The organism is Vibrio sp. 1S139 (assembly GCF_041439475.1).
In the GTDB taxonomy this organism is placed as follows: Bacteria; Pseudomonadota; Gammaproteobacteria; order Enterobacterales; family Vibrionaceae; genus Vibrio; species Vibrio crassostreae_C.
In genome coordinates, this window is record NZ_JBGOOD010000039.1 from 1 (window position 1) to 48,576 (window position 48,576).

Consider the following 48,576-nt stretch of genomic DNA (forward strand, 5'->3'; position numbering starts at 1 on the left):
AAAGCGATTATTCAGAGACATATCGACCGTTAAACCTGGGTGCATATTACAAAACTCGGCCACAGCGTCTGCGAGAATCAAATCTCCGGAGATAGTAGGCACTGACATTTTGATATGACCACTGACATTTTCACCAAAGCCTGAAACTGCGTCCATAGCCTCTTGAGCCGCCTGCTTCACATTTTTGGCTCCGTGTAACATTGCCTTACCCGCCTCGGTAAGCGTCAATTTACGCGTGGTTCGATATAATAGCTGCACGCCAATCTCTTCTTCCAAACGCGCAATTCTCTTACTAACTACCGAATTTGTAAGGTTATTTTGTTCTGCCACCTTACTGAAGCTGCCTAGTTCTACCACCTGTGAAAACAGGATCAAATCGTCTGCTCGCATCTGATTATGCCAATTTTGGAATTAATTATTTTCATTATTTCCCTATATCAATAAAAAATAAAGGGGTAAATTCACGCCAAATTAACAAAACAATTACAAAAACAGTCATTCCAATTACAAGATTCGCCTAAAGAAGGTTCCCGTTTAGAGGCCAAAGCGATTCAAATAATGACAAACCATAACGTGATCTTTACTTCAAACATGAACGTTTGAAAACAGTACGAGGAAGTACCCATGAGTGAAACTCTACTAGCCCTATTGGCATTTTCACCAATAGTTGTTGCAGCGATTCTGCTGGTTGGCCTTAACTGGCCTGCAAAAAAAGCGATGCCTGTGGCATTTGCCTTAACCGTTGCTATCGCCCTACTTGCTTGGGACATGTCTGGCACTCGCGTGCTGGCTTCTGTATTCCAAGGCTTCGGCATTACAGTGTCGGTTCTCTGGATTGTGTTTGGCGCCATCTTCTTATTAAACACTTTGAAACACACCGGAGCTATCACCACCATCCGCAACGGATTTACTGACATATCAGCAGACCGTCGTGTACAAGCGATCATCATTGCTTGGTGTTTTGGTTCATTCATTGAGGGCGCATCTGGCTTCGGCACACCCGCTGCAATCGCTGCACCACTGCTGGTTGCTATCGGCTTCCCTGCGCTGGCTGCGGTACTGATGGGCATGATGATCCAATCTACGCCAGTATCATTCGGCGCGGTTGGTACACCTATCATCGTTGGTGTGAACAAAGGATTGGACACGCACAACATCGGTGAAAGCCTGATTGCTCATGGCTCAACATGGGATGCTTATCTACAACAAATCACGTCAAGCGTTGCGCTAATTCATGCTTCTGTTGGTGTGATGATGCCTGTATTGATGGCAATGATGCTGACTCGCTTCTTCGGTAAGAACAAAAGCTGGACTGAAGGTTTAGATATCCTGCCGTTCGCACTGTTCGCAGGTGCTGCTTTCACTATTCCTTACGCACTAACAGGTGTTTTCCTAGGCGCTGAATTCCCATCACTGATTGGTGGTTTGGTTGGCCTTGCGATTGTGGTTACTGCAGCAAAACGTGGCTTCCTCGTACCAAAATCAAAATGGGATTTTGAGAGCGAAGACAAGTGGCCTGCAGAATGGCTAGGTTCTCTGAAAATCGACCTTGACGACAACAATCAAGGCCATAAGAAGATGAGCATGGCGATGGCATGGGCACCATACGTGCTGCTAGCGGTGACCTTGGTTGCGAGCCGCGTGAGCCCTGAATTCAAAGGCCTACTGAAGAGCGTTAGCCTATCGTTCAGCAACATCCTTGGTGAAACCGGTGTGAGCACTGCGATTCAGCCTCTGTATCTACCGGGCGGTATCTTGGTCTTCGTCGCGCTGGTTGCTGTTCTGATGCAATCTCGCAGCGCAACGCCACTGGCTAAAGCCTTCGGTGAATCGAGCAAGACTCTGATTGGCGCAGGCTTTGTGTTGGTGTTCACCATCCCAATGGTTCGTATCTTCATTAACTCTGGTGTGAACGGCGCAGATTTAGCAAGTATGCCCGTAACCACGGCAAACTTCGCAGCTGACCTCGTTGGTAGCGCATTCCCAGCATTGAGTGCAACGGTTGGTGCGTTAGGTGCCTTCATTGCAGGTTCGAACACAGTTTCAAACATGATGTTCAGCCAGTTCCAATTCGAAGTAGCGCAGACTCTGACTATCTCTAGTGCGGTGGTTGTTGCTCTACAAGCCGTTGGTGCAGCAGCAGGTAACATGATTGCGATTCACAACGTGGTAGCGGCATCAGCAACTGTTGGCTTGCTAGGACGCGAAGGTGCAACCCTACGTAAGACAATCATTCCAACGTTCTACTACTTGGTGATGACAGGCATCATCGGCCTAGTGGTTATCTACGGATTCAAAATGACCGACGCACTTATGTAAACCATAAGTCGTTCAAAAGCACTTGGCGTTAATACTCAATTCCCCGACAGCGACACCGTCTAATAAGACAGTTGATGAGTTCCGGGATGGATACTAGAGCACATCAACACCCATGGGTATTAACGCCATTTTCCCGAATTAAAGCAGCCCAAACCAAGCTCTCAAAGAAGAGCAACATCCCAAGAATTTAGGACTGAAATTATGATCATATCCGCATCGACTGATTACCGCGCCGCAGCAAAAGCGAAATTACCACCGTTTCTTTTCCACTACATTGATGGTGGCTCTTACGGAGAACATACCCTACGTCGCAACACGGCTGACCTAGCTGAGATTGCGCTAAAACAACGCGTACTCAACGACATGTCGGACCTAAATTTGGAAACCGAACTATTTGGCGAGAAGCTAGCGATGCCAATCGCACTAGCGCCTGTTGGTTTAACGGGTATGTACGCAAGACGCGGTGAAGTACAAGCAGCAAAAGCCGCCGACAACAAAGGCATCCCTTTTACCATGTCGACCGTGTCGGTATGTCCGATTGAAGAAGTTGCACCTAAGATTGAACGCCCAATGTGGTTCCAACTTTACGTGTTAAAAGACCGTGGCTTCATGAAGAACGTTCTTGAACGCGCTAAAGCCGCTGGCGTCACAACACTGGTCTTCACCGTGGATATGCCCGTACCCGGCGCTCGCTACCGTGACATGCACTCAGGAATGAGTGGTCCAAATGCAGCAGTACGCCGCGTATTCCAATCTATGCGTCATCCTAGCTGGGCAGTTGATGTCGGCTTACTGGGTAAACCACACGACCTAGGCAACATATCTACTTATCGTGGTTCTCCTACCAAGCTGGAAGACTACATCGGTTGGTTAGGTGATAACTTCGACCCGTCGATTTCATGGAAAGATCTAGAGTGGATTCGTGATTTCTGGGACGGTCCAATGGTCATCAAGGGCATTCTTGATGAAGAAGATGCAAAGGATGCGGTGAGATTTGGCGCAGACGGCATTGTGGTTTCAAACCACGGCGGCCGCCAGCTTGACGGCGTTCTATCAAGTGCCAAAGCGCTGCCTTCGATTGCTGATGCAGTTAAAGGCGACACCAAAATTCTGGTCGACTCTGGCATTCGTACTGGCTTGGATGTGGTTCGAATGATGGCATTGGGCGCAGACTGCACCTTGCTTGGCCGTTCTTTCGTTTACGCATTAGCAGCGCAAGGACAAGCCGGCGTTGAGAATCTACTCGACCTTTACGACAAAGAGATGCGCGTTGCGATGACATTAACAGGCGCGAGGACAATCAAAGACTTAACTCGTGAATCTTTGGTGGGGCTAGATTAAACCTCAACGACTTAGGTTCGGATTCGGACTCATGCTTTGGTCTACTTAGGCTGAAGTTCAATCGGTGTCACAGCAATTCCACTACCGTTGTGACACCGTTTAAGCACTGGAAAATAATATAAAAAACGAGGGCGTGTTGATCTTTCGAGCTGATTTTTGCAGCGAGTTGCTGGGTATTTATACAAGGCAGAGGCGTCGATGTGTAGCTAGCCTACATGAGAAGCCGATAACGTAGTAGAAATGGCCAGCAAACGCTGCCCGAAGGGTTCGGCTAAAAGCGTTTTACTCTTTGTTGAGGGGGATTTGCTTAGAGTGACTAGGCTACTTCCCCTCGCCGCGATTAAAACGCTTTTATCTCGAACAAAATTTAACCACGAAAGGTCAACACGCCCTGAACAGTGCCAAATAAGAAGCACAAGGAAGCAAAGATGGAGACAAACACATCCCATGAGCGAGTAATAGACGCACAAGCTTATCAGCAGCTTGAAGCGATACTGGCTCAAAAAATAGAAACGGAACGCATTGTCACGCAAGAGGCAAAGCGATTGGCCTACGGCACCGATGCGAGTTTTTATCGCTTGGTGCCGAAAATGGTTCTAAGGCTTAAAAACTTAGACGAAGTGATATTCACCATTCAAAGCTGTCGCGAACTCGGCATTCACTTTACCTTCCGCGCCGCAGGCACCAGCCTGTCAGGACAAGCGGTTTCAGACTCGGTGCTCATCACCCTTACCGACGACTGGCGTGGTCATGAAATTGTCGATAACGGCAATCAGATCATTCTTCAGCCCGGTGTGATTGGTGCTGATGCCAACAAATACCTCGCCCCTTTCCAACGTAAAATCGGCCCAGACCCAGCCTCTATCAACACCTGTAAAATTGGCGGTATTGCCGCGAACAACGCCAGCGGTATGTGTTGTGGTACTGCGCAAAACTCCTATCGCACCGTCGAGAGCATGAAAATCGTATTGAGTGATGGTTCCCTGCTTGATACGGCAGATAACGCCAGCGTTGAAGCTTTCAAGCAATCACACAAAACGTTGTTTGAAGGCATTATTGATTTACACAGACAGACTAGCTCAAATCAAGAACTGGCAGACAGAATCCGCCACAAGTACCGTCTTAAAAACACCACCGGCTACGCGCTCAATGCATTGGTCGATTACCACGACCCAATTGAGATCATAAAACACCTGATGATTGGCTCAGAAGGCACACTAGGCTTCATAGCCGAGATCACTTACAACACGGTGATTGAACACCCGAACAAAGCTTCAGCGCTATTGGTGTTTGCCGACATCGAGCAAGCAAGTAAAGCCGTAACTACATTATCCAAAACTCCGGTTGCAGCCGTTGAGTTGATGGACGGCAGGGCGCTACGTTCTGTCGCGGATAAACCGGGTATGCCTGCGTTTATGCCAAACCTAGATTTAGAAGCGGCGGCTATTTTGGTGGAATCACACGCCAGCTCCCAGCAGGACTTAGATTTACAATGTAAATCAATTTTGGATGCATTGGCTGATTACACGATTGTTGAATCGGTCCCTTTTACGTCCGATCCAAAGACTGTTGCAACCCTGTGGGGCATTCGAAAAGGCATGTTCCCAGCAGTTGGGGCCGTTCGTGAAGTTGGCACAACCGTTATCATCGAAGACGTGGCTTTCCCTGTTGAAAACCTGGCTAACGGTATTCGAGAGCTGCAAGAGTTGTTCGATAAATACGACTACAGCGAAGCGATCATTTTCGGCCATGCACTCGAAGGCAACCTTCATTTTGTGTTTACCCAAGGCTTCGACAGCCAAGAAGAGATCGACCGTTACGGCGGTTTCATGGATGACGTTGCCGAGCTAGTTGCAGTGAAGTATCAAGGTTCACTGAAAGCGGAACACGGCACGGGCCGAAACATGGCACCTTATGTGGAATTGGAATGGGGCAAAGATGGCTATGCCTTGATGCAACAGATCAAAGCGCTGTTTGACCCAGAAAGGCTGCTCAACCCCGGCGTTATCATCAACGACAATCCAAATTCCCACATCACAGACCTGAAGCCAATGCCTGCTGCCGATGACCTTGTCGACCGCTGTATCGAGTGTGGCTTCTGTGAGCCTGTTTGCCCTTCTCGCACACTGACCTTGTCACCTCGCCAACGTATTGTGTTGTACCGAGAACTGCAACGCCGCCGAGAAGCAGGTGAAGAGATAGAAGCCAGTGAACTAGAGAAAACCTTCGAATACCAAGGCATTGATACCTGCGCGGCAACAGGCCTGTGTGCTGAGCGCTGTCCGGTAGGCATTAATACGGGTGACTTAGTGAAGAAGCTTCGTGTTGCCAAGTATGAGAAGTTCACACCAATCGCTAAGTGGACAGCGGATCATTTCTCGACCACCACGAAGCTGACCAAAGCAGGCCTCAAAACCAATCAAGTAGCGAGTAAGGTCTTGGGGGCAAACACGGTCGGTAAGCTTACCAATGGCCTGCGCTCAGTGACCAAAGGCGCAACGCCGGTTTGGATGCCAGAGATGCCGCAGTCCAACAGTCACTCGCTTGCCTCATCACCCGTGACGGCAGAATCTTCAAGCAATCATAAGAAGGTGGTTTACCTCCCTTCCTGTGCAAGTCGAACCATGGGGCAACAAAGCGATGCGGGCGACCAACGTCCTCTTACTGAAGTGACCATGTCTTTGCTCAACAAGGCAGGATTCGAGGTAATTCTACCGAAGAAGCTAGATGACCAATGCTGTGGTATGCCTTACGACAGCAAAGGAATGACCGACTTAGCACAGTCGAAGGCTCAGCAGTTGGAAGAAGTGCTATGGCAAGCCAGTCGTCAGGGTGAATACCCAATATTGATGGATACCAGCCCATGTGCTAAACGCAGTATTGAACAGTTCACCAAGCCATTAGAGGTGTTAGAGCCAACAGGGTTTGTGAATCAATATTTGCTTGAACATCTGACGCTTGAGCCGCTACAAGAAACCGTGATGCTGCATGTCACGTGTAGCTCTCGTCGAATGGGCTTAGAAGGCGCGATGTTAAACCTTGCTAAAGCGTGTACCGAAGAGGTGATTGTTCCAGAGCATATTCAATGTTGTGGTTGGGCAGGTGACAAAGGCTTCACTACACCAGAGCTGAATGAGGCGGCGGTACACCCACTCAAGGAACAAGTACCGAGCAACTGTACTCGTGGTTTCAGTAACAGCCGAACCTGTGAGATAGGTTTATCACACCACAGTGGCATTCCATATCAGTCAATCTTGTACTTGGTGGACGAAGTGGCGCAGTAGCTTTATTCAAAGTTCATAGCAACGTGCTCTAGCTTAAAACGAAAAATGGCAGCCCAATCAGGCTGCCATTTGTTTATTCGATTTAAAACGTATTACCGAGCTAGATATTGCTGAGCTAGCGGCTACTGAGCTAAGCGCACCAACTCTTCTGGCGAGTAGTGTTCTGCTTCTGCGCCTTTGGCGATTAAGTCGATCACTTGGAACTCGTTCATGTCACCAAACTCTTTGGTTAAGTAATCACGGAACGCTTTCTCGTTCGGCCATTTGCCTCGCACGATATAGCCATCTTCCTTATCGAAATCTTCCGTCTCAAAGAAAGAAAAGTCGGTCATACCAATATTGTGGCAATACAAAACGAGATACATGTTGAATCCTTTACACTTAACTAGGGCCTGTTTAACTTTCGAGCCGATCAAAAAGCGTCTCTAAAAAGCAGGGCTAAGGTTACAACATAAATGCTAAATCGAATACCCAATCGGATCGTCAATTTAGAAACCTCAGCGACCGGATCTTTACGTTAGTCATCAAACATCAAGTTAATGGCTGCACCCAACAAGATCAGCCCAACAATTGGCCCCATGACTGCTAATGGCGCGCGCTCAATGTATGGAAGGTTCTCTGCGATCATCAAACCCCATTCAGGTGTTGGTGGCTTTGCCCCTAATCCGATGAAGCTCAGCGAGGTCAGACTTAGAGTGATGACTGGTAGCCTCAACATCGCGTGTCTTAACAACGGTGGCAACACATACGGAAGCAAGTAGAAACGGAAGATTCTAAGCTTACTGGTGCCCCATAGTGGCGCGAGGTGTGTATAAGGTTGAGCCTTGGCTTCTACGATCAAGCTTGAGCAGTGTGCAGCTAGCGGCGCCCACGACACCAATACAATCGCGATTAATGCGCTGTTCGGATTCATACCCGTTAAGCCCGCAACTAGCAACCCTGCAATGATGTAAGGGATACCCTTAGTTATCTCGATAAGACCTTGGCTAAAGCGGGTATTGAAACCCATGATAATGCCTGTCACCAAACTCAAAAACGTCGCCAACATACCGGCTTGGAAGGTCGAAACCATACCTGAACCGATTCTCGCTAACAGATCTCGACCAATGCCATCCGCACCCAATGGAGCTTGCCAACTTGGATCCGCTAAGCGAGCAAATTGACTGGTATATGGGTCACGAAATGCTGCCCAAACTACGATAGTAATTAGGAACGAGAAGATCGCAAAAGCAGTAACACGTTTAGCTCGGCTCTGCGTAAAACGAAACGAAGAGTGACTACTGATGAGCTTACCGCTTTTCAGGCTGTGACCAAGAATCAACTGCTGAACAAACAAGCTCATGCTGCTCACGGCAATCGAAAACAGCAGCAATACTAATAAGCCGCCTTGCAGCATAGGTAGATCTTGCGCCTTAGCAGCACCAAGAATCATGCGTCCGATACCCGGAATCGAGAAGATAAGCTCAACCGCGACCGCACCCCCCGTTAAGCCAATAACGATCATTGCAATTTGTGGGATCAGGCTGCTTAGCGCTCTTTTCAGCGCAAAGCGAATAATTTGATTGGAATGAACGTTGGCACTGAGCCAAGTGATCACCCAAGGTTCATTGAGAACGCGTTGTAAACTGTCTCTGAGTAGACGACTAAACAAGCCACTTGCAGGCAGTGCGAGCGCTAAACTCGGTAGCCAGATATCTTGCCAACCTTGCCAACCATACGGTGGTAGCCAACCTAACCAGATAGAGAACACCAATATTAATACCGAGGCCACTACGTACTCTGGCAACGATATTAATACCGTACTTAAACTGCTGTAGCTCTGCCCCAGCTTGCCCTTCTTCCAACTGCGTAAGGTGGCAAGCAGGCCTGCACCACACAGTACGAAAGTCATCACCAGTGCGCTAGACATCAAAAACAGAGATGTAGACGCTGTTTTTTGAATACCTAGTGCAACCGAAGAACCATCAATCCATGATTCACCTAGATCACCTGAAAAAGCACTTCCTACCCAGTCGAGCAGGCGCTCAATAGCTGAACGGTCAAGCTGAAGATCAGCGCGTACCGCCGCTAAAGCTTCAGGCGTAAGCAGGTGTTGTTGCCCCGCCCTAGCCCGCAGAATAGATTGGCTTGGATCGATGCCTGCAATGTCAGGCATCAAACCAACAAGAATCACCACCACAATCAGTGAGGCGATTCTTGATAGCCAAGGCGTCAAGATAAATAGAGTTCGACGCAGAGTCTCAGCAGATAACATTTATTTAGTTAGCCTGTGTTGCCGGGTTAACTTGTGTCGCTTTTTTGACCTGTGTAGTTTGATCAACCAAGCGACGTTCACTTGGGTCACGAACGACATTGCTTACACGCTCACTTTCACCTTGAATCACACGTTCGTGAAGCAGCGGGATAGCCGCGAAATCGTTAAGGATTTTTTGTTCAGCTTCGATGATCGCTTGCTGACGCAGCGCACCTAGCGGTTGTAGGTCAGCGTGATTCAGTGCTTTATCTACCTCTTGAGAACAGAACTGGCCAAGGTTGAATGAACCCTGACAACCAAAGTCGCTCATCATGTAAGCCACTGGGTCACCCGAATCTAGAACCGTTGCACGAGAAAGGATAAACGCGTCGAACTTACCAGATAGCGCATCGTTCTCGATCTGAGCGTATTCACGAATATCCAGCTCAACCTTGAAACCAGCCGCTTCAAGTTGTTGCTTCAGTAGCGCTGCCACTTCTGGAAGCTCTGCACGGTCGGTAAAGGTACCGATAACAATACTTTCACCGTTTGCTTTTAGCGTTTTGTCGATTGCTTGACCTTCAGGTCGGATCGGCTCAGCCCAAGCAAGTGCAGGACCTAATAGGCCTTGTGCGATGTCCGCGTGGTTTTCATAAACAGTATTCACGATCTGCTCACGGTCTACTGCAGCTGCCGCTACCTTACGCAGTTCAATATCGCTAAATACGCCTGACTTGTTGTTCAGGTAAAGCGTATTAGTACGAGGCATTGCCACTTCATAAAGTAGGTTCGGATCAATGGTCGCGATTTGTGAAACGGGTACTGCTTCAACGATGTCTGCTGTACCTGTTCTTAGAGCTGCAGCGCGAGCAAAACCGTTAGGGACGTATTCTGCAATCACAGATTCAACTTGCGCTTTTTCACCCCAGTAGCCATCGAAACGTTTTAGCTTCGCGCTGGTTGTACCGTTAATTTCAGTCAACTCAAACGGGCCCGTACCAGCACCCATTGGGCTAACACGGCCATCTTCTTGGTAAGCACTTGCTGCAAGAATCGCTAATTGAGGGCTTGATAAACGGCTTGGTAAAAGAGGGTCATCAAAGCTGGTCTTGATCTCTACGCGGTAGTTGTCCATCGCTTTCACTTCGAGATCGACACCATCTAGAATGCGTGGCTTAGGTGCAGCCTCAAGCGCTTTCTGCAAAGAGTTCACTACGGATTCTGCTGTTAATGTAGAGCCATCGTGGAATTTAACGCCTTGGCGAATCGTGAACTGCCAAGTCAGAGGATCAAGATGTTTCCAATCAGTCGCTAGCATTGGTTCTGCTTCTGAGGTTGGGCTCAAGTTCACTAACGTTTCAGCCGTGCTCCAACGTGATAGTTTGAACGCGTCATCAGAAAGTGGCGATAGGCCCGTTCTTGGTGGTTGCATCATCGCAACTCGGATTTCAGATTTTACTGCGGCATCGCTAGACCCTGGTTGAGAGTCAAAACAGCCTGTCAAAGGCAGAGCCAACGCAAGCGTGCAAGCCAGTTTGATTGAATTAAAACGCATAATTATTTTTTCTCTGTAGCTGTATTTTTTTAATAAATAAGGTTGTGTTTAACAAGTAGATTTCGAAAGAGGCTGAGACTCGATCAGCATCTGAGTCGCAGGATGAGCAGGTTTACTCATCACTTGATTGATCGGTCCGTGCTCCACCATTTCACCATGGTCGAGTACCAGTATTTCTTCACAAAGGGCTTTTGCGGCACCTAAATCGTGAGTAACCAAAATAAGGCGCATATCGCGCTTCTTTTTTAATGAATTAACCAAGTCCAACAACCTTTGGCGATTCACTGGGTCAAGGCTGGCAGTAGGTTCATCGGCCACCAGCACTGCGGGTCTAACGACAAGAGCCCGAGCAATAGCCACACGTTGAGCTTGACCTGTAGAAAGCTGATTAGGTTTCAGTAAGAGCAAACTGGCAGGCAATCCAACGTCTGAAAGCGCCTCTTCAATGATGGCTTCATGATTACCCGAAACATCTAAGTTACTTAGAGGTTCGGCTAAGATCTGTCGAACGGTATAGTAAGGGTTGAGGCTAGTGTGGGGCTCTTGAGGCACCAATTGAATCAAGCGACACACCGTTGCTTGCGCTTTGCTATCGCGAATTGGGAGCGAATAACCGAACAAGTTTATTTGACCAACGGTTGGCGCTTTAAGGCCAAATAGCAGTTCAATTAACGTTGATTTACCGGCACCAGAACGCCCAACAATTGCTAGGCTTTTGTCTTCAACATTAAGGTCTATGTTCTGTAGCGCTTTGAACGCTTTACCACCCAACCAACTTGGTACGGAGTAGTAGTGAACACTCACATTGTCGAACGTAATCTCTGTCGATGCTTGTGTTTCTGAATCAGTCACTGGCATTAATGACGAGGCTTCTGAGTTTAGTGGTAAGGTCGGGCTCATTCGATTAAGTCTCTCAATGAACAGCAGAAAGCGTGAGAGCTCGATTCAAGTGCATGTTTTGGTGCGCCGTAAGCCACCACTCCACCATCATCGATGACCAACAACTTGTCACACGCTAATGCGCTGTGCAGGTCATGAGTAATCAACAAGCCACCGATTTGTCGCTGTTTAACATTGTCTCGAATCAACTTAAGTATCTCTTGCTCTGTCACCGGATCTAACGCGCTGGTTGGTTCATCGGCGATGATGAGATCGGCGTTACTCAGCAAGCCAATCGCAATACAAATCCGTTGACGTTGCCCTCCCGAAATTTGGCTCGGATATAACGGCAAGATGGTTTCAGGGTTAGGAAATCCAAGCTGCACTAACAATTCAGTGAGTTTGATCTTGTCTTGTGATTTAAGCTTAGTGCGCGTCCCCGTCAATGCCAAACTGAGTTGACCTTCAATGGAAACCAGAGGATTTAATGCTTGAAGCGCATCTTGAAAGATAACTGCGGGGCGCTGTGCTGCGGTTCTTTGCAACATAGGCAAGCCACACACGGCATCGCCAGAAAGAGAAATATAACCTTCAACCTCAACGGTTTCTGGCAGAAAACCCGCAATCGCGCGCGAAAGCATCGACTTACCAATGCCTGATGGACCCATGATCGCCAACAGCTCACCTCGATATACATCGAAATGAATATCTTGAAAAAGTGTTCTCGAAGAGGTTTTGATCGTTAATTGGTCAACAGACAGAAGTGGGGCGTTCACGCAGATACTCATAAATGGATGTTATAACATAACAACTCTATCATTAAGCCTACATGATGAAAAGCGAACATTGAACCGTATCGCATTTTATTGGCTGTTTGATTGACCATTTTTACTAGGTCATTAGATAAAAAAAGCGCCCTTAGCATAATGCTGTCTGGCGCTTTCAAAAGTACTGGCAATAACGATTGTGTTTCTAACCTAATGACACGCCGCGGATGCACCTTCTGTTGGAAGACACTTCTGCTTAACTTGTGCGATGAACGGATACAAGAATGCAATACGTCCAAGATAAAACAAGGTAAACGCCAACCACAAACCATGATTGCCCCACATATCGATTGATAATGCCTGTACCGCTAAGAAAACCAACAAAGTAGCGATGCTAGAGTCCCTAACCGGACGCGTGGTACCCGTTCCCGTAAAAATGCCGTAAACCGTTAAGCCAAAGCCAGACACCAGCGGGAACACAATCAACCACGGAGCCATCTCTTGATATAGAGCGACAAGCGTTGGGATATCGGTAAACAAGAAAACAATGCTGTCTTTGAATACCAAGGTGAGGAAGGTCAGTGCGGCAATAAAGCTCGCCGTCCATTGGAAGTTAAGTCTTAATACACGATCCAACATTGAAGGGTTCTTCTGTCCTACCGCCTTACCTGCAAACACACTCGATGCGTTGGCAATACCATCAAACATATAGCTGACAATGAAGGTCACCTGCATCAAGATCGCGTTAGCCGCTAGAACATCGGTACCCAGTTTAGAGCCAGTACGCGCCATCATGTTGAAGAACACCAAGATACAAATGGTGCGAAGCAATAGATCGGTATTCGAAGAGATGATTGTCGATAGGTCTTTCTTGGTCATCTTCGAGCCTTGCAAGAACTCAGAGATCGAAATATTGCTGGTCTTCATCACCAAGGTCACACCAATCGCAAAGGTGGTAACTTGTGCAATCAAACTTGCGTAAGCCACACCTGCGACACCCAAATCGAAATAAAGTACAAACACCGCATCCAAGACAATGTTCAACACATTACCAAACACTTGTGTATAAAGAACGTCTTTGGCTTTCGCCTGTCCCATTAACCAACCAATAATGGTGTAGTTAAGCAACACGAAAGGCGCGCCATAAATCAAAATACTGAAGTAGATATGCGCGTGCTCGGCTACATTGGCTTCAGGCTCTATCACCCACATTGCGCCTTGCCAGATGAGTGGTTGTATCAAGATAAAGATCAAACCCACTAAACCAGACAGCACAAACGGACGCATCAAGCTACCCGCCAAATCAGTGCGGTTTCCCTTACCCAGTGCCATCGCACTTTGGCCCGTGGTACTGACACGGAAAAAACCAAACAACCAATACATGGTGTTCATAATGATGGTGCCGATCGCCACGCCGCCAATCAGTTCAGCAATACCAAGTTGGCCGATAACAGCGGTATCCACAGCACCTAGTAGAGGCTGTGTCACCGTTGAGATGATGAAAGGGAAGGCAATTTTCAGATAATCTTTGTGGGTAATGGTCATATTCTACCGGGTGATATTAAGAACTATTTGCAATTAGAGCGGGATGCTATCGTTTAATCCGTACGTTGTCATCATTTACTTAGAGTCGTTTATCAACAAGCTTCTCTCCTATCGCACCATCAACATAAGAGGCCTTTCTGTCATTGAGCGAGCAAATTAGCCACAACAAATGAGTCAAATCACGCTCGACAAAACACAACAAAACCAATTACTGAGCCAACTCAATGGTTAACCTAGTAAAGGCTCAGTAAAAGCTCACGGGAAGGTAGAAATCGAGCTCGAATATTTCATCACTATTAAGGAAGTGATTCTGATGATAATGCACATACGCAGGAGTCGAGCGCTGTTTGAAACCAGATGTGGGTAGCCACTTTTCTAACACCATACTGATCTGTGGTAGCAGTTCTCCATAGCGGCCATTTAGTCGAAACACAGCGTGTAAGCCGCCCGGAATCACCATCTGATTAACTACGCTACGATACTTAATCGGCTCATCAATCGCGATACACGCGACATAACGACACTGATCCATTTCAACCCAAGCAGGGTTTGAGTGATGCAAACCAAATTGGCTCGAAAAATCACGCTGTTCGGAATTCGCCCACGCTTTCAATATCAACCACGCATTGCGAATAGAGCGGTTATAACCCGTATGTCGAACATAGGCCGCCATGCGTTCAGGCACTTCAACGATCTTGGGTTCGGGCAATACTCGCTGCGCCACATTCAAATAGCCCGCCGCCACTTCGGGATCTTTCAAATAGGGTTTTTCTGCTACTTGTAAATCGTGTTTACGCCACTCGCCCGGAGACATATTAAAGGTCGCTTTAAATGCTCGACTAAACGAAGACACCGAGCTAAAGCCACATTTATGGGCGATCTCGACCACTGACGAGCTGGTATCAAACATCAATTGGTTGGCTGCATACTCCATTCGAGTGCGTCGGATATATTGATGCAACGACTCCCCGACCACGCTTTTAAAGGTGCGATGAAAGTGCTGTTCTGAATAGGCCGCTATCTCAGATAACTCTTTGGCAGACAAAGGCTGACTGATGTCTTGGTGAATATGGAACAAGACATCATTGATTCGCGATATGTGTTGACGTGACATCGTTTAAATAGCATAAATGGACATGTTTAAGAGCATAAACGGACACGCTTGTTTTTACAATTGCCGTGTAATATCAAGCGATAGAATAAAAACGATAAACGACGAGACACAACACATGGAAATCGCACAGTCATTACAACAGATTCAATCTTCATACATTCGAGAGATCCTCGCAGCCGCAAGTGATCCAAATGTCATCTCATTGGCCGGTGGTTTACCGGACGAGAAAACATTCCCTATCGATTTAATGAAGCCAACGCTAGAAAACCTAGCGAACATGCCTGAAGTTTTCCAATACGGTTCTACTGCCGGTTACGGCCCGTTGCTTGACCACCTAACACAAAGCTACCAATTGCCAGAATCACACACGGCAATGATTTGTACTGGCTCTCAGCAAGGTTTGGATTTGATTGCACGTGCGTATGTTGACCCGGGTGATGTGGTTGTGATGGAAGCGCCAAGCTACTTAGGTGCGATGCAGGTGTTTGGCCTAGTTCAAGCAAACATTGCGACCGTGTCTCAAACTGAATTTGGCCCGAACCTAGACGAACTGGAAACGTGCTTTGCACAGCAATCACCGAAGATGTTCTATGCCGTGCCTGATTTCCACAACCCAACAGGTGTATGTTGGGCAACAGAAACTCGTCAAAAAGTGGCTGAGCTGTGTATCAAGTACAACGTAGCCTTCATTGAAGATGCGCCATACCGTGAGCTACGTTTCACAGGTACGGAACTGCCATTGGTTTCTTCGTTCTGCCCTGACAACTCTATCGTTCTTCGTTCATTCTCTAAGATTGCATCGCCAGGCTTACGCATTGGTGCGGTAACAGGTAAACGCAGCTACCTTGAGCCACTGATCAAAGTCAAACAAGGCGCGGATTTACACTCAAGTGTACCTATGCAAGCACTGCTTGTTGGTCTTCTAAAACATGAAGACTTCAACGTACACATGGAAAACATTCGCACACTGTACAAGTCTCGTTATGAAGTGTTGTTCTCAGAGCTAAAAAAACAACTGCCTGCAGATTGCGTGTTAAAAGCCGTAGATGGCGGGATGTTCATTTGGGTAGAAATCCCAGAGTGCGATACCTTCGAATTAGCTAAGACTTTGCTATCGAATGGTGTGGCGGTTGTACCAAGCCCAGTATTTTATCCAAAGGCCGATGAAGCAAAAGCCGCACTGCGCTTAAACTTCACTAACGCCAACCCAGAAGAATTAACAGAAGCGGTGAAACGCTTAGCGGAAGTACTTAACCAAGCGTAATCGCTGATTAAGTCAGACAGATTCAATACCAAGGCCCTGATGTATTTTTACAGCAGGGCCTTTTTGGTTTGGGAATACGTGTTGTAATTCGAACCAGATAAAACGGTTTCATTGCATTTCTTAGTCCAAAAGCCACACTAATAACAATGCTAAATAGCCCTACTTTTGGTTGGTTTTTGTCCTTCCTTGGCTTGGTTATACTGCGGCGGATTTTAATAAGCCAATATGGGCAAACCTGAGTAAATCAAACTCAGTATGTATCATAAAAGGCAACCGCTCTGGATTTACGTTCCAGCTCGCAGAAAGGAAAAACCATGTCTCAATATGTTGTATGTGCTCTGTATAAATTCGTAGCACTTGATGATTACCAAGAAATTCGCCAGCCACTCACTGACGTGTTAGAAGCCAACCAAATCCGCGGTACTTTGCTACTTGCGAGTGAAGGTATCAACGGCACCGTTGCAGGTAAGCGCGAATCTATCGACGCTCTTCTTCAATGGTTCAAACAAGATTCTCGTTTGGCTGATGTTGTTTACAAAGAGTCGTTCAACGAAGAACAACCATTCAACCGCACCAAGGTTAAGCTTAAGAAAGAGATCGTAACCATGGGCATTGAGGGTATCGACCCACGCCACGTTGTCGGCACTTACGTGAAACCAAACGAATGGAACGCTCTGATTTCTGATCCTGATGTAATTCTGGTTGATACTCGCAACGACTACGAAGTCGATATCGGTACATTCAAAAATGCTGTAAACCCAAACACAGAAACCTTCCGTGAATTCCCTCAATACGTTGAAGACAACCTTGATCCTAAGAAGCACAAGAAAGTTGCGATGTTCTGTACTGGCGGTATTCGTTGCGAAAAATCAACAGCCTACATGAAAGAGCAAGGCTTTGATGAGGTTTATCACCTTGAAGGCGGCATTCTTAAGTACCTAGAAGAGGTACCTGAAGAAGAGAGTATGTGGGAAGGCGACTGCTACGTATTTGATGGTCGAGTTGCAGTAAACCACCAGCTAGAAAAGAGCGGTTACGATGTGTGTAACGCGTGTCGCCTGCCAATCACTGACGAAGACAAAGCCTCTAAACACTTCGAGAAAGGCGTAAGCTGCCCTAAGTGTATTGATAAGCACAGCGACGAGCAGAAAGCCCGTTTCCGTGAACGTGAAAAGCAAGTTCAACTGTCGAATGCTCGTGGCGAAACCCACGTAGGCGGCGAAGCTGCTCACCTTATCAAGCAACGCAAAAAAGAGAAGCTTGCACACAAAGAGCAACAACGCTCTGGTAAGAAAGCAAAGTAAACTTTCTGCTTTAAACTCTTATAGTTCTAAACATATAACTATAAATAGTTAGCTATATACATACAAAAGGGCGCAAGTTCGAGGATAATCCTACGAGTTTACGCCCTTTTTTGATCGCTTTACGGCTTTGTGTTTTGAACCACATTTCTTTCGAAAAATTACTTCTATACTGTTAATAATTCGACTAGAGAGGAAGTGCCAATGCTCAATGAAAACCATGCCTTTATCTTAGATTTCCCAGATCTTAAATTAGACATTGTTCAGCTCAACCACGACGACGAAAAATTCAAAGCAGACATGCAGAAATACCACCAACTCGACTACGACATCCGTCAGCTAGAAATCTCTGGCAGCCCTATCGATGACGACAGCATGCACAACCTCAAAGTAGAACGCATGGCATTAAAAGACTCGCTACATAAGCAACTTACTCGACATCACGCGCTTAAGATCGTATAACAGAAAACACTTGTCCTCAAAAACCTTTTCATAAACAGCCCGTTGACGGGCTGTTTTCCACAAATTTACGCAGCTAATTTAGTGAAAATCTGAATGATGGCGGTCGGTAATTCAAAATCTTCAGATACTAAGAAGTCGAGAATTGCTAATACTCTCTCAGCTACGTCTAACAAAAGACTAATTTTGATCATCATGAACTGTACTCTCTATTTTATATAAATGGAGCACATTGTTTTTTGCGTGGACTTTGATATGATTCGCCTTGAAACAAGTAATCATAATTGTTGTCCAGAAGTTTTAAGACTTTGTAGGAGAAGACTCTAAACTTTGCTTATTACAACGTGCGTGATACAGATAAAAAAGCCTACCTTGTGTAGGCTTTTTTACATCTCAAATATTGTCATTTTCATCTCCTATTTAAATATCAAAAACACTATATGTTGTGCATTTACCTTAGAGATAGCACAATTTGATGTACTACATAACCTCTTCATTTTCCCGTATTTAACGAGAACCACCAACTTTGAGTATTGATTTGGATCAATAAAACTCTCACGCTGATAAAGATCAATCCAATATTCTTACGTTAGTTCTCCGTTTTAAAAAAAATCAAGAAAACCAACAATATAACCACTAATTAGTTGAATTTATTGGAAGCGTTGTAGGGTAAGGGCTAGGTCAATATCTAAGCATAAATAAAGAAGAAACTAAAAAAACACACCTCACCTACATTCTTCAAGCACAAAAAACCTCAACCTAAAGGGTTGAGGTTTTTTTGTCGTTTAAAACACGAAACTAAAGTGCCTTCGTATCAACAAATCAAAAGTGAACTGCCCGAATACAGCTACTTCGCTAATTAAACGCCCTAGCCACTCGCCCATTACTGCTCAGTACATAATGACCAATATAAGCTGGGATAAATACCGATTGCCCTTTGGTGAGTGTTAGGTGTTCACCTTTCTGACTCATTAACGTTAAATCATCATCTATCGCCATTAAAATTTCAGCACCGCTTGTGATGACTTCTTCTTGCTTTGGGCGATGAAAAATATTGAAATCAAAGTCACTAACTGGGATATCATAGCGATCACATTGACCTAACTTTGAAGGTGCTAACAACAAGCGTTCGAACGGGATTGGTGTAAACTCTGTGCAGGCAACCAACTCAGCGACATCAATGTGTTTTGGCGTTAAGCCAGCTCGCAGCACATTGTCTGAATTGGCCATAATCTCGAGCCCAGTCCCCTTGATGTATGCGTGCGGAGTGTTTGCATTCAAATACATCGCTTCACCCGGCCGTAGTGTGATCAAGTTGAGCAGCAGAACGCAAAACAAACCGATATCATTCGGGTACTGGTGGCTAAGCTCAGTAACCAAAGCAAACTCAGATTGACCTTGGTGAGCGGCTGCGTAAGCCAGAAGTTGCTCTAATGCTCGGTGTTTACGTTGGTCGTCCAGAGTTAATAAATCACGGAAAAACGCCTCTAAACCTAGAGAATCAAGGTGGTTGCCAAACTCTTCAACTAAACCAGCCAGCTCGCTCGAATTCAACTTTCTGAACAACCCTAATATTTCATCGAATTCTCGAAAGCCATTCATTGCTTGATATTCAGTGATCGCGTAAACCAATTCAGGTTTGTGGTTAGAGTCTTTGTAATTACGATGTCCTGCAGTCAGAGGGATTCCTGCTTGCTCCTCTCTTGCAAAGCCAACCTCTGCTTGGCGCTTGTTTGGGTGAACCTGAACAGACAACGCTTTTTCTGCTGCCAAGATCTTAAACAAGAACGGCAGCTCACCAAACTCCTGCGCAATATCGCTTGATAGATAGGCCGGTTTATTCTTGTTAATCAGCTCAGAGAGAGGCACCAAGTGCTGGTCAAGCTTAACCATTGAGCAACCTTTTGGATGCGCTCCCATCCAAACTTCCGCTTGCGGCTCTTGTGACTCATTCTGAAAGCCAAACAGTTCACGTATCGAAGAAATGCTCCCCCATGCATAATTTTGGATGGTGTTTTCCATTGGGAAAAATGAGTGTTCTGAGAGGTGGCTGAGTGACATGGCGTTTTCCGTAGTGAGCCCTTTGAACACAATTCAGAGAGCTGATTTCTAATAACGTAAATAATTAGAAAGACTACAGAGCTCGGCTAGAACCCACATGAGATGAGGTCTTAGACGCAATAGGAAAAATTCTTAGAAACAGGTGAGACCGATGAAAAGCGTGAAAATAGTCACATTTGAATATCACGAGTAGAAAGCGCTGAGAATAAGATAGCGGCTTGTATCGCACTGATTACAGCAGCGATACAAGCATCTGAATACAAACACTAGTGACTATCTTGTTATCGTTCCTTAAAAACCAGAGCGAGCTTCTGCACTTTTCTGAGGTGATTGAGCTTGTAGGAAAGGCAGTAACAGCAAGCCAATAACGGCCGCACAAGTAGAGATGGTAATGAAGAACCCACTCCAGCCGTAAGCTTCTAGAACGAGCGCTAATGGGTAACCAGAAAGTGCTGCTCCCATATAAGCAAACAAGCCAACAAAACCTGTCGCCGCCCCAGCAGAGTCTTTATGTGAACATTCCGCCGCCGCCATGCCAATAAGCATTTGAGGGCCAAAAACAAAAAAGCCAACGCAGAATAGCCCAGCCGCTTGAAACACAAAGTTGGTTAAAGGCATAAGCCATAAAGCCGAAACCGAAAGGAAGATGCCAATCGCAAACAAGATGTTCATCGGGCCTCGGTTGCCACCAAACAACCTATCCGATCCCCACCCAGCAACAAGTGAACCAACAAAACCTCCTATCTCGAACAGAGACAAGGCAGCGTTGGCGTTGATCAAACTGTAATCGTGTTCTTCGGTGAGGTATAAATTGCCCCAGTCGTTAACTGCCGTTCTTACGATGTAAACCAACACATAACTAAAGGCGAGCAACCAAATGTACTTATTGCTGAACACATAGGTTTTCAGGATCTCTCGATAGCTTAACCCTTGCCCATGGCTCTCTTGCGCTAATTCCAGGTGATCACTGCGCCACTTCCCTACCGTCGGAAGTCCCATGGTGGTGGGCTTGTCACGTAAGCGCCAGCAGACAATAAGACCGATAAAAACACCAATCACACCCGGCCAGATAAACCCAGCTCGCCAACTGAACTGCAGCGTTAGATAACCCACAAGAATAGGGATAAGCGCTCCACCAACGTTGTGCGCTGTATTCCAGATTGCCCAGCGAAAGCCTCTTTCGGAGCGAGAATACCAAGTCGTCAATAACTTGGAACACGATGGCCAGCCCCAACCTTGGAACCATGCATTCAATACCCATAGCGAGATAAAAGCCGCTAACGAACTCGAAAAGCCAAACGCGATGTTTATCAGACCAGTCGCGATTAGGCCAAGCCCCATGAAGTAACGAGGGTTCGACCGATCCGATATCGTGCCTGAGATAAATTTCGATAAGCCATAAGAAAGATAAAAGAGCGTGCCAATTAAGCCGATATCGCCTTTGTCCAAACCTAGATCGGTGATCATTGCAGGCGCGGCGTAATTAAAGGTTTTACGAGTGAAGTAAAAACCCGCATAGCCGACATACATTCCTATCATGATGTGAAGGCGCCAATAGCGATAACTCTGATTGACCTCATCATCAGTTAGAGCATCACTCTCTGACGTTGTTGAGCGCAGAAATCCAAACATATTCGTTCTCACACTTTAGGTAATGTAACGCTGATATTGGTACCCGAAGATGAGCCATTAGCGTTGATTGTCATCTTGCCGCCGAGCGCCTGAACACGCTCTTGCATACCGCGAACACCCATTCCTTTGAGAAGATCTTGCGCTGTAAAACCAATGCCATTATCTGATATCTGAAGATAAGCCTGGTCACCTAAAAGCAGTTCAATTCTGATTTCGCTCGCGTTGGCGTATTTAGAGGCATTGTTTAGAGATTCTTGGCACAGCCTGAAGATAGTGACCTTAAGCGTGTCACTCAAACACGAGTAATCACCTTGCCAATTTAACTGAATATCAACGCCGTGATCCGAAAACTCCATCTCTCGAATAAGCTGTTCCACGGAATCTTTTAGGTCCAGATCGTCCAGCATCTTAGGTCTTAATTTTGTAAGTAGACGTTTGGTGGTGTCATAAACATTCAAAGATAATGATTCAATGGTACCCGCACAGCGAACGCTCATCTCAGCCGCGTCGACACGTTTAATAATGCTTGCCTGAGTACGAATTGCCGTGATGTTTTGGCCGATTTCATCATGCAGTTCACGCGCAATATCACGACGAACCGACTCTTCAGCGGTAACTAACTGACGTGAAAGGTTTTGATTTCTGGAGAGTTCACTTCGCAATTTGGAGTTGAGATCTTTCTGCTTTTGAACCGCTAAACCAAGCAGTATACCTGTGATGGTTTGAGCAGATAGAGACAAGAGTAAGTCGGTAATTTCGAGTTTGGATGTTCCGCTGTGGGCTGCAATCAACGCGACACTATTTAACATTGTTGCAAGCAGAGCACCTTGCCATCCATAACGAACGGCGAGCAAGATAATAGGGATCGCCATACAGAACGGGGCAAAGCGCCTTAGCTCATCAGGCAAACTGGTTTGTATCAAAATACTGGCGACCAACAACACGCTATATAAAGCAATATGACGGATTTTGAACTCAACGACATTATTGATTAAGTAAGAGCTCAATGGTGCCCACTTGTTTTGGAATAGATAGTTCCAGACCAGATAACACATCGGCACCAGCATCAGTCCGCCAGTAATACTCACCAACCACACCATGTAAACAGCAGAAACATGAGAACCCACCACGGCAACGTTAATAAATGCTGTGACCATGATTAAGCTCGCCATCACTAACAAGTGACGATTCTGGTCACCAGAATAATAACGCTTGGCAATTAGCGTGGCAGGAATACTCAATCCACTGGCGATGAGTATCGTCAGCCATTGGGGTTCATCAAGCAGCAGAGCTAAAGCGATCGCAAGTCCCCACTCTGCAATATAGATGGCAGGCCAATAGTGGGTACGAGTGTGCAGCGTCATTCCCAGTCGAAGTGAAAACGGGAAAAGCAGAATGGCTAACTCAGGGTCATTAATGAAATAGAAGGCAATAACCCATAAACAGAACCATGCACAGCCAGCCATAAAAACCCCACACAGGGAGGTGGCTAGGTAAGAACGCATTAGTACTGGTCTTGTGTAAACAGTTTCGCTAACTCGACATTATTCTTAACATTGAGTTTGTCCATCGCATTGGCACGGTGTACATGCACCGTTTTATGGCTAACCCCTAGCTCTACGGCAATAGATTTTACATCGAGCCCTGTCGCCAATAACTGACACACTTCGCTTTCTCTGCGGGTGAGCTGATTTAAAGAGGCTTTATTCTTCATGGGCGTCGCAAGCTTTATGGCGATATCGGGCGTGAGATAACAGCCACCATTTGCGCTCGTGTGTACGGCTTGGATTAACTCATCAGGGCTACAGCGCTTGCTGAGATAACCTTTGGCTCCTAACTCTAATGACTTCTCAACCATCGCCGGAGAGTCATGTACGCTCAGCATGATACTGGCAATGCCTGATGGAATCTCTTCCAATAAGCTCAGGCCACTTTCGTCTTGCATTGAGATATCTAAGATCACGACATCAGGGTGACAACTTGGCAATCCTAGGCGCGCTTCTGCCGCAGAGTTGAATTCCCCCACGACCGTAATATCAGCTTCAAGACTGAGTAATTGAGCAAAGCCAGATCGAACAATGACGTGGTCATCAACAAGCGCAACATTAATCATGATATTAACCAAAATTAAGAGTAAGAAAGAAAAATAGCCCCAACAGGAGCTATCTAAAATTAAGTTTATTAATAGAGATGATACTGAATCGAACTAACGATTGGTATGTTCTCACGTGCTTTAAACCAATAAAGCACGTGAGATTCGCTACGCGTTTTGAGACGCTAAGTGTATTTTCTTAGCGTGGCGAATCTTCTTCTCTTCCGCAACCGCAACGAATAGCAGTAACACGATACAAATGGCAGCTGACGTATCAAGCGCTGCGAACGTGCCTTTCCAACCCGTTAAGCCAAAAATAGGTGTGCCGTCTGCAATCATACCTAGGCCAAGTTTGGCAAAGCTGTCACCAATTAAGTAAGCAAATGTACCTTTCACGCCATCCGCAACGCTGATTGCTTTCTTAGGCACGAAACCTACTGCAGCAACACCAATCAGCAACTGAGGACCAAATACTAGGAAACCAAGTACAAACAGTGATGCTAGGTACATGAACTCACTGGTTGCATGCTGGTAGAACTCTAGCGAAACGATAATCAGGCCAAGCGATACACAAGCAACCAAAGCACGGCGTCCGTTCGCAAGGTCTGACAGATAACCCCACATTAACGTACCGACCAGTGCACCAACCTCAAACAGAGTGAAGCCTGAAATCGCGGTTTCTTTTGATAGACCTAGCTCTTGATACGCATAAACGGTAGACCATTGATCGATACCGATACGAACAATGTATAAGAAGATATTCGCGAAGCAGAGCAACCAGATCACTTTGTTTTTCAGGATGTATTCAACAAAGATCTCTTTCTTAGTCATTTGATTTTCTTCAGCAGCCGTATCTTCTTCGCTGACTTCTTCATCAAACAACTCTTCAACCGTACCTAGACCATAGGCTTCTGGAGAGTCATTACCAAAGCGCATACCAATAAAGCCAACCACAATCGCAATGATTGATGGGAACACGAACATACCGATCACGTTGCCATCAAAAAGGTAGTTAGCACCGAACAGAGCAACACCAGCGGCACCTGCGCCACCCACGTTGTGCGACATATTCCAAAGGCCTAAATAAGAACCACGCTTGTTACGAGGCGTCCATTTAGTGATGGTCGAGTAGCTTGAAGGACCGCCGGTACTTTGGAAGAAACCACTCAACGCATAGAAGGCAACCATCAAGAATAAGCTAGCGCTGCCGCCGCCCATACTGAAGCTGAAGCCCAACATGGCAATACCAGAAAGGACAAGCATGAATGGCAGGAACTGCTTGGTGTTTTTACCATCGGCATAATAGGAAACGACGGTTTTACCGATACCGTAAGTGATAGAGAAACCCAGACCGATAAGACCTAGATCCGTCATCGATAATCCATAAGTAGAAATCATGTCGTTTTGCGCGACATTGAAGTTCTTACGGATCAAATACATGGTTAGATAACCAATGAACACGACGAGGTAAGATTGTAGGAATGGTTTAAACCACATTTTTCTTCTAGTTTCGACCGGAAGATCCAGCGTCGGTTTTCGAACCTGATCTAGGAACTTTAACATTGTGAACTCTCTTATTTTTTGTGAGGTCTGCACGGCATAATTGCGGCCATACATTGTTTGTTAGTTGACCGTGAAATAATAAGGAGTCTAAAAATCGACCGCATGAGAGAGGGTCTTAGAATAACTAGGAAAAATTCTTAGTTCAGAATTGGGAGTCAAGAAAGCGTGAACAGCATCACTTTGTTTACGGTCTGTTATGGATTGATATTACGATAACAAAAGTCACTCATTTCAGGGCTGACGAACCTTGTAAATAAACAGAAACGAGTGGATTACTTCACTAAAAAAACACCAGTATCGGTTCATCACCATAAAACTCCATGGTCATGGTGTGTCCGATACTGGTTCAGCATTCATTCTGATTAAAATAGATTCAATAGGCTTGTTACGTTTCGCGTGAATCGTACTACAGTCGCTTGCCGCTACCGTCTTCCCACATTACTTCACATTCATCTTTGATGGCAGCTTTTAATAATTCAACCAGTGGGAACGCTCGACTACCGATATTAACAGGCGCTTCAACCACCTCTTCTTCATTGTCGTCATCAGTATTTTCATGCTCTACGGACTTGCTCTGCTCTGCTGCAATAGCAGCACGTAGATTATCCAGAGCTTGAGGAACCTCTGAAGCATCCATAGCACCTGGGATGGAGCCGCTATGCCCAAGCATCTTGATGAACTGGAGGCCGACTTCACCAAACATCGTGACACTAGCATGAGCTTTACAACTAAAGGTAATTAACATAATGAGCCTTTCTTAATTTTGGTCGTTTACAAACTATGTGGAGTAACTCTCTGGAAAGCAAGTAGATAAACATCAAACAACGGTTACAAGTTTGATGCTTAAATCTAATCTTCTAGAGATGACCAGCACCATCGGTGATATACATCACTATTTGGAATTGATTGAACAGCCTTTCATATGAAACCTTGATAGTAGTCACACTAAATAGACATCTAAGCCTCTGCATAGCTTGTTATTTAATCTACTATTAACACCATTATCAAAAACTTTGGCACAGATCACATGAAAAGGCTCGTCGGCAGGCACCTAGAAGAAATGGCGGACATACGATCCACCCGCAAGCAAAAAATTGTCCACTCCTTTTCACTGACTGCCGCTGCGTTATTCATTTTCTATACTTGGGCTTACTTCGAAGGCGAGCATTACACGCTGTCAATATTCGAATTGTGCTTCGCCATCATTGCCATTTCTAACGCTTTATATGTAAGAAAAGTCATCAATCCTGAGTATTCCGAATTGATTCTGAGTGGTGTTCTTCTAGTTCAGGGCGTCATCCTATTCTTGTACAGTCACGCCATCCCAGATCGCATCCTCTGGCTCTACCCAATTCTGGCCGCGGTCATTTTCATTAATGATTTCAGAATTGGCATAATCTTCAGCACCTCGTTTTGCCTGTTCATCAGCACCTTGATTACAGCAATGCCCAACAATTTTTCTTTACCATTTAACAGCACACACAGATTTTTCCTTAGCTTATTTACCATGAGCTTGGTGTGCCACACATCCGCCTATTACTACACAAAAGCCGTCAGTTATATTCAACGCCTGTATAAAGAAGGCATTGAAGATCTCGCTTACAGAGATCAGTTAACCGGCTTGGCAAACCGTTGGAGCTTTGAACGCTGGGCGACAGAAAAACTAGCCACCGTGGATAGTGAGCGATCACTTACGGCATTGGTCTTTTTGGATATAGATGACTTTAAAGGCATTAACGACAGCTACGGGCACGATGTGGGAGACAGTGTCTTACAGCATTTTGCCAATCGCTTGAGCAACAACATTCGAACCAGAGACAGAAAAAGCCATGAATACGATTATTCCATCGCGCGCTTTGCTGGAGACGAGTTTGTTCTGATGCTCTACGATGTGCCAACTCGTAAAGATCTAGACGGCATTCTAGATAGGATCTGCGGGCTGTTCGAAAGCGGCTGCCAAACAAACGAGAGAATCAAGGAATTGACGTTAAGTGTTGGGGTTGCTTTGTATCCGCAAGATGCCCAAGAATTACATGAGCTGACGAGATGTGCTGATAAAGCGATGTATGTTGCCAAGCATTCAGGAAAAAACCGATATGCTTATTATCACGACAACCCAGTATCGACCCTGATAGAAGAACTACCAACGAGCCTTGTTAGCTCAGCACCGGATTCATCTGAACTTGAAGATTGCTTTGAAGCGAAGATCGAAGGGAACAATGTTACGCTATTAAAAACGCGCCAACGCTAGCCATTCCTATAACGGAGCGGCGCTGCTAACCTGCAAGGTACATAAGCCAAAGACTCACTAACCCGATCATAATAATCCATATGACTTGACGTGTTCGGTTTGGGTTATTCCCTTTAGGTCGCCTCACCACGGTTTTAAAAGCGGCTTGCTTAGCTGACTGAATAAACGGCGCTTCTATCTCACGTTTTTTCACGCGGCGTTTAACTGCGCTGTTTGCAACCTCTGTAAAGCGCTGGCTTTGCTCCGTTGTAAAGTCGTTATCAAAACCTATCCGACCATGCCTTTCGCCATGTTTTTGCTGAACTGCCATAGCGGCCTCCTTGGCGATATACTCTCTATTGAGTATAGACATAATTTCATATTGTTACCTGTTCAAGGTTTTCGAATAAGTCACTCAACGCTGTGCCATCTTCTTTTTAAATCAAATTACATAAACTACAGCTATTCAAGTTTATGAGGGTTTCAAAATGACGAATGTAAGAGCAGTAGATCATGTGATTACAGCACATGCCACCTCAGATGGTGATGGCGTCAAAATCCAACGACTCGCAGGTTTTAATAACGCACGTTTCTCTCCATTTTTAATGATTGATGAACTGAAGTCGGATGAAAGCAAAGACTATGTTGGCGGCTTTCCTCCACATCCTCACCGTGGGATAGAAACGCTCACTTACATGCTCCAAGGTCACTTCCAACACAAAGACCATATGGGGAATGTTGGAGAGCTACGCAGCGGTGGCGCTCAATGGATGGCCGTAGGCCGTGGTGTCATTCACAGCGAAATGCCAATGATGGAAGAAGGTGCGCTGCATGGTTTTCAGATTTGGATAAACCAACCTGCGACACACAAAATGCAGCCAGCTCAGTATCACGATTTCCAAAGTGAAAGCATCGCGGAGCATCAAAGTGAACAAAGTGGTTTGTTAAGAGTGATTGCCGGAGGGTTTGAACTGCACAACCAAACTGACAAGGATTCAGAGGCTTTACGAGCGCAGGGTCCATTACAGAAAACAGGTGTGCCATTAAGCGTTGCGGATTGGCGCTCTCATTCTGGGCAAAAAGTCACGTTAGGGACTAATGTTAATCACAATGCCATGACTTATGTGTACCGAGGCAGTATTAAGATCGGCGACAAAGTCATCAACCAAAGTCAACTTGCCCTGCTCACCAAAGCTGAATTGTTGTCTTTAGAAAGCCTAGAAGATTCAGGTGTACTGATTTTTTCTGGTCAGCCGATTAATGAACCTGTCGTGCACTATGGTCCGTTTGTCATGAACTCGATGGAAGAGATTGAACAGACAATTCAAGACTACAACAACGGTGTGTTTGAGACTTACTGATGTCTTGGCTTTGAGCTTTGAAGGTTGAAGAGATTTTGCAACGAACAACGATTTGGTCATCCATTTGATGACTACAAAAACAAGTGACACTATCCACTGCCGGTTACTATCACTTATTTAACCACGCTCCTAGAGCGTGGTTTTTTTCTATTCAATCAGAGACAAACGATGCCCTGATTGAACAAATTTAGATCTGATTACAAATACTCACATAGGTAAGCTGTCGCTTCTTTTACCTGTAGGTCGAATGAAGAGTCACCCGCAACGTCAAAAGACTCACCAGATTGGTATGTCGTCCAATCATCATCGCCAACACGCTTTACAATCAAAGCACCTTTAACAACGGTCATCTTTTCTGGAGCCGCAGTACCAAAAGTGTACTCACCAGCCGCCATTACACCAACACTCACATCAGCACCAGACTGGTTAAACGCTAACGACTTAACGCCACCTTCAAAGTATGTGTTTTCTTTAATCATTGTACTTCCTTGTTATCTTCAAATTGCAATTATTGAGCTCACCGAGTAAGCCTATGCGTAAATTTAGGTGATAATTGTTTTAACCAATTCGAGACTTTCCTACAAGAAATAAATACGCATAGCTTAAGCATTTCTGGAGTTCGCTTTCATTGATAGCGTAAATACTGAGGAGCAAGGCTAAAAACCACTAACGCAACCACATTTATTAGAACATTCGATCCTGCTTCTAACTCTTAGAACAATTTTTGCAAACTAAGGTTTTAATTAATAGAATCTAAAACAATATCAGTCGAAAAATGAAGAGATAATGGCAAAAAAGCCGACTAAAAGCAGAGATCTATTTGCCAACTCGTTACTCTACGGCTTCCTATTAGCTGGCTTTATGGTTGCCCTCACCGCCGGCTATTTTGCTTACCAAGCCCACCAGCAATCTGTCAGCCCAAGCAACGTCTATGGCACATGGATAGAGATTGCGGCGCCACCTTACAACACCGACATCCTGACACTTTCAGAAAACGGTGTGATGATGAATCATCGTCTTATCACTACCTCATTCGATTTTGACGGGAAGATCGTCACGATCAACACTGGCTCTGGAACCACCGTTTACACCATCAGTGGTACTTACGATTCGCCTCGCTTAAAGCGATTAGAGCCAAGCGTACCATCTCAGCAATTTATTAAAGAAGGCTACGAAGATACTGCGACTGGTGATACCCATAGTGTCATGCAACAACGACGCGCTTCCTTAGCTGAGCAATTCAAAAGATAACCCTCTTATCCATACTGCCATAAGCATTCGTCTTCAAGTTTACCCGTCGATCGACCCCGCTCGCTCAACATACTTCACTTTGTGATTCAGCTTCAATCCACAGTATTTTCTTATAGTTTGTCGCACCTTTTCATAACTTCATGTCGTGAATTTTCACTTGTGAGATTTTCCTACTGAAGGATGTTTTATTTTATAAAACATGGACTCAGCCTCTCATTCATTAAGCAACAGAATTGTAACAAAATACAATTTTTTAGTTGTCCATCGAAAACGGATTTATTTTCAGTTATGAAATTAAAACTCTCTCGAATACTGACTGGGAAGCTCCTTCAAAACTGATTGGAGCCGTTTATGGGGCCATTGGGTTCTCGTAATCTTCAAGGAATGAGAGAAATAGTATGATTCGTATAAATACCTGTGCTGCAAGCATTGCTCTAGCGCTATCTGGTACAGCATTAGCTGCTCCAACAGCACCTAGCATCGACATGTACGGTTCCAACAACCTGCAATTTTCTAAAATTGAACTCGCGATGGAAACCACCTCTGGCTACAACCAGATGGTGAAATATCACGACCAAGCGAAGGTCGACGTTAAGTTCAACCAATGGAGCGGAACGTCAGGAAACACGTACAACATCTACTTTGATGGCGTTAAAGTGGCCACCGGCCCAATCACTGGCAGCCAAACCACAGCTTCATTCGAATATGGCCAAGGCGGCTTATTTGAGATGGAAATCGAAGCGTGTGATGAAACAGGTTGTAGCAAGAGCGCACCTGCTCAAATCACGATCGCTGATACCGATGGCTCACACTTAGCGCCACTTGCGATGAATGTGGATCCGAACAACAAGTCATACAACACAGATCCAAATACGGTAGTCGGTACTTACTTTGTAGAGTGGAGTATTTATGGCCGTGATTACACCGTTGATAACCTACCCGCTGACAACTTAACCCATATCCTTTATGGCTTCATCCCAATTTGTGGTCCGAACGAATCAGTTAAATCAGTAGGCGGTAACAGCTACAACGCACTCATGACAGCTTGTCAGGGTGTTAACGATTACGAAGTGGTGATTCATGACCCTTGGGCGGCTTTCCAGAAAAGCTTCCCTCAAGCGGGACACGAATACAGCTCACCGATCAAGGGTAACTACGCAATGATGATGGCGCTCAAACAGCGTAATCCTGATTTGAAGATCATCCCATCGATTGGTGGCTGGACGCTGTCTGACCCGTTCTTTGATTTCACAACTAAAGCCAACCGTGACACCTTTGTAGCGTCTATTAAGAAATTCCTTAACACATGGAAATTCTACGACGGTGTGGATATCGATTGGGAATTCCCTGGTGGTGGCGGTGCTGCTCCAGACCTTGGTGATCCTGTAAATGACGGCCCAGCTTACATTGCACTGATGGCAGAACTTCGCGTGATGCTAGATGAGCTAGAAGCGGAAAACGGTCGTACTTACGAGCTCACTTCTGCGATCGGTGTTGGTCACGATAAGATTGAAGACGTGAACTACGGCGATGCTATCCAATACATGGATTACATCTTCGCAATGACTTACGACTTCTACGGCGGTTGGAACAACGTGTTAGGTCACCAAACAGCACTAAACTGCGGTAACTTCATGCGTCCTGGTCAATGTGATGGCACAGGCCTTGATGAAAATGGCGAACAGTACACAGGCCCAGCTTACACCACAGACAACGGCATCCAATTGCTACTTGAACAAGGCGTTCCAGCGAACAAACTTGTGGTTGGTACAGCGATGTACGGTCGTGGCTGGGAAGGCGTATTACCATCATCACTCACCGATCCTAGCGACCCTATGACAGGGGTGGGTAACGGCAAACTGAAAGGTAGCTCTGCGCAAGGCGTATGGGAAGATGGCGTTATTGATTACAAAGGCATTAAAGAAAACATGCTTGGCGCGAATAACCAAGGCATCAACGGCTTCGAATATGGCTATGACGAAATGGCAGAAGCGCCTTACGTTTGGAACCGCACTTCAGGTCAGCTAATCACATTTGATGATGATCGCTCTGTAAAAGCAAAAGGCGCGTACGTTCGTAGCCTTGGCCTTGCGGGTCTATTCTCTTGGGAAATTGATGCAGATAACGGCGACATCCTGAATGCAATGCATGAAGGCCTAGCGGGCGGTACAACTGATCCTGTCAACCGCAAACCAACGGCAGCTGCAGGTACAGACCAATCGGTTGAAGGCCCAGCTTCTGTTTCTCTAGATGGCAGCGCTTCAAAAGACAGCGACGGTACAATCGCGAGCTACGCTTGGTCTCAAGTCGGCGGTACAGCAGTAACACTGGCGAACGCTAATGCTGCGGTTGCGAGCTTCGATGTTGTTGAAGTCGCTCAGCAAGAAACACTAACCTTCAGCCTAACGGTAACGGACAACGAAGGTGCTACTTCTACTGACACCGTTGTTGTAACAGTAAGCCCTAAAGATACAGGCCCAGTCAATACAGCACCAGTTGCTGTGCTTACGGCTCCGGCTGAAGTGAATGCAGGTGATGTAGTCGTGGTTGATGCTTCGGCTTCAAGCGATTCAGACCAAGACACATTGACCTTCACGTGGGATGTACCTGCTGGTATTGATGCAACGGTTCAAGGTTCTTCAGTGAGCTTTGTCGCGGCGGAATACACGCAAGATACGACGCTGAACTTCTCTGTATCGGTCAGCGATGGCACTGATACATCGGTAGCGGCTACTTCAGTGAACGTTCTTAAGAAAACCACTGGCGGCGGTACATGTACTAACGCTTGGGATTCAAGTGCGGTCTACACTGGCGGCGACCAAGTAACTCAAGGCGGTAAGGTTTGGGAAGCGAAATGGTGGACAACAGGTGAAGATCCAACAACGACAGGCCAATGGGGCGTGTGGAAAGAGATCGGTCCTGCAAGCTGCTAACTAAAAATAGTGCTTAGTTAAATACTGACTAAGCATCAACTAAATCCCTAAAACAAAGGCCAACCAGATACTGTCTGGTTGGCCTTTTTATTTATGTTTTCTGAGCTTTGAGCTTACGATCTTTTTACTGGCGTCCTACTGACTTGCGCTCGTTGTGCTTAGCCAATTAAGTTATCAAAGCTCTCGAACACTTGTGGGCACTTCATTACTCGCCCGTGGCCCTGTCCTTGAGTCGCAATTAAAGTAACGCGACCCATTTCATTAGCCGCACGCTGAGACACATCAAACTTAGTAAACTTGTCTTGCTCATCATGAACGATGATCGTCTGAGACTCACGAAGCGCTAGCTTTCCATAGGGATCAACAGACTGAATCGGGTAGTTAAACTGCTCTTCGACTTCTCCAACTACCGCCTCGAACAGTTTCATTGAGTAGCCAGAACGCGCAACGCTGCCAAATAGGTTTTCTAGATAATCCAGTACAGGTGCAATCAGCAATAATGGCTTGTTTTCCAATTTAACGTGCTTACATTCCAACGCAGAAGCCGTGCCCATACTGTGACCGACCAAACCTGCTACCTCACCCACCGAATCGAGAATCGCTTCAAGGCCGTTCACAAACGCAGGAATATGACCATGTACACCATCACTGCCACCATGAGCAGGGTGATCATAAGCCAGAGCCGTAAAACCTTTAGCGGCGATATGTTCCATCAGAGGGAAAAACTGACTCGCGGTGCCAGACCAACCATGAGTCAGCACCCAAACAGGCCCCGTACCCAAAGAATAGGTTTTTAAAACGCCATCACGACCTTTGATTTCACTCTTGATAAGCCCTTGGGGATCAGCATTTTTCTGCTCAGTACGCATTGGAGTGAGCAGCAACTTACGTGCTGTTTTCTTCGCATGACTCGGCGCTAGGATGTAATGAAGATTGGTTGTTGCGCCAATTAAGCTGCGCTTGAAGCTGAATTTGTTCGATGTATTAAAGTAGATTTTGTCACTCATGACCGGTCCTTGTATCGCCATCATCATTGGCGGATCGAGCTCGGCCCTGAAAATCGAACGACCGTGCTATTTGTTAGTATAAAAAATGACGATAGCGCTGTTTATGATTGCTTGCCGCCACTTCTGTTAAAATCTTTTGCAAACCTTAGTTAAGCAAAGTCACATGATTTGCGAGTTAACCTGCTGTATGTATTAAACCGCTCTCCAACTGGCTACCAAGCGCTCGACACCACTCCAAAAATGGGTGTGGCTCGCTTGTTGGCCTCGTAACGAGTAGAACAAGTTCGCACTCAAATAAAGACCGTATAACTCGAAGGTTGCCTGTTTCGGGTCTAAATCGGCTCTGAACTGTTTGCTCTCAACCGCTTTTGCTACCTGAATCGTCAAGTAGTCAATCCACACTGAAATGGTTTTCTGCAGTGCTTTCTGAATCACAGACCTTTCACTGCCCGCATCTTTCCATGCATCAATAAACATGCAACTGCCTTGGAATGAATGGTTCCAGCCCAGCCAATTGTCGAGCAGCTGTTTCAATTTCGCTTCAATATCACCATCTCCCAGCTCTCTTGCGGGAATGATGACTCTTTCGGTGAATATGGCGTTGGAATACTCGAGTACAGAGAGTTGCAGGTTTTCTTTAGAGTTGAAGTGTGCAAACAAGCCACTCTTAGACATGCCACACTGCTTGGCTAACTCGCCAATCGTCAAACTCTCAAGCCCATTCTCACTTGCAAGCGCGAATGCATGGCTCAAAATATACTCTTTGGTTATCTTTCCCTTACTCATTATTCACCAATAATAAATCTGATACATTATTTTTAGCACGTTCGTTCTTTTTTTCAAGATTTTTTACTTAACCCTAGGTATTCATTTTGTCTTATCAAAGAACTGTGGAAAAATGCGACAGTATTCAAAGGAATTTGAGTTAACCGATTATTGAGTTTAATAACTAGGGAAAGAGAATGAACACACTTTGGGAACAGTTTGCGTTTTCGGCGTCAGTAACAGGCCCTATCTGTTTAATGCTGTTTCTTGGTGTGATGCTCAAGCGAATCGGCTTAATCAATGACAATTTCATTGATGTCGCATCTAAGGTGGTCTTTCAAGTCACCCTACCCGCGATGCTATTTCTGAGTATTGTTCAATCGAATCACAACTTTTCAGCCAGTAGCGCGTTAGTTGCGTTTGGCGTCATCGCTAACTTTGTCTTTTTCTTGTTCACGATTTTCTCAACCAAATTAGTATTTAAAGGTTCGAAAGATCAAGGTGTGATTGTCCAAGGTGGATTCCGCGCCAATACCGCGATCATCGGCCTCGCCTATGTGGCTAATATCTATGGCAACCAAGGCGTGGCATTGGCGGCTATCTATGTCGCATCTCTAACCGTGTTGTATAACATTCAAGCCGTGATTGCACTGACACCCAAAGGCGAAGACACTGGTGCGAAAGCGATTAAAGTGATCGCTAAGTCGATTACCAAGAACCCATTGATCATCGCTATTTTCTTAGCGGTCGTCTTCTATGCGCTTTCGATTCCTATCCCAAAAATGGTCACTGATGCTGGTCAGTACTTTGCCAACATGACGTTACCTTTGGCACTGCTGTGTACCGGTGGGTCGCTGGACATCAGCTCGCTCAAACAAGAAAAGTTATCGACGTGGTTCGCCTCTAGCTACAAGTTAATTGCCTCACCGTTACTGATTACACTGGCGGCTGGGTACTTAGGATTTGAAGGGCTCGATCTCGGGCTTATCTTCTTGATGAGCGCAGCACCAACAGCAGCGGCAAGCTACGTTATGGCTCGTGCGATGGGAGGAAACTCAACACTGGCGGCTAACATCATCGCGCTTACTACTGTTGTTTCTCTTATCACTTGTACTCTCGGTATTTTTGTACTTACTGCAATGGATTTAATATAGCTGCGACAGGCTTCAAATAATCAATACAAGCCTTAAAACAAAGGTCGCAACCCTTGATTTAGCGCTAACTGATTCAATAAAAAGGCTGTTAGATTCTACGAAAATTTTCTTAGAGATCTGATATGTCTTCCGTTCAACATACGCCTTCACAACACATCGCCAGTATTGAGTTGGGTCGAGTGATTGCTATCTTGGCGATCATTGGCTTACATGGCCAAGTGGCACTTACTTATTGGCAAATCGATGAAGTGCCTTGGATTGGCTATGTGCTTAACCAAGCCGCTCGCTTCGCTGTGCCTCTTTTCTTCCTTATCTCAGGTTATCTGATTCAACCTAAGCTCACTGCCTTACCTTGGACAACCGTGGTCAACTACTCGAAACCACTCCTCAAGGTTTGGGTGATTTGGAGCATCATTTGCCTAGTCATGCCATTCAACCTCGCGAAGGTGGAAGAGTTCGGTTACTTAGGCGAACGCCAAGACTATTGGGGCTTTTTAATGAACACCCCGCTCAACTCTTTCTTAGAGGGTGGATTGGTTCATTTATGGTTTATTCCCGCTCTGGTTTGTGCCGTTTTGATCATCGCTTTGATAGTCGAAATGAAACTCGAAAAACTGCTATTACCAACGGCAATTGCACTTTACGTCTATGGTGTTTTAGCGGGCAGCTACGCGAACTTGACCGAACTCTGCGCACCTTTCTTTACTCGTAACGGCCCGTTCTTTAGCACGTTAATGGTGACCTTAGGTTTCCTCATTCGTCAGAATCAATGGAAGGTGTCATCCGCTAAAGCGCTGGCGTTATTAGCGTTAGGCATGTTGATTCACTTTGCTGAGGCGGCGTGGCTCACCACGTTCGACGTCGGATTCAACATGAATGATTTCTTGTTTGGTACGGCACTATGGGGAATGGGCGTATTTATGTGGCTTTTGGCTAATCCAAACATCGGCGACTATGCGTGGGTTCGCGCGATCTCGAATCGTATGTTAGGCATCTACGTTTGCCATTTGCTGATCATTATCGTGCTGTTCAATGTCTGTGGAGTCTTAGGCATTACGGAATTGACAAAAGACGTTACGGTATTTTTTGGCACCGTATTGTTGAGCTTCGGGTTGGTTGTTGGAATCGAAAAAACACCACTGCGACGCGTGCTGCTTCGTTAGTGTTTGTGCCTAACATCATCAGCTAAATCAGTTTTAAAGAGTCACAAAAAATAAAGGCAAGATAACGGATTATCTTGCCTTTATTTCATCATGTCAGTAATGAGACTGTGTCACTCGTTGAAGTGTTATCGGAACGCCATTGCGCCCTTACCAACACCTTCATAAGCGACGATTTGTAGTGATTGGTTCTCTGCTAGGCTCGGTTCAACTTGATCCGCAATATAGCCAGCAAGTAATTCCACCGTGGTATCGGTCGGCAAAATTTCCGTCTCACTCTTAGCAATCGCTAGCTCAAATTCGCCTTGTGGCGCGGTGTAGCGGAAGCCATAGTGACTTTCATCATTCACACTGTTCGCATGTTCACTCAGGTTAAGTGATGAAACTGAAACTTGGTCTTCTTTAGAGCCTAAATAAATGTCTTCCCAACGCTGAGCAAATGCCTGCTCGCGTTGTTCGTCGCGTTGACCATCAACCAAAATTTCAACTGGAGAACGGTGACCATGCGCGATGCGCTGGCAGTTACCATCATGCTTTTTCAAACCGTGAGTATAGTGGTAGAACGCACCATTAATGTTTTCATGGCGAAGGGGAATCTCTAACCCTGTGACGTTACTTGGAAGGTTGTCGCGAAGAATATCATAAACATGAGCGGTCACACTCTCGATGGTGATCGCTTCAGCGTCAATCAGACAGTAAGCTTCATCAGGGCAGTGCAGGTGCAGGCTCTTGTCACCGCGCAACACATCTACCTTAGAGTAACCGGCTTTGCTTGCTTGATGCACGATTGCAGAGTTTTTCATTGGCAGCAGTAAGCGGTGGTCAACATGTTGATCAACCAACTGTTTGATCTGCTTTTTGACCTTACTAAAATCCAGCACCATGCTCATTTCATTAAGTTCACCAGACATGGTGACATCTAAAATCCAACTATCTCCTACGACCCCTCTGTGTTCACAGATGTATGAAGAATCGATAACGGTAAGGTCTCTTACAAATAGGTTCAAGTTGAACTCCTTAATACTTTAATGAGATACGGGAGGCTGAATAATGCTCAGCAGGCACTTCGTCTCATTGATGTCTGATAAAATAGGACGGGCAGGATGTTACAACGAGCTAATAAAGTCCACCTTTTTACACCGTCATTCGAGAAATGAACAAACTACGCTCAATTTCCGCTAAAACATAGGCCAGCCTGATGCCAATAGCCATATTGCAGGTAGGGATGGCCAGCGCTTCACGACGCATTTTGCTTTAGCCAAAGGCGCGGCGACACTCCGGCAACATGTTGAAAAGCACGTGAGAATCCTGAATAGCTATTGTAACCCACTTCATCAGCGACCCAATTGATCGGCTTATTTTGCAATAACAGAGATTGAGCAACAGAGACTCGCCACTTTTGCACATAATCTCCCGGCGTTTCACCCACTTCCCGTTTGAACGCTTCAATAAACTGAGTGCGAGACATCGCGGCCAGTGACGCCATTTCGGCAAATAAACAATGCAAGGCTGCGACAAATGCCTGTGTTCCGTGTGAGCGCTAGACAAGCTCAACTCCCCCGCGCTCAATACATGAAGGTGGCCCTCTTTACCTTGTTGCGCGTTAAATGACGATACTCCACACAGGTTTCCAGAATAGAAAACGCCAGTGCGTATCGAGAAGTGTTCCATTAGTTGTGAAAGCAGATCCATGCATCCTCCGAACGATTCGCTTAGTTTTTAGTTCTTTTGTCCCTCTATAGACCGGACGAGTGGGCTAAATTATTTCAAACAAGATAACCAACACTGACAAGGAACTTGATATGTCACACATGAAATCGACCAGTCAAAAAATCACTCTAATGGCCGCGTTACTAGGCACCAGCTTTTCGTTAATGGCAGCAGACCTTGATATGAGTGTCGACAGCAATAACCTCGCAATTAAAGGCTATGATCCTGTCGCTTACTTTGCCAATGAAGGTCCAGTAAAAGGCACATCTGAGTTCACAGCGACCTATAAGAATGCGATCTATAACTTTGCGAGCAGTGAAAACAGAGATGAATTTCGAGCCAATCCAGAAGCCTATGCCCCTCAATATGGCGGTTACTGCGCGTTTGGAGTAGCCATGGGTAAGAAGTTTGAAACCGACCCTCTCGCTTGGAAGGTGGAAGATGGAAAGTTGTATCTGAACTTAGACAAATCGGTTCAGAAACGCTGGCTGGAGAATACACAAGAGTTCATCCAAGACGCCAACAGCAACTGGACAACCATCAAAACCGTAGAAGCCTATAAGCTCTAGCCTACAGCGCTTATCCATTGCCCAAGAATAAAACGGAAGCGACCGAACGCTTCCGTTTTCATTGGGATTTTCCCCAAAGAGGCCAACCCAAAGCGATTGGCAACACCTACTAAGTCCATTTCTATTCTATACTCCTAGCAGATAAGCTTTTCTTTTTATGGAAGAATAATGACATTACCTAAGATTTTGGTACTCGGCCTTTGCGCCCTATCGACACTGACTTATGCCAACCCATGGCAGTTCGTCAAAAGTGAAGATGGCATCATGATTGATAAAAGGCCACACAGCGAAGGCTTGGTCGAAATACGAGCACAGATGCAAACGCCCACCACTTACTCCGGTTTTTTACTGTTATTGGAAGACAGTGAGAACGTGCCAAACTGGATAGATAATGTATCGCAAAGCCGTGTGTTGATGCAGATATCTGAAGATGAAAACATCGTCTATACCCAATTCAAAGCACCGTGGCCTGCCAGAGATCGAGACATGGTGACCTACTCAAAATACAGCATCGAGGGTGGGCAGTTTGTTTTGTCGATAAAGGATGCGTCGAACTATTTGGCGAAAGAGTCGGGGTACATTCGAATCTACGATGTGGACGCACTTTGGACACTGCAACCGCTGACTAATGGCAATACCTACATCACCTACACCGCGTATGCGAACGCAGGGGGCATCTTGCCAAATTGGTTGATGAACAAGTTATCGATAGGCAGTGCACTGAGCACGTTTAAGGGGCTAAAAGAACAGTTACCAAAGTACCAAGGGCAACAGCACCCTAACCTGCCAAATGAGTCTCGCTAACGATACAAGTCGATAAGTAAATGGAGGCATTAAGGTTAAAGATTAAGGTCTTCTAGCGAGGTCGCGAGCTAAGATAAGCGCCAAGCCAAATACTTGAAGAAACAGGGCGATGTTCTTATAGAAAGCCATTTTATCATCAAGCCTTTGGATTAACTCAACCAAGGTCAGGTTATCCAAATAGTAATCATCGATTCGAGTTCGTTGCGCTTCTTGTGCACTGTTTATCAGCATCATCAGTTTCGGTAAGTGAGCCAAAGAGATACTTGGCACTTCGCTACTCACCCAACGCCTAAGTTGCCCACGCAGTGCTTCGTCGAGAACCGTGGTCGGCTGCACCGTTTCTAGTTTATCAAGGTGAATCAAAATCGCTTCACGCTTGCGCTCTAGGGTTTCAATCGTATTCCAAGCAAGCTGTATTGAGTACACATTGCCGTATTTGCGATCGTTGTACTCCGCTTTCTCAGCTTCAATTTTATCGAGCACCAAGCTCGACATGACAATCGCCATGATGTTGAGTATCAAGCCTGCGAGGACAATCGCCCAAGCAGGAGGAAGACGCAACGCCATAATGCTCCCTAGAACATTTTATCAAAAGGTAGGTAAGCTAAGTTTAGGACAATCAAAGAGATCATGCAGATAAGCGTTAACACCATACCCACTTTTCGACCTTTGAAGTTCTTCGCTAAGATCCCTTTCGCATGAATCACACGCCCCAGAATAAACGCCACACCAATGACATGAATCAGCCACACACCGGCGCCATTCATCTCTAACAATCCCATCAAAATAACGGTGATTGGGATGTAATCCATAGCATTACTTTGTGCCGAACGTGCTATCTGTAACGACTCGACACCGCCATCAGCATGAGCAACAAGATTGATTCGCCTTTGCTTGATCACCTCTATTGCTAACCAAATCATTACGATCGTCAGCAAGGCTGCGTAAAGTGCTGTAACCATCATATTTCCCTATTATTTTGTGTTTACTCAGTGTTCTTTGTTATCTGTTCGACAACACCCGCCGAGATAAAATGAAAATCGCACCCGAGTACTTGTAAGAGATCTCTCACACCGAACGTAAGAGATCACAATCAAGCTTCGCAGAAAATTCCTAAAATACAAACCCAAGCCCTTGTTTTGTATGAATCCACGCATATTTCTTTCGATCAGTGGGTACATTTATTTCTTAGGGTGGATTGTGAGCAAAGCCTCTGCAGTGTTTAATACACATGTCGACAGGGAGTTGGCAGGAACAGGAAAAAGCCTAACGGATTAGGTATCTTCAGGATGAAGATTTGATGGCTTAGGATGAGTTATCAGCAAGGAAGTTATGCTCTAGGATAGAGTCGCTTATCAGGATGATGAGTTTGCAAGGACACCGCTAGGACGGCGATGAATTGGATAGGTTAAAGGATTTAGCCACGTCAAGGAACGATGCAGGGAGCACCAGTTACCTATTGAAAGATAAGTAACGCGCAGTAGCAGGATGGCTACGAAAAGAATAGACCCCGTTTGGTGAAAGCCAAACGGGGTTTCCTTTTTTGTAACGTCTGAAAGCTGTTCGCAGCTAACCGTTCAAAGTCACGTTACAAAATAATGTTCATCAAGAACATTGCACCAAACGCATTCAATACCGAAATCGCGATCATCACCGGGATGTAGCGACCTTCAGTACCAATTGGTCCCATAATACGGCCCATGTATTGCACCTGAGAGCCCATCAAGTAGATAGCTGGCGCCAAGATAGCTATATGGTTGCCGTTCAGAATACCTTGGTCAAACAGCGTGATAACCACGCCCACCGCGCCACCCATCGACATCCACGCACCGATCAATACCGCTGCCGCTTCGCCAGGTAAACCAAATACCGCCATAATTGGAGCAAATACACTGCCCATCAAATCCAGCGCACCCGTTATCTGCAATGCCTTAATGATCACAAACGCCATCAGAACATTCGGTACCGTAGAGGTAGTCGCAATAACCCAGCCTTTCTTAGCACCTTCAACGAAAATATCAGTAACCATTGGTTTCTTTGCTTTAACTTCGCTCATTATGCTACTTCCTCTTCTAGTTTTTGTTCTTTGTCTGATTTTGGTTTGTCTTCTTTGCCTTCAGTCATGTTGAGGTAAATACGGAACAGATTCGCGCCGACAAACTTAAAGATAAACATCACAGCGACAGCCAAACCAATTGACGATGTCACCGCTAAAGAGCCGTCCATCGCGGTTAGAGTGAACAGCACCGCACCTGAAGAGAAAAAGTTAACGATCGCCGCACCCGCCGTAAACTGGAACATGGTGAACACATCGGTTTCACGCTTAGTCAGATGTCCTTCGTCTTTCAGCTGACGTGTCATCGCTGCGCCAGCATCGGTACTTTGCAAAGAAGCGATCAGTGCCAAGCCTGAGTTACCCGGAATACCCATCAGAGGGCGAAGCAGAGGTGTCAGTAGTTTACGAGCCGCATCCAGTGCACCGTAGTGCTCAAGTACGTTAATCATACCCAGTGCAAACATCACGGTCGGAATAAGTGTCAAAGCAAAAATGAAACCGTCGCGAGCACCACTACCGCCTTTACCACGCAGTGACGTCGTTGCCGCTTGAATACCATCGGCCGTTTCACTCACATCGTAAGCGACCTTACCGAATGAACCGTTGAGCGTTGTAAAATCGAACACTCCATACCATTCATTGGACTGCATTAAGCCTGAAAAGAACACCATCGCGAACGCGAGTGCGATATAGCTGCCGATCGTGACTTTACGATCGGTTTTGGTTGGATTAGTCATAAGGACCTCTATACATCTCGTTTATGTGGAACAGAACACGTATAGATAGTGCAAACTAATGAGCGAAAGGTTAATGACCAAAATCAAATAGCGTATCGGTTTAAATAAAAGAAGCACAGCAACATATAAAACTGTGATTTGGATTTAAAAGCAGGACCATACGCTAAATAAAATAGAATATTTCACATACAAAACTAAAAAATCTTGCTTCAACAGCGCAACCAAAAACGCACACAATCGCCACACAAGTCTGGCTTCTAGTGAGAAGTTTTTACCTAGTGCGATCTCTGATAATGCTGTAAGAGATCTCTTACATTGTTTTTCTGGTCAATTTTAATTCGATTATAATACAGAGACTTAAAAAGTGATTTTGCTTCCAGAACGCAACCGTTTCCCTTAGTTGATTGAGTTTTGAGCCAAGCGCAAACAGTGAGCCATTTTATAAAGAATTTGAGCTTAATTCGAAATTTCAGCCCTCAGAGGTGCTATAGACTTCGCGCAGCCAATATAGAAGGAGAACGGTGATGACTATGGAAATGAGAACGCTTAAATATCAAGTAATGGGCAAAGGCATGTGGATCACTGCAACAGTATCTCGCGTAGTAGCGGACAAACTTGCGCTTGAATACCAATCCTATGGCTGGCCTGTTGAAGTATGTGCAGCAGAACAAACACTGACGTTTGATCTCAATGCTGCATAATATTGGCAATGGCGAATAAGCTCTATCGGTACTAAACCCGGTAGGGCTTTTTCCCTAACCTCTATAATCTCTATAATCTCTATAATCTCTATTTCTCTATTTCTCTATTTCTCTATTTCTCTATTTCTCTATGATTAACAAGTTGCCGATGATCGACCGTTTTCCTATGAACGACAGGGTTCCTATAATCAACGGCTTTCACTGTGACCTCACGTTTTCACCCAATCTACTGTTTTCTATATAATCTATTGAATTATTAAGATATCTATCACACTGCACATGGTTATTTAGGTCTACGCTTTTACCCGTGTTAATAACTTATTAACTTCGGAGCGTAATCCATGTTAGGTATCCAGCTTTCTGCTGTTCTCTCTTTATTATTTTTTTCTACGGTAGCAGGCGCTGCCACTTCTCAGTTGGGAGAGCCACTTAAGCTAACCAGTTCATTTGCTGGCTACCTATCGCTGACTATTTTCGTTGTCGCTTACATAGTTGTGATGATGGAAGAATACCTAAAACTCCGAAAATCCAAGCCGGTTCTACTTGCAGCGGGCCTGATCTGGATAATCATTGGTTTTACCTACCAAGAACACAACCTTGTTGAAGTCGCCAAACAAGCGCTCGAGCATAACCTTCTGGAATACGCCGAGCTATTACTCTTTCTGCTCGTCGCCATGACATACATTAGTGCTATGGAAGAGAGAAGACTGTTTGATGCGCTGCAAGCGTGGATGGTAGGCAAAGGCTTTAATTTCCGCTCTCTGTTCTGGATAACCGGTATTCTGGCCTTCTTTATCTCGCCTATTGCCGACAACCTCACGACAGCTCTATTGATGTGCGCCGTTGTTCTCAAGGTTGCTGGCTCTAATCCTAAATTCGTTAACCTAGCCTGTGTGAATATCGTGATAGCCGCTAACGCTGGCGGCGCGTTCAGCCCATTCGGTGACATCACAACGTTGATGGTGTGGCAGGCTGGTTATGTGAGCTTCAGTGAATTCATTCCCTTATTTATTCCTTCAGTGATGAATTACCTCGTCCCTGCAATGATCATGTCTTACTTTGTTCCCACAACCCAACCCGACACGGTGCATCAGCACGTTGAATTAAAACGCGGTGCAAGACGCATCGTGTTGTTGTTCATCATGACCATCGGCACTGCGGTTGCTTTCCATGCCGTACTCCACTTCCCTCCAGTAATGGGCATGATGATGGGGCTGGCGTATCTACAGTTCTTTGGTTATTTCTTGCGTAAGACCTTACCAAATTCACTGGCGAAGAAAAAAGCGGTGGCGATTGCCAACAATGATGGGGGGGCATTGAAGCGACTCGGTTCAGTCGTGCCCTTTGATGTATTTCGAAGAGTGTCCCATGCCGAATGGGACACTCTGCTGTTCTTCTACGGCGTGGTAATGTGTGTAGGTGGCTTGAGTCTACTGGGATACTTGGAGCTTGCCTCTGGCGTGATGTATAGCCAATGGGATCCAATTTGGGCCAACATCATGGTGGGGATCTTATCTGCGATTGTCGATAACATTCCGGTGATGTTTGCCGTGTTATCGATGGAACCTCAAATGTCGATGGGTAACTGGCTACTGATCACCTTAACCGCAGGCGTTGGCGGCAGCTTGTTATCTATTGGTAGTGCGGCAGGTGTGGCGTTAATGGGCGCGGCGCATGGCAAATACACCTTCTTTGGCCACTTGAAATGGATGCCAGTGATCATGATTGGCTATGCCGTCAGTATCGCTGCACACCTATGGCTTAATGGCGATCTTTTCTAATTCGGAGATCTTTTCTAGTTCGAACTGTCTTTCACAGGCTTATCTACAAGTGTCCAGACGTTACTCAATTGTATCGCTGGACATTGGTTGCAAGTTAGCATCTCGCCCTTCTGTTGAATGCGCATCACTAGTCTAGAGTCAGTTCGGCTGCTTCCAGAATTGAATTCAATGGTGATCAAGTCATCATCAACACGATAGGTTCGAGTCACGGAATTATCCGTTGTTTGATAAGTCACTTGCCCGGATTCAAAAAGTAGATAACTGTCATTATCTGCGTTCTCATACATACCTTTGAACAGAGCAAGCTGTGGAACCTCGAAAGGTCGGCTGGTATCAGTTAAACAACCTGTCAGCAATAATGCAGAGCTGCAGCCAGATATTAGTAAGGGGAATCTATTCATTTGGGCATCCTTGCCTAGAGAACATAGTCAAAGAATATGCAACCAAATCGATATTTCCCAGAAAGCGTTGATTTTAATTCAAAGTCATATTTTAAGAACCACTCGCCTTCACCATTAAGTAGTACGAGATATTCAGCCAGCATCTCGACAGGCTCATGGCTAAATCGCTTGCTAGTCTTGCTCTCTTCCCTCTATCACCAATAAGTGCTGTTTACGTTCTACGCCACCTGCATAACCCGTCAGTTTGCCGTTTTTACCAATCACACGGTGACACGGCACAATCACTGAAACCGGATTTTTGCCATTCGCCAAACCCACAGCACGAACGGCTTTCGGATTGCCTATCGCATCGGCCAGTTGTGCATAGCTCCAAGTCTCTCCATAAGGAATGGTCGTCAGCGCCTGCCAAACCGACTGCTGAAATGGCGTGCCCTTGGCTGCAATCGGCACAGAAAACTGAATAGCTTCGCCCGAGAAATAGCGATTAAGCTGCTCGATAGCCAATGCAAAGATCGGAAAGCTATCATCTTGAACACCCAACGGTTCCGGCTTGGTGGTATGTGTCTCGAACCAAAGGCCGAGCAAGCCTTCATCGTTCGCCTGTAACGTCACGGTTCCCAATGGGCTCTCATAGTAAGTAAAACGGTTGTCCATGATATCTCCTAGCTTAGTATTCCGATTAAGACTGATTCCAACAGTGGAACGTGGCGTAACTACCCCAAGGCGAAACACTCTCCGTGTTGATGGCGGGGCGATGCTCAATAAACTTCTTCACCACCAAGTCACCAACCAACAGATGATTAGGTTCGCTTAACCCGCGAAGCAGTGCATATTGAATAGTCCAAGGCCCAATCCCTTTTAGCTCAATCCATTTAGAAGGATGCTCAGCTTCATTGTCGACCATGTATTCGGCAAAACGCTTTAGGGTCTCTTTGCGGCTTCCCGGCATTCTCAAGAAGCTAACATCAGCGTCCGCTATCTGTTTTGGTGTTGGGAAGCTGGCTTTCTCATGTTCATCAGAAAGCTCTTTGACCAATAAGTTAAGCTGACCAATCGCCGCGGTTACCGAAACTTGCTGTCCTAGAATCGCTCTCACGCCTGCCTCCCAAGCACTCCACACGCCAGGAATACGGATACCACTCTTAGCCACCAAGTTAGGATCGATAGTCGTAAAGAACGTCTCAACCTTGGCAATATCGACATCAAGATCAAACATACGGCGGATATTCGCAATCAAGCTTCTTAATTGGCTTATATCATCCAACTCGAATTCAATATCCAAGCGGTTATCTTTGGCTAAAGTCGCCTTGAACCAACCCTTTGACCCGTTCACATTTACCGTGCGCTTATAATAATCTTCGCCAACGCCTTCTAAGCCCTCAATCATTCTTCGTCGATAAAACCTCAACAAGTGGTTCCAATCTAAGGGTCCATGAAAACCAAGCTGAATATGATTACTCTGAGTGTCACTTGGCTTCGCTCGCCTAATTTGGCTTGGCGAAAGCTGCAGCTCTTTTTGAAAGGCATCATTAAAACGGCGCGTACTATTGAAGCCACTAGCAAAGCCGACATCAGTAATGCTCATGCTACTGGTGTGCAGCAACTGCTTGGCAAACATCAATTGACTGTACAGACTATATTGCTTGGGTGACACGCCGATGTAATTGTCGAATAAGGTTCGTAAATAACGATCTGAAATACCTAACCGCGTTGCAAGGTCGACGATAGATCCTGAATTCAGAGCGCCATTATCAATCAACTGCATCGCACGTAAGAAAGTGGTTTCGACGCCCTTCCAAGCCGGCGAAAAAGGTGCGCTGTCTGGTCGACAACGTAAACAAGGACGATATCCCGCTTTCAATGCTTGAGCTTGATGGGAAAAATATTCGACGTTTTCTTCTTTGGGTGGTGTGGCTGGGCAAATCGGGCGACAAAAAATTCCTGTCGTTTTCACCGCTGTAAAAAACATCCCATCAAAGCGAGCATCTCGTGCATATCGAGCCAAATGGCACTGCTCACTGGTTAAGCTGCTGTTGTGATTGATCTTTTTCGACATGCCGTACTCTTCCCACTTACCATAGCGTTTGATCCGATACCTAAAAGTTTACCGTGAACCACCATTGTCGCTAGCCACTTTCGGAAGCGAAGGTCAGATAAATCACAAAAAAGGGTTTTAATTTTATTCAATTCGACTAAATTTAACCTAGAGAGGACATTCTTCTCACAACGTCAACGATCGGTACTTAGCACGCCAAGATGCAGAGACCTATCGAATATAAAAAGGAAAAGGCTATGGTTCTACACACATGTCGTATTGTTTTATCAAATCAACAGGTTCTCACCAGTCAATCAGTCGAGCAGTCTCTAAGCTTTCTTGAAGACAAAGCGGACAACGGGATTTCTATGATCGAGATTGACGCAACGGATGGCAATCAAATCCATTCGTACATGTCACACTCTCTTGAAGAGTCTATTGAGAATCTAATGAACCTACATAGACAGGATCTTAAGAGCTAACTTGTTTATTTAGATAGAAAAAAGGCTTCA

44 protein-coding genes and 1 pseudogene are annotated in these 48,576 nt (G+C 45.7%); 17 read left to right on the forward strand and 28 right to left on the reverse strand.

Annotated features, from left to right (window positions below; all coding sequences use genetic code 11):
• Positions 1-390, reverse strand: a 390-nt coding sequence (locus ACED46_RS13910; RefSeq protein ID WP_371721715.1) for a LysR family transcriptional regulator, incomplete at its 3' end; no start/stop codon positions are given.
• 234 nt (positions 391-624) lie between these two features.
• Here ACED46_RS13910 and ACED46_RS13915 point away from each other — a divergent pair.
• The 3 genes from ACED46_RS13915 to ACED46_RS13925 all read left to right on the forward strand — a co-directional run bounded on the left by ACED46_RS13915 (position 625) and on the right by ACED46_RS13925 (position 6,944).
• Positions 625-2,319 carry an L-lactate permease gene (locus ACED46_RS13915; protein WP_017061561.1) on the forward strand — a complete coding sequence of 565 codons (1,695 nt, stop codon included), beginning with the start codon at positions 625-627 and terminating at the stop codon, positions 2,317-2,319.
• A 201-nt stretch (positions 2,320-2,520) separates the two neighbouring features.
• Positions 2,521-3,660 carry an FMN-dependent L-lactate dehydrogenase LldD gene (lldD, locus tag ACED46_RS13920; RefSeq protein ID WP_065583579.1) on the forward strand — a complete coding sequence of 380 codons (1,140 nt, stop codon included), beginning with the start codon at positions 2,521-2,523 and terminating at the stop codon, positions 3,658-3,660.
• A gap of 428 nt (positions 3,661-4,088) precedes the next feature.
• On the forward strand, positions 4,089-6,944 hold the full coding sequence (locus ACED46_RS13925; RefSeq protein ID WP_371721716.1) for an FAD-binding and (Fe-S)-binding domain-containing protein: 2,856 nt from the start codon (positions 4,089-4,091) through the stop codon (positions 6,942-6,944).
• Positions 6,945-7,066: 122 nt separating this feature from the next.
• Here the strand turns inward: ACED46_RS13925 and ACED46_RS13930 are convergent, their stop codons facing one another.
• The 7 genes from ACED46_RS13930 to ACED46_RS13960 all read right to left on the reverse strand — a co-directional run bounded on the left by ACED46_RS13930 (position 7,067) and on the right by ACED46_RS13960 (position 15,037).
• Positions 7,067-7,309, reverse strand: a complete 243-nt coding sequence (locus tag ACED46_RS13930) for a hypothetical protein (protein ID WP_017061558.1) — start codon at positions 7,307-7,309, stop codon at positions 7,067-7,069.
• A 152-nt stretch (positions 7,310-7,461) separates the two neighbouring features.
• Complete coding sequence (locus ACED46_RS13935; RefSeq protein ID WP_371721717.1) at positions 7,462-9,198, reverse strand: ABC transporter permease subunit; 1,737 nt, start codon at positions 9,196-9,198, stop codon at positions 7,462-7,464.
• A 4-nt stretch (positions 9,199-9,202) separates the two neighbouring features.
• Entirely contained in the window at positions 9,203-10,732 is a 1,530-nt protein-coding gene (locus tag ACED46_RS13940) for an ABC transporter substrate-binding protein (protein ID WP_371721718.1), read from the reverse strand.
• A 48-nt stretch (positions 10,733-10,780) separates the two neighbouring features.
• Complete coding sequence (locus ACED46_RS13945; protein ID WP_371721719.1) at positions 10,781-11,632, reverse strand: ABC transporter ATP-binding protein; 852 nt, start codon at positions 11,630-11,632, stop codon at positions 10,781-10,783.
• Positions 11,629-12,387: an ATP-binding cassette domain-containing protein gene (locus tag ACED46_RS13950; RefSeq protein ID WP_371721721.1), complete on the reverse strand. Its 759-nt coding sequence runs from the start codon at positions 12,385-12,387 to the stop codon at positions 11,629-11,631. Before ACED46_RS13950 ends, ACED46_RS13945 begins: the two co-directional genes overlap by 4 nt.
• 201 nt (positions 12,388-12,588) lie before the next feature.
• Entirely contained in the window at positions 12,589-13,923 is a 1,335-nt protein-coding gene (locus tag ACED46_RS13955; protein ID WP_371721722.1) for an MATE family efflux transporter, read from the reverse strand.
• 244 nt (positions 13,924-14,167) lie between these two features.
• On the reverse strand, positions 14,168-15,037 hold the full coding sequence (locus ACED46_RS13960; protein ID WP_050620166.1) for a GyrI-like domain-containing protein: 870 nt from the start codon (positions 15,035-15,037) through the stop codon (positions 14,168-14,170).
• 115 nt (positions 15,038-15,152) lie between these two features.
• Here ACED46_RS13960 and ACED46_RS13965 point away from each other — a divergent pair, with 115 nt between their 5' ends.
• The 3 genes from ACED46_RS13965 to ACED46_RS13975 all read left to right on the forward strand — a co-directional run bounded on the left by ACED46_RS13965 (position 15,153) and on the right by ACED46_RS13975 (position 18,064).
• Positions 15,153-16,301 (forward strand): PLP-dependent aminotransferase family protein, encoded by a 1,149-nt coding sequence (locus tag ACED46_RS13965; protein ID WP_102428141.1) that lies wholly within the window; start codon positions 15,153-15,155, stop codon positions 16,299-16,301.
• A 314-nt stretch (positions 16,302-16,615) separates the two neighbouring features.
• Complete coding sequence (locus ACED46_RS13970) at positions 16,616-17,605, forward strand: rhodanese-related sulfurtransferase (RefSeq protein WP_371721723.1); 990 nt, start codon at positions 16,616-16,618, stop codon at positions 17,603-17,605.
• Between the two features lie 201 nt (positions 17,606-17,806).
• Positions 17,807-18,064 (forward strand): YdcH family protein, encoded by a 258-nt coding sequence (locus ACED46_RS13975; protein WP_010432560.1) that lies wholly within the window; start codon positions 17,807-17,809, stop codon positions 18,062-18,064.
• An 852-nt stretch (positions 18,065-18,916) separates the two neighbouring features.
• Here ACED46_RS13975 and manA read toward each other — a convergent pair.
• From manA to ACED46_RS14005, 6 genes are all read right to left on the reverse strand, one after another.
• Entirely contained in the window at positions 18,917-20,122 is a 1,206-nt protein-coding gene (gene manA / locus ACED46_RS13980; protein WP_371721724.1) for a mannose-6-phosphate isomerase, class I, read from the reverse strand.
• Between the two features lie 291 nt (positions 20,123-20,413).
• A complete protein-coding gene (locus ACED46_RS13985) occupies positions 20,414-21,754 on the reverse strand; it encodes an MFS transporter (protein ID WP_065583566.1) in 1,341 nt (446 codons plus the stop codon).
• Positions 21,755-21,762: 8 nt separating this feature from the next.
• Positions 21,763-23,259 (reverse strand): signal transduction histidine-protein kinase/phosphatase UhpB, encoded by a 1,497-nt coding sequence (uhpB, locus tag ACED46_RS13990; RefSeq protein WP_017065060.1) that lies wholly within the window; start codon positions 23,257-23,259, stop codon positions 21,763-21,765.
• Positions 23,259-23,867 carry a transcriptional regulator UhpA gene (gene uhpA / locus ACED46_RS13995; protein WP_017061545.1) on the reverse strand — a complete coding sequence of 203 codons (609 nt, stop codon included), beginning with the start codon at positions 23,865-23,867 and terminating at the stop codon, positions 23,259-23,261. The genes uhpB and uhpA overlap by 1 nt, the downstream gene beginning before the upstream one ends.
• A gap of 147 nt (positions 23,868-24,014) precedes the next feature.
• Positions 24,015-25,409 (reverse strand): hexose-6-phosphate:phosphate antiporter, encoded by a 1,395-nt coding sequence (gene uhpT / locus ACED46_RS14000; protein WP_017061544.1) that lies wholly within the window; start codon positions 25,407-25,409, stop codon positions 24,015-24,017.
• A 406-nt stretch (positions 25,410-25,815) separates the two neighbouring features.
• Positions 25,816-26,154 carry a DUF1840 domain-containing protein gene (locus ACED46_RS14005; RefSeq protein ID WP_017061543.1) on the reverse strand — a complete coding sequence of 113 codons (339 nt, stop codon included), beginning with the start codon at positions 26,152-26,154 and terminating at the stop codon, positions 25,816-25,818.
• Positions 26,155-26,469: 315 nt separating this feature from the next.
• Between ACED46_RS14005 and ACED46_RS14010 the strand changes: the two genes are divergently transcribed.
• Positions 26,470-27,660, forward strand: coding sequence for a GGDEF domain-containing protein (locus ACED46_RS14010; RefSeq protein WP_102321386.1), 1,191 nt, complete (start codon positions 26,470-26,472; stop codon positions 27,658-27,660).
• A 25-nt stretch (positions 27,661-27,685) separates the two neighbouring features.
• Here the strand turns inward: ACED46_RS14010 and ACED46_RS14015 are convergent, their stop codons facing one another.
• A complete protein-coding gene (locus ACED46_RS14015; protein ID WP_017061541.1) occupies positions 27,686-27,970 on the reverse strand; it encodes a hypothetical protein in 285 nt (94 codons plus the stop codon).
• A 157-nt stretch (positions 27,971-28,127) separates the two neighbouring features.
• Here ACED46_RS14015 and ACED46_RS14020 point away from each other — a divergent pair, with 157 nt between their 5' ends.
• Entirely contained in the window at positions 28,128-29,000 is an 873-nt protein-coding gene (locus tag ACED46_RS14020) for a pirin family protein (RefSeq protein ID WP_371721725.1), read from the forward strand.
• Between the two features lie 197 nt (positions 29,001-29,197).
• Here the strand turns inward: ACED46_RS14020 and ACED46_RS14025 are convergent, their stop codons facing one another.
• A complete protein-coding gene (locus tag ACED46_RS14025) occupies positions 29,198-29,479 on the reverse strand; it encodes a pyrimidine/purine nucleoside phosphorylase (protein WP_017057600.1) in 282 nt (93 codons plus the stop codon).
• A 307-nt stretch (positions 29,480-29,786) separates the two neighbouring features.
• Here ACED46_RS14025 and ACED46_RS14030 point away from each other — a divergent pair, with 307 nt between their 5' ends.
• Together ACED46_RS14030 and ACED46_RS14035 are read left to right on the forward strand one after the other, a co-directional pair.
• Complete coding sequence (locus tag ACED46_RS14030; protein WP_017065063.1) at positions 29,787-30,251, forward strand: DUF2850 domain-containing protein; 465 nt, start codon at positions 29,787-29,789, stop codon at positions 30,249-30,251.
• A 398-nt stretch (positions 30,252-30,649) separates the two neighbouring features.
• Positions 30,650-33,184: a glycosyl hydrolase family 18 protein gene (locus tag ACED46_RS14035; RefSeq protein WP_371721726.1), complete on the forward strand. Its 2,535-nt coding sequence runs from the start codon at positions 30,650-30,652 to the stop codon at positions 33,182-33,184.
• 158 nt (positions 33,185-33,342) lie between these two features.
• On the opposite strand, the gene ACED46_RS14040 is transcribed toward ACED46_RS14035, so the two are convergent.
• Together ACED46_RS14040 and ACED46_RS14045 are read right to left on the reverse strand one after the other, a co-directional pair.
• Positions 33,343-34,191, reverse strand: coding sequence for an alpha/beta hydrolase (locus ACED46_RS14040; RefSeq protein ID WP_017065066.1), 849 nt, complete (start codon positions 34,189-34,191; stop codon positions 33,343-33,345).
• Positions 34,192-34,383: 192 nt separating this feature from the next.
• A complete protein-coding gene (locus ACED46_RS14045; protein WP_029235279.1) occupies positions 34,384-34,977 on the reverse strand; it encodes a TetR/AcrR family transcriptional regulator in 594 nt (197 codons plus the stop codon).
• 176 nt (positions 34,978-35,153) lie between these two features.
• On the opposite strand from ACED46_RS14045, the gene ACED46_RS14050 reads away from it, so the two are divergent.
• Both ACED46_RS14050 and ACED46_RS14055 read left to right on the forward strand, forming a co-directional pair.
• On the forward strand, positions 35,154-36,110 hold the full coding sequence (locus ACED46_RS14050; RefSeq protein WP_048610304.1) for an AEC family transporter: 957 nt from the start codon (positions 35,154-35,156) through the stop codon (positions 36,108-36,110).
• Positions 36,111-36,232: 122 nt separating this feature from the next.
• Complete coding sequence (locus ACED46_RS14055) at positions 36,233-37,273, forward strand: acyltransferase (RefSeq protein ID WP_371721727.1); 1,041 nt, start codon at positions 36,233-36,235, stop codon at positions 37,271-37,273.
• A gap of 125 nt (positions 37,274-37,398) precedes the next feature.
• On the opposite strand, the gene ACED46_RS14060 is transcribed toward ACED46_RS14055, so the two are convergent.
• Complete coding sequence (locus ACED46_RS14060) at positions 37,399-38,277, reverse strand: 6-carboxytetrahydropterin synthase (protein ID WP_371721728.1); 879 nt, start codon at positions 38,275-38,277, stop codon at positions 37,399-37,401.
• A 230-nt stretch (positions 38,278-38,507) separates the two neighbouring features.
• Positions 38,508-38,962, reverse strand: a pseudogene (locus tag ACED46_RS14065) (helix-turn-helix domain-containing protein).
• Positions 38,963-39,072: 110 nt separating this feature from the next.
• Here ACED46_RS14065 and ACED46_RS14070 point away from each other — a divergent pair.
• Positions 39,073-39,549 carry a YHS domain-containing (seleno)protein gene (locus tag ACED46_RS14070; RefSeq protein ID WP_017067245.1) on the forward strand — a complete coding sequence of 159 codons (477 nt, stop codon included), beginning with the start codon at positions 39,073-39,075 and terminating at the stop codon, positions 39,547-39,549.
• Here the strand turns inward: ACED46_RS14070 and ACED46_RS14075 are convergent.
• Entirely contained in the window at positions 39,546-39,668 is a 123-nt protein-coding gene (locus ACED46_RS14075) for a hypothetical protein (RefSeq protein ID WP_017061529.1), read from the reverse strand. The genes ACED46_RS14070 and ACED46_RS14075 overlap by 4 nt on opposite strands.
• Before the next feature lie 49 nt (positions 39,669-39,717).
• On the opposite strand from ACED46_RS14075, the gene ACED46_RS14080 reads away from it, so the two are divergent.
• Positions 39,718-40,353: an START domain-containing protein gene (locus tag ACED46_RS14080; protein WP_017061528.1), complete on the forward strand. Its 636-nt coding sequence runs from the start codon at positions 39,718-39,720 to the stop codon at positions 40,351-40,353.
• A gap of 42 nt (positions 40,354-40,395) precedes the next feature.
• On the opposite strand, the gene ACED46_RS14085 is transcribed toward ACED46_RS14080, so the two are convergent.
• The 4 genes from ACED46_RS14085 to ACED46_RS14100 all read right to left on the reverse strand — a co-directional run bounded on the left by ACED46_RS14085 (position 40,396) and on the right by ACED46_RS14100 (position 43,146).
• On the reverse strand, positions 40,396-40,920 hold the full coding sequence (locus tag ACED46_RS14085) for a DNA mismatch repair protein (protein ID WP_371721729.1): 525 nt from the start codon (positions 40,918-40,920) through the stop codon (positions 40,396-40,398).
• Between the two features lie 8 nt (positions 40,921-40,928).
• Entirely contained in the window at positions 40,929-41,315 is a 387-nt protein-coding gene (locus tag ACED46_RS14090) for an MAPEG family protein (RefSeq protein WP_017061526.1), read from the reverse strand.
• Between the two features lie 626 nt (positions 41,316-41,941).
• Complete coding sequence (locus ACED46_RS14095) at positions 41,942-42,409, reverse strand: YjiG family protein (RefSeq protein ID WP_004737023.1); 468 nt, start codon at positions 42,407-42,409, stop codon at positions 41,942-41,944.
• Positions 42,409-43,146 carry a nucleoside recognition domain-containing protein gene (locus ACED46_RS14100; RefSeq protein ID WP_371721731.1) on the reverse strand — a complete coding sequence of 246 codons (738 nt, stop codon included), beginning with the start codon at positions 43,144-43,146 and terminating at the stop codon, positions 42,409-42,411. Before ACED46_RS14100 ends, ACED46_RS14095 begins: the two co-directional genes overlap by 1 nt.
• Positions 43,147-43,670: 524 nt before the next feature.
• Here ACED46_RS14100 and ACED46_RS14105 point away from each other — a divergent pair.
• Both ACED46_RS14105 and nhaD read left to right on the forward strand, forming a co-directional pair.
• Positions 43,671-43,847, forward strand: coding sequence for a hypothetical protein (locus ACED46_RS14105; RefSeq protein ID WP_017061524.1), 177 nt, complete (start codon positions 43,671-43,673; stop codon positions 43,845-43,847).
• 341 nt (positions 43,848-44,188) lie between these two features.
• Positions 44,189-45,628 (forward strand): sodium:proton antiporter NhaD, encoded by a 1,440-nt coding sequence (nhaD, locus tag ACED46_RS14110; RefSeq protein WP_371721733.1) that lies wholly within the window; start codon positions 44,189-44,191, stop codon positions 45,626-45,628.
• Between the two features lie 14 nt (positions 45,629-45,642).
• Here the strand turns inward: nhaD and ACED46_RS14115 are convergent, their stop codons facing one another.
• From ACED46_RS14115 to ACED46_RS14125, 3 genes are all read right to left on the reverse strand, one after another.
• Complete coding sequence (locus tag ACED46_RS14115) at positions 45,643-46,029, reverse strand: hypothetical protein (RefSeq protein ID WP_017061522.1); 387 nt, start codon at positions 46,027-46,029, stop codon at positions 45,643-45,645.
• A 171-nt stretch (positions 46,030-46,200) separates the two neighbouring features.
• Complete coding sequence (locus ACED46_RS14120; RefSeq protein ID WP_017061521.1) at positions 46,201-46,683, reverse strand: methylated-DNA--[protein]-cysteine S-methyltransferase; 483 nt, start codon at positions 46,681-46,683, stop codon at positions 46,201-46,203.
• Between the two features lie 25 nt (positions 46,684-46,708).
• Positions 46,709-48,085, reverse strand: a complete 1,377-nt coding sequence (locus tag ACED46_RS14125; protein ID WP_017061520.1) for an AlkA N-terminal domain-containing protein — start codon at positions 48,083-48,085, stop codon at positions 46,709-46,711.
• A 236-nt stretch (positions 48,086-48,321) separates the two neighbouring features.
• Between ACED46_RS14125 and ACED46_RS14130 the strand changes: the two genes are divergently transcribed.
• Entirely contained in the window at positions 48,322-48,546 is a 225-nt protein-coding gene (locus ACED46_RS14130) for a hypothetical protein (protein ID WP_371721734.1), read from the forward strand.
• The last annotated feature ends 30 nt before the right edge of the window (positions 48,547-48,576 follow it).

Bases quoted from the DNA above. Each gene is read 5' to 3' on its own strand.
- ACED46_RS13935 (WP_371721717.1), bottom strand. From the start codon at position 9,198: ATGTTATCTGCTGAGACTCTGCGTCGAACTCTATTTATCTTGACGCCT.
- ACED46_RS14115 (WP_017061522.1), bottom strand. From the start codon at position 46,029: ATGAATAGATTCCCCTTACTAATATCTGGCTGCAGCTCTGCATTATTG.
- ACED46_RS14015 (WP_017061541.1), bottom strand. From the start codon at position 27,970: ATGGCAGTTCAGCAAAAACATGGCGAAAGGCATGGTCGGATAGGTTTT.
- uhpB (WP_017065060.1), bottom strand. From the start codon at position 23,259: ATGCGTTCTTACCTAGCCACCTCCCTGTGTGGGGTTTTTATGGCTGGC.
- ACED46_RS13930 (WP_017061558.1), bottom strand. From the start codon at position 7,309: ATGTATCTCGTTTTGTATTGCCACAATATTGGTATGACCGACTTTTCT.
- ACED46_RS13925 (WP_371721716.1), top strand. From the start codon at position 4,089: ATGGAGACAAACACATCCCATGAGCGAGTAATAGACGCACAAGCTTAT.
- ACED46_RS14035 (WP_371721726.1), top strand. From the start codon at position 30,650: ATGATTCGTATAAATACCTGTGCTGCAAGCATTGCTCTAGCGCTATCT.
- ACED46_RS13915 (WP_017061561.1), top strand. From the start codon at position 625: ATGAGTGAAACTCTACTAGCCCTATTGGCATTTTCACCAATAGTTGTT.
- ACED46_RS14030 (WP_017065063.1), top strand. From the start codon at position 29,787: ATGGCAAAAAAGCCGACTAAAAGCAGAGATCTATTTGCCAACTCGTTA.
- ACED46_RS14080 (WP_017061528.1), top strand. From the start codon at position 39,718: ATGACATTACCTAAGATTTTGGTACTCGGCCTTTGCGCCCTATCGACA.
- ACED46_RS14010 (WP_102321386.1), top strand. From the start codon at position 26,470: ATGGCGGACATACGATCCACCCGCAAGCAAAAAATTGTCCACTCCTTT.
- ACED46_RS13965 (WP_102428141.1), top strand. From the start codon at position 15,153: ATGGAAATCGCACAGTCATTACAACAGATTCAATCTTCATACATTCGA.
- uhpT (WP_017061544.1), bottom strand. From the start codon at position 25,409: ATGTTAAAGTTCCTAGATCAGGTTCGAAAACCGACGCTGGATCTTCCG.
- ACED46_RS14090 (WP_017061526.1), bottom strand. From the start codon at position 41,315: ATGGTTACAGCACTTTACGCAGCCTTGCTGACGATCGTAATGATTTGG.
- ACED46_RS13975 (WP_010432560.1), top strand. From the start codon at position 17,807: ATGCTCAATGAAAACCATGCCTTTATCTTAGATTTCCCAGATCTTAAA.
- ACED46_RS14020 (WP_371721725.1), top strand. From the start codon at position 28,128: ATGACGAATGTAAGAGCAGTAGATCATGTGATTACAGCACATGCCACC.
- nhaD (WP_371721733.1), top strand. From the start codon at position 44,189: ATGTTAGGTATCCAGCTTTCTGCTGTTCTCTCTTTATTATTTTTTTCT.
- ACED46_RS13940 (WP_371721718.1), bottom strand. From the start codon at position 10,732: ATGCGTTTTAATTCAATCAAACTGGCTTGCACGCTTGCGTTGGCTCTG.
- ACED46_RS14055 (WP_371721727.1), top strand. From the start codon at position 36,233: ATGTCTTCCGTTCAACATACGCCTTCACAACACATCGCCAGTATTGAG.
- uhpA (WP_017061545.1), bottom strand. From the start codon at position 23,867: ATGATTAATGTTGCGCTTGTTGATGACCACGTCATTGTTCGATCTGGC.
- ACED46_RS13960 (WP_050620166.1), bottom strand. From the start codon at position 15,037: ATGTCACGTCAACACATATCGCGAATCAATGATGTCTTGTTCCATATT.
- ACED46_RS14120 (WP_017061521.1), bottom strand. From the start codon at position 46,683: ATGGACAACCGTTTTACTTACTATGAGAGCCCATTGGGAACCGTGACG.
- ACED46_RS14045 (WP_029235279.1), bottom strand. From the start codon at position 34,977: ATGAGTAAGGGAAAGATAACCAAAGAGTATATTTTGAGCCATGCATTC.
- ACED46_RS14005 (WP_017061543.1), bottom strand. From the start codon at position 26,154: ATGTTAATTACCTTTAGTTGTAAAGCTCATGCTAGTGTCACGATGTTT.
- ACED46_RS13955 (WP_371721722.1), bottom strand. From the start codon at position 13,923: ATGACCATTACCCACAAAGATTATCTGAAAATTGCCTTCCCTTTCATC.
- ACED46_RS14050 (WP_048610304.1), top strand. From the start codon at position 35,154: ATGAACACACTTTGGGAACAGTTTGCGTTTTCGGCGTCAGTAACAGGC.
- ACED46_RS14100 (WP_371721731.1), bottom strand. From the start codon at position 43,146: ATGACTAATCCAACCAAAACCGATCGTAAAGTCACGATCGGCAGCTAT.
- ACED46_RS14025 (WP_017057600.1), bottom strand. From the start codon at position 29,479: ATGATTAAAGAAAACACATACTTTGAAGGTGGCGTTAAGTCGTTAGCG.
- ACED46_RS14130 (WP_371721734.1), top strand. From the start codon at position 48,322: ATGGTTCTACACACATGTCGTATTGTTTTATCAAATCAACAGGTTCTC.
- manA (WP_371721724.1), bottom strand. From the start codon at position 20,122: ATGTCACTCAGCCACCTCTCAGAACACTCATTTTTCCCAATGGAAAAC.
- ACED46_RS13970 (WP_371721723.1), top strand. From the start codon at position 16,616: ATGTCTCAATATGTTGTATGTGCTCTGTATAAATTCGTAGCACTTGAT.
- ACED46_RS14105 (WP_017061524.1), top strand. From the start codon at position 43,671: ATGACTATGGAAATGAGAACGCTTAAATATCAAGTAATGGGCAAAGGC.
- ACED46_RS14075 (WP_017061529.1), bottom strand. From the start codon at position 39,668: ATGGACTTAGTAGGTGTTGCCAATCGCTTTGGGTTGGCCTCTTTGGGG.
- ACED46_RS14125 (WP_017061520.1), bottom strand. From the start codon at position 48,085: ATGTCGAAAAAGATCAATCACAACAGCAGCTTAACCAGTGAGCAGTGC.
- ACED46_RS14040 (WP_017065066.1), bottom strand. From the start codon at position 34,191: ATGAGTGACAAAATCTACTTTAATACATCGAACAAATTCAGCTTCAAG.
- ACED46_RS14070 (WP_017067245.1), top strand. From the start codon at position 39,073: ATGTCACACATGAAATCGACCAGTCAAAAAATCACTCTAATGGCCGCG.
- lldD (WP_065583579.1), top strand. From the start codon at position 2,521: ATGATCATATCCGCATCGACTGATTACCGCGCCGCAGCAAAAGCGAAA.
- ACED46_RS14085 (WP_371721729.1), bottom strand. From the start codon at position 40,920: ATGGCGTTGCGTCTTCCTCCTGCTTGGGCGATTGTCCTCGCAGGCTTG.
- ACED46_RS13985 (WP_065583566.1), bottom strand. From the start codon at position 21,754: ATGTTTGGATTTCTGCGCTCAACAACGTCAGAGAGTGATGCTCTAACT.
- ACED46_RS14095 (WP_004737023.1), bottom strand. From the start codon at position 42,409: ATGAGCGAAGTTAAAGCAAAGAAACCAATGGTTACTGATATTTTCGTT.
- ACED46_RS13945 (WP_371721719.1), bottom strand. From the start codon at position 11,632: ATGAGCCCGACCTTACCACTAAACTCAGAAGCCTCGTCATTAATGCCA.